Source organism: Ruegeria sp. AL7 (genome assembly GCF_056536105.1).
The window spans coordinates 112,940-169,681 of sequence record NZ_JBQFJF010000001.1 but is presented as its reverse complement, the minus strand read 5'-3'; the positions used below and the strand labels follow the sequence as shown (position 1 = coordinate 169,681).

Below are 56,742 nucleotides of genomic sequence, written 5' to 3'. Positions count from 1 at the left end.
GCGAGATGTCGACAATCTCGGCCCCCGCGGCTTTCAGCATCGCTGCGCCATCGGCCCAGAGTTTTTCGATCTCGGCGGGCATACCGTCCATACGGTACTCTTTCGGGATACCGATCTTCTTGCCCTTGATGTCACCGGTCAGCATGGCCTCGAAATTCGGGACCGCCAGTTCGGCACTGGTCGAATCCTTGGGGTCATGTCCGCACATGGTTTCCAGCATGATCGCTGCATCACGCACGTTCTTGGTCATTGGTCCTGCCTGATCCAGCGAGGACGCAAAGGCGACGATGCCCCACCGAGAGCAACGACCATAGGTGGGTTTGATGCCCGTGATGCCAACGAAGGCCGCAGGCTGGCGGATCGAGCCTCCGGTGTCGGTACCTGTCGCAGCCAGGCACAAATCAGCAGCCACGGCAGATGCAGACCCGCCAGAGGAGCCCCCCGGTGTCAGTTGCGCATCATCGTTGCCACGGCGCCACGGGCTGACCGCATTGCCATAGGTCGATGTTTCATTGGACGATCCCATAGCGAATTCGTCCATGTTCAGTTTACCCAGCATCACCGCGCCTGCGTCGGCCAGTTGCTGAGAAACGGTGGATTCGTATTCCGGCTTGAACCCTTCCAGGATTTTCGACGCCGCCTGCGACGGCACACCCTTGGTGCAAAACAGATCCTTGATGCCGATCGGCAGGCCACACATCGACGGTGCGTCGCCACGCTGGATCCGCTCATCCGCGGCCTTGGCGCGCTCCATTGCAAGTTCGGGTGTCTTGTGGACAAAGGCGTTCAGCGCATCTGCCTCGTCAATGGCTTTCAGGCAGGCGCCGGTCAGCTCGACAGAAGTAACGTCACCGGAGCGCAGCGCATCGCGCGCCTCGGCCAGACCCAGTTTGTTCAGCTCGCTCATGTCTTACTCCACCACTTTGGGAACTGCGAAGAACCCTTCGCGGGCGTCAGGGGCGTTGGCCAGAACCTTTTCCTGCTGGTTGCCGTCGGTTACCTCGTCCTTACGGCGTTTCAGCCGCATCGGCGTGACCGAGACCATCGGCTCGACACCTTCGACATCCACTTCGTTCAGCTGTTCGATGAACCCGAGGATGGTGTTGAACTCGGATGCCAGCGCCGGCAGCGCGTCATCCTCGACCTTGATCCGGGCCAGTTTGGCCACTTTGGCGGCGGTGCTTTGGTCAATCGACATCGGCTTCCCTCATCTACGTTATGGGGCGTTTACCTGTCTGTTGCGGCAGTCGCAAGACCGCTGCGCCATGGGCCGTCCCGAGTTTGAGATCCACCGGATGACACCCGCCATTCAAAACTGAATGAGTGGTATGCAAAAAAGTAAACTAATTAGTTCAATATTGACCTTGAAAACTGAACTGTACTGTTCATTTCCAGTCGTGCGACACAACGCAAACCGGAGAAAAACATGAAACCCCTGATGATTGCCGCGGTCTTGTCCGCCACCTTTTTGGCCGCACCGGCCATGGCCTTGGGTATCGACACAAGCAACCTGACACGCACTTTGACCTTCCCCTCGCCCGTGACGGAACCGGTCACTCAGGACAAGGTTAAACCTGCAAAGTGATGCGCAGGTTCCGGCCGGGTCGGATTTCCCCTCTCCGACCCGGCCAAAGCGCATATTCGAGGGTGCACAGCCCAAAGCGAGTCGTTAGCATTGCTGCAAATACCAAAAAGGAACTGCATAGGGCGCTTGCGGTTCTGACAAGCAAGTGGAGCAGTTGATGAACACGCAAAAACAAGCGGTCCTGGATGCCATCGATGCGGCGAATGCAAATGACCCCAACCGCGATGATGGCCGCCCCGAAGCGCAGCTTTACGGCGAGCGCATGAGCGCAGAGCTTGACCGCCTGTTTCCGGGCGCGTCCGACGCTTTGCAGATTGCGGCGCGTGGTCAACATGTGGAGCGGTGGAAGCTTGCCCGCAATGAATTCCCGGAAGGTCGGGCGGGTTATCTGGCCTGGCGCAAGGCGCAAGGTGTGCATCACGCGGACGTGGTGATGAGTTTGATGACCCAAGAAGGCTATGACGCTAAGCAGGCCGAAGCCGCGGGTCGCATGTTGCGCAAGCAAGGCATCAAACGCGATGCAGAGGTGCAGGCGCTGGAAGATGTGATCTGCTTTGTGTTTCTGAAATGGTATTTCCAGCCCTTTGCGGCGAAACACTCAGCCGAGAAAATCCAGAGCATTGTTGAAAAGACTGCCCGCAAGATGTCGCCCGAGGGCCGCGCACAGGTTTTAAGCGAATTCGACCTGCCGGATCATCTGGCCGCAGCCTTTCAAGACTGAGAAAAGGCCAACGCCGTTTCATCGACCGAATAATAAATCTGAAGGATGGTCACGACAGACCTCCGCGCCATTTGCTCATGATCCACGAGTTTGGGTGACGCGGCCCCTGATGAGGGCCGCTCGATACACTTCGATCATCCAGCCCAGCATAATGGCATTCAGGAGATGCCACATGAAATGTGTCCCCACCGGCCATTGGCCGCAGAAACGCATATCGAGGGCACGGAAGGTAATCGACAAGATCAGGATCAACGCCCCGATTGTCATTCCTTTGGCCAGAATCGGATCACGGCCGCGCAAAAGAACAGCATAGATCAGGATCAGCAAAGGGACTGGCGCATAAACCGCCGACCCTCCAAGCCCCGGAACCTGTTGGAACAGTGGGACAGCAGCCGTCGCATAGGGAAGAAAAAGAAGCATTCCCCCGAACGCCACCCCCAAAGGCATCCTCCAGATGTCTTTATTCACCGCAAAAATATAGACCAATATGAACAACAGTATGGGCGCGACATCCGCCAAAGCCGCCCATACCTGCGCATGCGTGTGGAACAGGTAACTGCCAAACCCGATGATCGCCAGAAGCGCCACCAAAACCTTGGCCAGCGGCATGTTCTGATTGCGCACGCGCCGCCACATGACCCATGCGCAAATCAGAAAAGCAGCGTTTGTGACCGCGTTAACGGGCTCGGCCCAGTAGGCTGGAGACAGCCGCTCGCAGTACCCGTCTATTTCACGAAACCAATCCATGGAAATTTACTTATCCGATGTTAGGCTGCCGCCAACAGAATGATTGGGAGGAAATAATTATGAACATTATCTGGTTGGGCCATGGAAGTTTCCGTATCGAAACCCAGGGACAGGTGCTGCTAATCGACCCCTGGCTGACCGGCAACCCGGTCTTGCCTGAGGAACAGCATGACGCCGCCGTTGATGGCGCCACCCACATCCTTCTGACCCATACGCATTTTGACCATGTCGTCGACGTTCTGCCTTTGGCCAAACACCTGAAGATTCCGGTTGTGGGACAATATGACCTGATGGGGTACTGGGCCGAAGCCGAAAGCATCGAGACCATTGGTTTCAACAAGGGCGGCACGGTCAACCTGAACGGGGTCAAGGTAACAATGGTCCCGGCCTCTCACAGCTCGACCTTTTCGACACCGGACGGCCTGCGCACAGGCGGCAGCGAGGTCGGCTTCATGATCAGTGCCGAGGGGCGCATGCTTTATGTTTCAGGTGATACCGACATCATGGCCGACATGGACTGGATGGGGGATTACTACAAACCCGATGTCGGCATCCTGTCAGCGGGCGGGCATTTCACCATGGATATGAAAGCTGCCGCCTACGCCGCCAAAAGATACTTCAACTTCAAGACGGTAATTCCCTGCCACTACAAGACCTTCCCGATTCTTGAGCAATCCGCTCAGGCGCTGGCAGGTGCTTTGCCGGGTGTAGACGTCATCGAACCGCAGGTTATGCAGGCGATAAAGCTGTAGGGATGATATGACCAGCGACATTGTCCCTTCACCGGAACTGATCGCAGTTGTACGGCGATGGAATCAGGCCGTTCATGACAAGGATCGGGCTGCGCTGGTCAATATGCTGTCATCCTCGGAACACCTGCGGTATCAGGGCTCGGCGGATGAAGAGGCATGGTCCGGGCAGGTGTTTCGGCGTGGCTTCGCCGATCACACCAACGAAATCCCGGACTATGACTGGCAGGAACATTCGCTGGAAGCGTTTGAATGTGGGATGTAGGCTGGGCATTTTGCGAAGCGACGCTGACCTTTCATTCGAACGGCAATTCAGCCTGGCACCGCTTTACATTTGTTCTGCATCTGGAAGACGGCGTCTGGAAAATGGTGCAGCTGCATGTGTCTAACCCGACCTCGAACATGGAAAAGATCGGCATCGAGCATTCGGTGTTGAATGCACTGATCGAAGCCGCAAAACAGGAGTTCACACAGGATCAGACCGAGGGAACCGCTTCGGTCATGTTCACTGACATTGTCGGGTCGTCAGATATCACCTGGCACTTGGGTGACAAAAAATGGGCCCAGCTTATTTCCGGCCATTTTGATCTGGCTGAACACCTTATCCAAACCCATCAGGGACGGCTGGTCAAATCCCTTGGGGATGGCACGATGTCGATCTTCCCGACGGTCCAGGATGCGATTCAGGCAGCAATCGAGCTGCAAAGAAAGAACGCATTGGCAAATTCCGAAACACCTCTGGGTCTGCGGATTGGAATTCATACCGGCGACGTCATACAGAAAGATGAGGATTTCTTCGGGTCCGTCGTCAATAAGGCCGCGCGCGTGACAGACGTAAGTGGCCCGAATGAAATTCATGTCACCGACGTGACCAGATTGCTGGGCAGCCCGGAGGGCGGTCTGAGGTTCAGCTCGCCAAAATCGGTCGCACTGAAAGGGTTCGGCGGGCAGCAGACAGTGTATCGCCTGGACTGGAACTGACAGTGGCCGTCCTGTCAGATCACGGTCATTTTTCTATTCGTTTTTCCGCGAAAAAATCCAGCAGCAGGTTTTCACATTCTTTGGCGGCTATGCCGTCATAGACCTCGGGCTTGTGATGTGCTTGCGGGTGGGAAAAAACCCGCGCGCCATGGGCCACGCCGCCGGATTTGGGATCGGACGCCCCATAGTAAACGCGCCGGATGCGCGCGGCCGCCAGTGCCGCTGCACACATGGCGCAGGGTTCCAGTGTCACATAGATATCAAATCCGGGCAGTCTTTCAGATCCGGCATAGGCACAGGCCGCGCGCAAAGCCAAGATTTCTGCATGCGCAGTAGGATCGTTCAACTCACGCGTCCGGTTTCCTGCCTGCGCCACAACAGAGCCATCCGGCCCGACAATGACCGCGCCAACGGGCACTTCGCCGCGATCCGCTGCTGCGCGCGCCTCACGCAGCGCCTGTTCCATATGCGATTTGAATACCATGCCCCTGACTGCATCAGAAACCTGCCTTTCGCAAGCGCGCGGGATAGGGTATGGCCCAGACATGAACAAGACCCCTCCTCCCGGCGACCGGATCGCCAAAGTCCTGGCCCGCGCTGGCGTCGCGTCGCGGCGCGAGGCCGAGCGCATGATCGAAGCTGGCCGCGTGGCCGTGAATGGCAAGACCATCGACAGCCCCGCCCTGAACGTGACGGCGAAAGACAAGATCGTGGTCGACGGCAAACCGGTCTCGGAACCGGAACCCTCGCGCTTGTGGCTGTATCACAAGCCCGCTGGGCTGGTTACGACAACCCGCGACGAAAAAGGGCGCGATACGATTTTCGACAAGCTTCCCGAAGACATGCCTCGGGTGATGAGCGTTGGCCGGCTTGACCTGAATTCCGAAGGTCTGCTGCTGCTGACTAATGACGGTGCTATCAAGCGCAAGCTTGAACTGCCCGCGACCGGCTGGTTGCGCAAATACCGTGTGCGGGTAAACGGCCGCCCGAAAGACGAAGATTTCGAACCTCTGCGCAAAGGTCTGGTGATTGAGGGAGAGCGGTTCCAGCCGATGACCGTCACGCTGGATCGCCAGCAAGGGGCCAATGCCTGGCTGACCATCGGTCTGCGCGAAGGAAAGAACCGAGAAATCCGTCGGGCCATGGAAGATATCGGTTTTAGTGTGAACCGTTTGTTGCGGGTTTCATACGGCCCGTTCCAATTGGGCAATCTGAAGCCAGGCGAAGTCGAAGAAATCCGCCGCCGCGTTATGCGCGATCAACTTGGGCTGGATTCGGATGCCAAACCCGAAGCGGCCCCCAAACGCCCGACGCGACCACAAAGAAAACGCCCGCCCATCGGCAAGAATCCCCGCAAGTGATGCAGGTTCGGCAACCTTCCCCCTAGCGCCAAGCCTGCGTATCCCCTAAATTTTCTGTGATTGCTGCAAATTGGGGAGCGTGATGTCCGGAAGCGGAGTGCAAAAATTCGCCTACGCCGTATTGCTGGTGCTCTTGTTTGGCGTGTGCACAGGCGTGCTTGGGGGCTTGTAACGCATGGCAAAGCGATTTGGCGGCAAATACAGCCCTCAGGATGATACGTCCGGCGACACTCTTCAGCCCCGTGGGCAATTCGATGGCGCACGGGTCGAACCTGCGGGTGCGCGTGCCAATGTCCTGTTCATACCGGCCATCCCATTGGTGTTTCTGTCGCTGAACGACGGCGCGATTGGCATGACCATAGGTCTGATCGCAGCTGGCCTGCTGACGGCAGCTGCGTTCTTGCTGCGCGAAGGTCTGCGGGCCGAAGCCGCGTTTAACGCCCGTAAGGCTGCCCGCCGGCCTGCGTTTCCCCGTAAAATCTTTGCCAGCCTTCTGACAGGTCTGGGCGCCGCTCTTGCGTCCTACCGGACCGAGTTTCTGAATGCGGAAGCGGTATCGCAAGTCAGCCTGCTAGCCCCCGTCTTGTTCGGCGTGGCAGCAACGGTGCTGCATTCGGCCTCCTTCGGGTTTGACCCGATGAAGGACAAGGGCATGGAAGGAATTGACACCTTTCAGCAAGATCGCGTTGCCCGGGTCGTTGAGGATGCGGAAAACCGTCTTTCCGAGATGACGGACGCCATCAAACGCGCGGGTGATCGCCGGATCGAAGCCCGTCTGGAACGGTTTCAGGACACCGCACGTGACCTTTTTCGAACGGTCGAGGAAGACCCCCGCGATCTGGCGGGCGCGCGAAAATACATGACGGTTTATCTACAGGGCGCGCGTGATGCGACGGTCAAGTTTGCCGATGTTTACGCCCGGACCCGTGATGCGCAGGCGATGACAGACTACGTCGCCTTGCTGGATGATCTGGAACAGAATTTCGCCGCGCGTACGCGGAAAATGCTATTGGATGACCGCAGTGATCTGACGGTCGAAATCGACGTGCTGCGCGAAAGATTGCAGCGCGAAGGCGTCCGGTTGGACTGACCGGCCATTATTTGAGCGAGGAACATCCCCATGTCCGATGAGATCAAGAACAAGGCGGCTCAGGCCGAAACACTGGTGCAGGAAGTCACCGCAGTTGCCCTGCCCGAACCAAAGGCCGAGGTCATCTCGCTTGAAGAAGCCGATGAACCCGTGAGTGCCGAGATCCGCAAGCGCATGGACGAGATCGACATGGGCAACACCAATTCGATTGTTGCTTTCGGGTCTTCCGCTCAGGCCGAATTGCAGGAAATCAGTCAGGCCATGCTTGCGGATGTGCGCAACAAGGATGTTGGCCCGGCAGGTGACAGCCTGCGCAATATCGTGACCACGATCCGCGGATTTTCGGTCAGTGAGCTGGACGTGCGCCGCGAGCGTAGCTGGTGGGAAAGGCTGCTGGGCAGAGCCGCACCATTTGCGAAATTCACCGCTCAGTTCGAAGAAGTTCAGGGGCAGATCGACCGCATTACTGACGATCTTCTGGGACATGAACATACACTGCTCAAGGACATCAAATCGCTGGACCTGCTGTACGAGAAAACTCTGGGTTTCTACGATGAACTGGCGCTGTATATCGCGGCGGGTGAAGAAAAGCTGACCGAGTTGGACAGCCATGACATCCCCGAAAGGGAAGCCGCCGTTCAGGCCGCGCCAGAAGAAGAACAGGTGATGAAAGCGCAGGAACTGCGTGACATGCGCGCCGCGCGTGACGATCTGGAGCGCCGCGTGCATGATCTGAAACTGACGCGTCAGGTCACGATGCAGTCGCTGCCGTCGATCCGGCTGGTGCAGGAGAACGACAAGTCGCTGGTCACGAAGATCAACTCGACGCTGGTGAACACCGTGCCGCTGTGGGAAACGCAACTGGCACAGGCCGTCACCATTCAGCGCAGCGCCGAAGCTGCCGCCGCGGTGCGCGACGCCAACGATTTGACCAACGAGCTTTTGACTTCGAATGCTGCCAATCTGCGCCAGTCGAACAAGATGATCCGCGAGGAAATGGAACGCGGCGTGTTCGATATCGAAGCGGTCAAAAAGGCCAACGCAGACCTGATCGGTACCATCAACGAAAGCCTTGCCATTGCGGATGAAGGAAAAGCCAAACGTGCTGCCGCCGAGGCCGAGTTGCAGAAGATGGAGGCGGAACTGCGCGACACTCTGGCATCCGCCAAGGCGCGACGAGACGGGACCGGCGACAACGCCGGAACCGCTGTCCCCGGCTGAGGCTGAACTGGGCGTGCGGGATATTACATATCTGAAACTGGGGTTGGGGATGGCGGCGTTTTTGGCTTTGGCCAATTGCGATGAAACACTGACATCCTCGATTGCACCACAAGCGCGCCCGGCGCCTGTTTCTGTTGCGGCGAATGCCTATGTACCGCCATCTGCCGCAAGTCAGGATCTGGCGCGGTTTTACCAGCGTGTCGAACGCGACCTTCTGGTCCGGGGGTTATTGCGGACAGACGGGGGCGGCCCCGATACGCCTTATGACGCCCAGGATCTGGCGCGAAATTTCGAAGCGATTGCGTTCTACAGCGAATATCCGACCCAAAACGTTTCCATCGGTTCCCGCCAGACAGACGGGCAACTCAGCCGGTGGTCGGGGCCGGTGCGCATCCAGACTGAGTTTGGGCCTTCCGTGCTGCCCGCTGTTCGGGAACAAGATGCGGAACGGGTTCAATCCTTTGCCTCGCGCCTGGCGAGGCTGACGGATCATCCGATTTCCGTGGTCTCCCGAAACGCTAACTTCCACGTCTTCTTCGCGGGCAAGGACGACAGCACCTATGTGGTGTCCCGACTGAAACAGCTGATCCCGAATATCAGTCAGGCTTCGCTTGATCTGGTCGCAAATCCGAGATCGAATTTCGATTGTTTTGTTTTTGCCTCGGCGACAACGGCGTCTCCGTACAAATATGTGCGCGCCGTTGCGTTGATCCGGGCCGAGCTGACCGATCTGGTCCGCCGCAGCTGTATCCACGAAGAAATCGCACAGGGACTGGGATTGTCGAACGACAGCCCGGCAGCGCGCCCATCGATCTTCAATGATGATGACGAGTTTGCCCTGCTGACGAGCCATGACGAAAAACTGCTGACAATGCTTTATGACAAGCGGCTGGAGCCCGGCGTGACAGTCGATCAGGCCCGCCCCATCGTGCATGTCATAGCCCGGGAAATGATGGGGCAACCGCTCTGACACCAAGGACAGGAGAACCCAAATGGGAATATTCGATTTTCTGACCGGAGAATTCATTGACGTCATCCATTGGGTTGACGACACTCGCGACACCATGGTCTGGCGGTTCGAGCGTGAAGGCCATGAAATCAAATACGGTGCCAAGCTGACTGTGCGCGAAGGTCAGGCGGCCGTATTTGTGCATGAAGGGCAGTTGGCGGATGTGTTCACGCCAGGTCTCTATATGCTAGAGACCAACAACATGCCGATCCTGACCACGTTGCAGCACTGGGATCATGGCTTTCAGTCGCCGTTCAAGTCCGAGATCTACTTCGTCAATACGACCCGGTTCAACGACCTGAAATGGGGGACCAAGAACCCGATCATGCTGCGCGACCCCGAGTTCGGGCCGACACGCATACGCGCCTATGGTACCTATACCGTTCGGGTCAAAGACCCGGCCAGGTTCCTTGTGGAAATCGTCGGAACCGACGGCGAATTCACCATGAGCGAGATCAGCTTTCAGGTCCGCAACATCATCGTGCAGGAGTTCAGCCGCGTTATTTCGGGGTCAGGTATTCCTGTATTGGACATGGCGGCGAACACGGCTGATCTGGGCAAATTGATCGCGGCTGAAGTTTCCCCGGTGTTGGAAGGCTATGGGCTGGAGATGCCGGAATTCTACATCGAGAATATTTCGCTTCCTCCGGCGGTCGAGGCCGCATTGGACAAGCGGACCTCGATGGGATTGGCCGGAGATCTGGGCAAATTCACACAGTATTCCGCAGCAGAGGCAATGACGGCTGCGGCCAGCAACCCCAGCCAAGGCGGTGGCATGGGCGCAGGTCTTGGCATGGGAATGGGCATGGCGATGGCACAGCAGATGTCAAACATGGCAGCGGCCCAGCCAAGCGGCCCGTGGGGATCGCCCGCCCCCGCTGCCCCACGACCGTCAACTCATGCGGCCCCGCCGCCGCCGCCGGTCGAGCATGTTTGGCATATCGCCGTGGATGGGCAGACCAGCGGCCCATACTCCAAAGCCAGGATGGGCCGAATGGCCAGCGAGGGTGATCTGACGCGCGACACCTATGTATGGACCGCGGGCCAGGACGGCTGGAAGAAAGCCGGAGACGTGCAGGAACTTGCACAACTGTTCACCATTCTGCCTCCGCCGCCGCCGGGGGCCTGACCAAAACGCGATACTCCTCCATCTGTCCTGACACTTCTGGGTAATGTATGACACACGCCCCTGACCTTGCAGAGCACCGCTTCCCCTGCCAGCAATGCGGCGCGGATTACCGGTTCAGTCCTAGCAATGGTACGCTAACATGTGATCATTGTGGTCATTCCGAACCTATCGGATCGGGTCCGTGGCAAGGTGCCAGCCTGCGCGAACTGGATTTTGACGCGGCCATTGCGGACCGTCTGCCTGACAGCGAGCTTGAACAGACCCGCGTTCTGTCCTGTCCGAACTGCGCAGCGCAGGTTGAATTCGACCCAAACACGCACGCTGCGGAATGCCCGTTCTGTGCCACGCCGGTGGTAACCGACACCGGCGTGAACCGGCATATCAAGCCGAAGGGCGTTCTGCCTTTTGCTTTCGACGAGCGCGAGGCGCATAAGGCGATGAGCGATTGGCTGGGGCGGTTATGGTTCGCGCCCAACGGGTTGAAGGACTATGCCCGCAAGGGCCGCAAGATGCAGGGCATTTATGTGCCGTACTGGACCTTTGATGCCGACACCAAATCCGCCTACCGTGGCGAGCGCGGCGTGATCTATTATGAAACCCACACTGTGATGCGGGACGGTAAACGGGTTCAGCAACAAGTACCAAAGGTGCGCTGGTCACCCAAATCGGGTCGTGTTGCGCGGTTTTTTGACGATGTCCTGGTGCTGGCTTCGCAGTCGTTGCCCAAGGCTTACACTGACGCGTTGCAGCCTTGGGATCTGCCGGCACTTGAACCTTACCAGCCAGAATACCTCGCCGGGTTTCGCGCCGAAGCGTATACGGTCGAATTGAAAGAGGGCTACAGCGAGGCCCGCGCGCACATGGCGCGCGTGATCGAACGGGATGTTCGTTTCGATATTGGGGGCGACAAGCAGCGTATCCACACGGTAGACACCGAGGTACGAGACGTCACGTTCAAGCATATTCTGCTACCGATCTGGCTGGCGGCTTACAAATATCGCGGGCAGACCTATCGATTTGTGGTGAACGGTCGAACCGGGCGGGTTCAGGGGGAACGTCCCTGGTCAGCCATCAAGATCACGATTGCCGTTGTTCTGGGCCTGCTTGTTGCCGGGGTTGTCGGGTATCTGGCAGCCAACGGGCAGCAATAGCAACTGCTTGTACATCTCGCGCGGCATGATCATCCTGAGGGTCGGAACATAACAACGAGGCGCTAGTGTCATTCGCAGAACTGAATAACCTTCTGGAGAAACGCCAATCCTGCCGGGCCTTCCTGCCCGACCCTGTACCAAAGGAGCAGATCGAACAAATCGTGGCCAGCGCGGCCCGGGTCCCAAGCTGGTGTAACGCGCAGCCGTGGCAATTGGTGATCACAAGCGGCGCAGAGACCGACAGGTTCCGCGCGGCGATGCAAAACGAAGCTGAAACAGGCGCACCGGCCCCCGATCTTCCGTTTCCCGCGTCATATTCAGGCGTCTATCAAGACCGCCGCCGCGCGTGCGGTTGGGCGCTCTATGAAGCAGTCGGTGTGGAACGCGGGGACCGGGCAGGATCGGCCCAACAAATGATGCGCAATTTCGCTCTGTTCGATGCACCGCATTGCGCCATCGTCTCAAGCCCGGCGGAACTTGGGCCATATGGCGCAATGGATTGCGGAGGGTTTGTTACGGCTTTCTCGCTGGCAGCGCAGGCGTTGGGCGTGGCAACCATTCCTCAGGCCGCATTAGCTGCGTATGGCCCGTTCCTGCACAGATATTTTCAGATCCCGAAAGACCGTCTGATCCTGTGCGCGATTTCCTTTGGGTATTCAGACAGAAAGCATCCCGCAAATAACTTTCGCACAGATCGTGCCGCGCTGGGTGACTTTGTCGACTGGCGCGGCTAAACCATCGCTCAGGCAAGATAATCGCCAAGGGGGGGGAACCGCGTGCGCGCATTGCTGCAAAGAGTTTCGCAAGCCAAAGTATCGGTCGATGGCAATGTCATTGGCGCATCCGGTCCGGGGCTTTTGATTCTTGTCTGCGCCATGCAGGGGGACGATGAAGCCCAGGCTGAAAAACTGGCCCGGAAAACCGCCAGACTCAGGATTTTCAAGGACGATGCGGGCAAGATGAACCGCTCGCTTCTGGATGTAAAAGGGTCAGCCTTGGTGATCAGCCAGTTTACATTGGCGGCAGATACAACAAGCGGTAACAGGCCGGGGTTTTCAACTGCAGCACCGCCCGAACTTGGCGAGCATCTGTATAATACCTTCGCAAACTACCTTGCTGCGCAAGGTGTAGCGGTGGAAACTGGACAATTCGGGGCCGACATGGCCGTTGAACTTGTCAACGACGGACCGGTCACAATCTGGGTGGAGACTTGATGGATACTGAAAAGCAAGCCGTTCAACTTTGGCGCGCCGGGGTTGAGGCCGTTGACGGATACACCGCCACCGAGGCCGCCCTGCACGACATCCCGAAACCGGACCGTATTCTGGCCGTAGGCAAGCCCGCCGCCGCCATGGCACGGGCGGCGTTGGCGCGGTTCGGCACGATTCCCACGCTTGTTGTGACCAAGGACGATCACGGCCGTGACTTGCCGGACACTGTCGAGGTGATCGAAGCCTCGCACCCGGTTCCGGACAACCGCAGCCTTGCAGGCGGGCGCGCTCTGCGTGCTGCGCTGGAGCAGATGGAACCCGGATCACATGTGCTGCTTCTGGTGTCGGGTGGCGCGTCTTCGTTGGCCGAGGACCTTTTGCCCGGAAAATCGCTGAGCGATCTTGAAGCGTTGAACCGCAAGTTACTGTCAGAGGGAATGGACATCGGCGCTATGAACGCTGAGCGGCGCAAACTGTCCCGCATCAAAGGCGGGGGGTTGCTGTCGCACTTTGCGGGCGCGCGCGCGACCGTTCTGGCCATCTCGGACGTACCGGGCGACGACCTCAATGTCATTGGATCGGGTGTCGGCGCTTTGCCTTCCAGCCACACATTTGAGGCCGTCACGCGGATCGTGGCCTCGAACGCCCATGCCCGCAGTGCGGTTGTACAAGCCGCCGAAGCGGCTGGGCTAAAGGTTTGGGCCGATGAAGAGGCGCTGCATGACGACTATCTGAAGGTTGCCGCACATCTCGGCCAACTGCTGCGCGGCATGGAAAAGGGCGTGATGGTCTTCGGCGGAGAGCCGACAGTGGTCTTGCCCGATCACCCTGGGCGCGGTGGGCGAAACCAGGCGCTGGCACTTGCACTGGCGCAGGAGATTGCCGGGCAGCCAAACCTTACAGTTGTTGTCGGCGGCACGGACGGCACAGACGGGCCGACCAATGCGGCAGGGGGAATCATTACCGGCGCAACATGGAGCGAAAGCGGGATAACCGCCCTTCGAAATGCTGACAGCGGATCGTTTCTGGAAAAAGCCCAAGCCTTGCTGACAACCGGGCCAACCGGCACCAATGTCATGGACCTGGTTGTCGCAATACGTGGATGAATTGACGCATATCGCACCGCGCCGTACCGCAAAGGCTCGGAAACTGGCCTGAAACAGAATTGTATCATAGTATTCTTGTGGAAAGGGCATCGCGCCAAACAAGGTTACTTGCGCTTCGGCCTTCGGCATCTAGGAGAAATACCCTTGCCCGGTCCGCCGAAATAAGCCAACGTTGACTCATGCGTCAACAAAAACCCGAAAAGGGTTAAAACCACTCGATAGGGAGAATAATCGATGAACGAACAAATCACGCATATGGCCGGTCAGGTCACAGCCGGAAAAATGACCCGCCGCGAATTCATGGGGAAAGCCGCGGCTCTGGGTGTTTCGGCTGCGATGGCCAGCACAATGTTCGCGGACGCCGCTCGGGCTGCTGGGCCGAAAAAGGGCGGTGATTTGAAATTTGGTCTTCAGGGTGGTGAATCCACTAACTCTCTGGACCCAGCGACCTACGCAAGCTCGGTTCCCTTCCAGAACGGCAAACAGTTTGGTGACCAGCTTGTTGAAGTTGCACCAGACGGCTCGATCGAGCCGCGTCTGGCGGAAAGCGTTGAAGGCAGCGCCGACGCTAAGGTTTGGACTTTCAAGCTGCGTCAGGGTGTCGAATTCCACAACGGCAAGACTATGACCAGCGAAGACGTGCTGAAAACCATGCAGCGCCACTCGAACGAAGACTCCAAGTCCGGTGCCCTGGGCATCATGAAGGGCATTGAGTCAATGAAAGCTGACGGCGACAACTTCCAGGTCACCCTGACCGAGCCAAACGCCGACCTGCCCTATCTGATGGCCGATTACCACCTGATCATTCAGCCTGATGGCGGTATGGATAATCCGGGGGCAGGTATCGGGACTGGACCGTACAAATTGGAAGTTGACGAACCCGGTGTGCGTCACTTGTTTACAAAGAACGAAAACCACTGGAACAGCGATTACGGCAATTTCGACAGTGTCGAAGTCATCGTCATCAACGACGCAACTGCGCGTACCGCTGCCCTGCAATCCGGACAGGTCCACGCGGTCAACCGCGTGGAACCCAAAGTTGCCGACCTGTTGGGCCGCGCACCCAACCTGACCGTACATTCTACCGCTGGTCGCGGTCACTATGTCTTCATCATGCATTGCGACACGGCACCGTTTGATAACAATGAACTGCGCACCGCGCTGAAATACGCCATCAATCGGGCTGACCTGGTAGACAAGGTTCTGCGAGGCTACGGTTCGATCGGTAATGATATGCCGATCAACGCGGCCTACCCACTGTTTGACGAAACAATCGAGCAGCGCGAGTTCAGTGTCGAAAAGGCGGCCGAGCACTACAAAAAGTCTGGCCATGATGGCTCGCCGATTATCCTGCGTGTTGCAGATGGTGCCTTCCCAGGTGCTGTCGACGCCGCAGCTCTGTTCCAGCAGACGGCCGCTCAGGCTGGTATCCCGCTGGAAATCAAACGTGAGCCCAACGATGGCTACTGGTCCGAAGTCTGGAACGTCCAGCCCTTCTGTGCGTCGTACTGGGGTGGTCGCCCTGTACAAGACCAGATGTATACTACCGCTTACCTGTCAACTGCGGATTGGAACGACACTCGTTTCAAAGTTCAGGCCTTTGACGATCTGTTGTTTTCGGCGCGTGCAGAACTGGATGCAGAAAAGCGCAAAGGCATCTATAGCCAGATGGGCCGTATGGTCCGCGACGAAGGCGGCTTGATTTGCCCGATGTTCAACAACTTTGTTGAAGGCGTCAGTAATCAGCTGGATGGTTGGGAATCAGACCCGAACCAAGAGATGATGAACGGCAACATGTCCCGCAAAATGTGGTTCGTCTAAAACGGGCCACGGATCATGCATCCTATCATCAAACTGGTTTCCCAGCGCCTTGCGCTGGGACTCCTATTGCTGTTTGGCGCTTCGGCTCTGATTTTTGGCCTGACCGAAGCCCTTCCCGGAGACGCAGCGCAAGCCGTCCTGGGGCAGTCCGCAACCCCAGAGGCCCTTGCAAACCTTCGCGAAGAAATGGGCCTGAACCGGCCTGCCCTGACCCGCTATTTCGAATGGCTGGGCGGTATCGTTCAGGGTGATCTGGGTCAGTCCCTGACCAACAAGCTCGACATTGCTGAAAGCATTGGCAAACGGTTGGGCAACACATTGTTTCTGGCATGCGCCGCGGCCGTGGTTTCGGTTCCCCTTGCCATCTTTCTGGGCCTGCTGGCAGTCCGCTACCGCAACCGCTGGCCAGACAAGCTGATCTCTGCCATCACATTGACAACGGTTTCGATCCCCGAATTTCTGATCGGTTATGTGGTGATCTACTATGTCTCGGTAAAGCTGGGCTGGTTTTCCTCGCTTGCGATGATCAATGACTCGATGTCATTTGGGCAAAAACTCAATGCGATCGCGTTGCCCGCATTCGTGCTAACACTGGTGGTTCTGGCGCAGATGATGCGCATGACCCGCGCAGCGATCCTCAACCTGATGCAGTCGGCCTATATCGAAACGGCGGAACTAAAGGGGTTGTCGAACTTTCAGGTCATTGCGCGACATGCCTTTCCGAACGCGATCTCACCCATTGTAAACGTGGTGATGCTAAACCTGGCCTATCTGGTTGTGGGTGTTGTCGTAGTCGAAGTGGTGTTCGTTTATCCCGGCATGGGACAATACCTGGTGGACTCGGTGACCAAGCGTGACGTGCCGGTCGTGCTGGCGTGTGGTGTGGTCTTTGCCGCCGTCTATATCGGGCTGAACATGGTGGCCGATATCGTATCGATCCTGGCCAACCCAAGACTGAGGCATCCGAAATGATGAAGAATATTCCAATTTCGGCGATGATCGGTCTGTTTTTCACAGGTCTCTATTTCTTTGTCGCCTTGGCCGCACCTTTGATTGCACCATACGGTATGGCCGAAGTGGTTGGCGATGTGTGGGAGCCATCAAGCGCCGAACACCTGTTGGGCACCGACAATATCGGTCGGGATCTACTGACACGCATGATCTATGGCGGGCGCACCACCATCTTCATTGCTGCTGCGGCTACGATCCTCAGCTTTGTAACCGGCACGTCGCTGGGTTTGCTGGCTGCGGTTCTGGGCGGTTGGGCCGATCAGGTGCTCAGCCGGGCAGTTGATCTGGTCATGTCGATCCCGACGCTGATCCTGGCGCTGGTCATTCTGGCCATCGTCCCGGTGACGGTTCCGATCCTGATCCTGGTGATGGGGCTTCTGGACGCGACCCGCCCGTATCGCCTGTCGCGGTCGGTTGCTGTCGACATCAACGTGATGGATTATGTCGAGGCGGCCAAATTGCGCGGCGAGGGCCGTGCCTGGATCATCTTCCGCGAAATCCTGCCAAACGCCCTGTCACCGCTAGTGGCCGAGTTTGGGCTGCGGTTCATCTTTATGGTTCTCTTCATCTCGACCCTTTCGTTTCTGGGGCTGGGCGTTCAGCCACCGCTGGCCGACTGGGGCGGCATCGTGAAGGAAAACAAGGACGGCATCGTGTATGGCATTGGCGCAGCGCTCTACCCCGCCGTGGCCATCGCGACGCTCGCGATTTCGGTCAACCTTGTGGCTGACTGGATCCTGAACCGAACCACATCGCTGAAAGGAGGTCGGGGATGAGTGATACCCTTCTCAAGGTCCGTGACCTCAAGATCGGTGCGACCGTTTACCCACCGGGTGAGAAACCCCATGACATCGAAATCGTGCACGGGGTCAGTTTTGACCTCGAACGCGGCAAGGTGCTGGGGCTGATCGGAGAATCCGGTGCCGGGAAATCCACCATCGGCCTCGCTTCCATGGCCTATGGCCGGGGCGGTGTTGAAATTACCGGCGGCGAGGTTTGGGTAAACGGGCGCGATATTCTGAAATCGTCGCATGGCGATATCCGCAATCTGCGCGGCGGTGAGGTTGCGTATGTGTCGCAATCCGCTGCCGCGTCGTTCAACCCGGCCAAGAAGATCATGGATCAGGTTGTCGAAGCTGCGGTTGAGCATAAGAAATTTTCGCGAAAAGAGGCCGAAGGCCGCGCGCGGGAACTGTTCGCCAAACTAGGCCTACCCGACCCGGATAATATCGGTGAACGCTACCCGCACCAGGTTTCAGGCGGACAGTTGCAGCGATGCATGACGGCGCTGGCGCTGTGCCCTGAACCCGATCTGGTGGTGTTCGATGAACCCACCACGGCACTGGATGTGACCACGCAAATCGACGTGCTGATGGCGATCAAAGAAGCCATTCGCGATACCGGTGTTGCTGCTCTCTACATCACGCACGACCTTGCGGTCGTGGCGCAAGTCAGCGACGAAATCATGGTTTTGCGGATGGGGAATACGGTTGAATACGGGTCAACCGATCAGATCATCAACAACCCGCAGGAAGAGTACACGCAGGCTCTGGTCTCGGTCCGTTCGATCGAGCACGAGGAAAAACAGCCCACAGCGGAACCGCTGCTGAGCGTTGACGGTATCACCGCGCGCTACAAGGGGTTGAATTTCGACGTGCTGCACAACGTCAATGTCGAGCTTCATCCGGGTCAGACGCTGGCGGTTGTGGGTGAATCCGGGTCGGGTAAATCGACACTTGCCCGAGTGATCACCGGCCTGCTGCCGCCGCGCGACGGCGAGATTACGTTTGCCGGACGCAAGCTTTCGCCTGACCTTGCCGGACGATCCCGCGAGGACCTGCGCGAGTTGCAGATGATCTATCAGATGGCTGACGTGGCAATGAACCCGCGCCAGACAGTGGGTACGATCATCGGACGCCCGCTGGAGTTCTACTTCAACATGCGCGGTGCCGAAAAGCGCAAACGGGTCGTCGAACTGCTGGACGAGATCGAGTTGGGCGAGAAGTTCATCGACCGTTATCCGGCCGAGTTGTCCGGTGGCCAAAAGCAACGCGTCTGCATCGCGCGGTCACTGGCAGCCAAGCCCAAGATGATCATCTGTGACGAAGTGACATCGGCGCTCGACCCGCTTGTAGCGGACGGTATCCTCAAACTGCTGCTGGATTTGCAGAAGATCGAGGATGTGGCCTATCTGTTCATCACCCACGATCTGGCGACGGTTCGGGCGATCAGCGACAGCATCGCGGTGATGTATCAGGGACGCGTGGCCCGTTATGGTCCAAAGAGTCAGGTGCTCAGCCCGCCATTCGACGACTATACAGACCTTCTGCTGAGCTCGGTGCCCGAGATGCATCTGGGCTGGCTGGAAGAGGTCGTTGCCCATCGCAAAATGGAAAGTGCGGGGAACTGATCTCTGCGCCTGTAACATCACTTTGAAGAAATGGATTCCCGGCGTTTTGCACCTTGGCTGACGTCGGGAATTTATTATTTGGGACGCGATTTGGCAGGCGCGTGGTTTCAACTCGCGTATCGTCCGCATGAAATACTCAGATCAAAGGGCCAAGCCATGGACCGTAAACTACTATTGATCATTCTGGACGGAGTACCATACCGGAATTTCCGCCGCCTGTTCGGCAACCTCGAAGGCTGGGTCGACAGCGGCGAAGCTCGGGTGTGGAAGCACCGCGCAGTGCTGCCTTCAACTTCGGCCAGTTGCTATGCATCGATCCATACGGGCGTAACGCCGCAAGAACACGGCTGCACCGGAAACGGCAACGTCTTTCGCCTGAGCCATAAGGATGTCTTTAGCCAGGTACGTGAGGCCGGCGGCGTGACTGGGGCTGTCACACACAGTTTTTGGTCGCAGTTCTTCAACCGTCACCCGTTCGACTATGTCCGCGACGTCGAATATGACGAGCCAGAGAGCCAGACCATCAATCACGGTCGCTTTCACAGCATGACCGGCTACGGCAAAGACAACCAGATGACCCCGTCCGACGTCGATCTATTTGCCACCTTGACCAATCTGTGTCTGCGCTTTGGGCTGGACTATGGCATCCTGCACACCTGTACACTGGACAGCATGGGGCACCGTTTCTATCACGACTGCGAAGAAATGGATCATGCCTGCTTTGTTGCAGACGAGATGCTGGCCCCGTTCATCCCTCGCTGGCGCCAATTGGGGTATGAGGTGATCGTCACCGCCGATCATGGCCAAGACGAGCGCGGACACCACGGAGGGCGCAGCCCCCTGCAACAGGAAACCGCGCTGTATTACTTCGGCGAGGCCGACGGGCCTGACGTAGAAACCGTAATCGACCAGATCCAATTGGCCCCGACCATTCTGAGCCGATTGGGTGCGCCCCTCGCAGACACGATGAGGGCTAAGCCGTTCCTGATGTAACTGACTGACTTCAGTCGTAGGGCCAGATCTCTTGCCCCAGTGCTTCGATAGCGACCGAGATCCGTTCGAAGCTGTCTGCTGCGCGCTTTACCGAGGTTCGCGCGCGCAGGTACCCATGGACAAGGCCAGGTTCGTTGATCCAATGGGCCAGACCACCAGCTGCGCTGATCCGCTCGCAATAGTCCTTCCCGTCATCACGGAGCGGATCACAATCAGCAGTAATCACAACAGTAGGCGGCAGTTTCGAGAAATCATTGTCCTGTAAGGGCGCGTAAGTCGGATCGCCCTGAGGCGGGGTACCTGCGTATCGGACGGTTTCGTAGAATTTAATATCGTCCAGTGTCAGTAAAGGAGCATGGGCGTGCTCAAGATATGAGCCGCGCGATTGGTCTCCGCCAAAACCGGGGTAGATCAGCACCTGCCCCAGTATATTGTCCAACCGCCCGCGCGCATGGTGGGCGATAGCTGCTGCCAGATTTCCTCCCGCACTATCCCCGGCCAGAACAAGCGGGTCGCCATACTCAGCCGCCGCCCATTTCACAGCCGTCCAGCAATCCTGGAACTGCGCCGGATGCACATGTTCAGGGCACAGCCTGTAGTCAACTGAAACGACGCGGTATCCCGTTTGGGCACAGAACTCGGCACAGACATCATCATGGCTGTCCAGCCCGCCAACAACAAAGCCACCACCATGAAAATAGACGACCGTTCTGGTCGGATGTCCGGCGGTATAATGGCGGACCGGCACGCCATCGGCGTACAGGTCCTGGGTTTCGACACCGGCAGGGCGCGGTTGGCGAAACTGCTCGCACATCGTGTCATAGACGCGACGCTGGTCCTCGATGGACAAATCGACCGCATCATCCGGATAGCTTTCGGCCGTGCGGCGTATGAACGCCCAGGTTTCTTCGTCGATCAGGCGTTCATAGTCCATTGTTCCTCCGGCTTATTTGGACCACTCCCAGGGCCGGGTAAATGCGCCCAGGACTTTCGCGACATCGTCTTCCGAAGATCCGTTCGCGTCAAGCTGCGCGACAAGGCCACGCTTTTTATCGTCGATCACCAGAACAACCCGCGCAGCAAGACCCGCAGCGTCAAGAGCACCATTGTAGATGCGGGTGATGGCGTGTTTGCGCAGGTCCGGCTTGAACACCTTGCCGACCGCAGTTTTCGGCAACTCGTCAAGAATGGTTATATGCTTGGGTTGTGCGGCTCGCTCATGCACGTGAACTTTGCAATATTCCAGCAGCTCATTTTCAGTGACCGAAGCCCCATCGACCAATTCAACAAAGGCACAGGGCACTTCGCCCGAATGCGCGTCCGGCTGACCGATCGCCCCCGCGAAGGCAACTGCATTATGACCCAGCAGCGCCTCTTCGATTTCAGCAGGATCGATATTGTGACCACCGCGAATGATAAGGTCCTTGGCGCGACCGGTGATCCAAAGGTAGCCGTCTTCGTCAAACCGCCCCAGATCGCCCGTACGCAGGTATTTGTCAAAGTGGTAAAGACCAATGTTCTTGTCGGCCTCAGTATACGTGTTGCCTGCATACACACCGGGGTTCGAGATGCAGATCTCACCAATCTGATCAGTGCCGCACTCTGTCGGTCCATCCGGCCCATCCAGCAGGATTTTGACATCCGTATAGGGGAACGGAATGCCGATCGAACCGATCTTTTTCTCGCCATCCACGGGGTTGCACGAGACCAGACAGGTGGCCTCGGTCAGGCCGTAGCCTTCGACGATGGTGACACCCGTCGCCTCTTCGAAGCGGCGGAACAACTCCACCGGCAGCGGCGCCGAACCCGAAAATGCGGTTTTCACGCTTGAGATATCGGCATCCACCGGGCGTTGCATCTTGGCTGAAATCGCGGTTGGAACAGTGATGATAAAGCTCACTTTCCAGCGCTCGATCAGCTTCCAGAAATTGTCGAACACACCGTCACCGCGATAACCTGCAGGTGTCGGGAATATCACATGCGCACCTGACGAAACGGCGGCCATCACGATCACATGCACTGCAAAGACGTGGAACATCGGCAGCGGGCACATGATGACGTCATTCTCGTCAAACAACAGCGTGTTGCCCAGCCAGCCGTTGTAGATCAGGCCCGAGTATTTGTGTTGCGCCACCTTGGGCATCCCGGTGGTCCCACCGGTGTGGAAGAAACAAGCAACGCGATCATCCTTGCTGTCCTCGAATGTCAGCGTCGTTGGTTGCTTGGCAAGTTCCTTGTTGAAACTCTTGTAGTCCGCATGTGCCAGTTTTTCCTTTTCGCCCATCTTGGGGCGCAGGAAGGGAACCAGCCACGATTTGGGTGGCGTCAGGTACCGGTTCAGGTCAATTTCCAGAATGGTGTTGACCTTGGGCGCGTGGCGCACCGCCTCTTCCACCTTCTGGGCAACATCCGTTTTCGGGAAAGACTTTAGCGTAACAACCACTTTGGCGCCTGTCTCACGCAGGATCGCCGCAATCTGCTCGGGCTCCAGCAGCGGATTGATCGGGTTCACAATGCCCGCAACTGCACCGCCCATCATGGTAATCAGTGTTTCGTTACAGTTTGGCAGCACATAGGCCACCACGTCTTTTTCACCCACACCCAGCGAACGAAACAGGTTTGCCGCCTGATTGACCTTGCCCAGAAGTTCAGACCAGGTCAGGGTTTCGGCTTTGTCATTGGGGCCAGAAAAAAGCTGAAAACTGATGGCATTGTGGTTCGGGAACTTCCCCGCCGTGCGCGACAGGAGCTGATGGAAGGTGACAGGCAGATCCCGATCCTCCCACGACATTTCCTGTTCCATGCGCGTCTTGTCTTCCAATCCCACAAAGGCCATGTGGTTCCTCCCGTTTTTCTCCCGTGTTTTTGCACGAGCTTGTTGTTCGCAACCAAGATGGAAGCAAAACAACCCTCGCGCAAGCGAGGCCTTAGCCTTCAAAGGGGGTAAAATGTAGAATGACGCTACGGCGAATTCACAAATGCCCGCGCGTCACTCCTATTCTGCCGCAACGCCATCTGTGAACTGCAGTCGTGCAAGGCGCGCATATAGCCCATCTTGGGACACCAGATCATCATGGCTGCCCTGCGCCACGATACGGCCTTCTTCCAGCACGACAATACGGTCGGCTTTCTTTACAGTCGCCAATCTGTGCGCGACGATCAGGGTCGTGCGACCGGCACGCATCTGATCCACGGCGCCCTGCACCGCACGTTCACTCTCCGCATCAAGAGCCGAGGTCGCCTCGTCCAGCAGCAGCACGGGTGCGTCGCGTAAAATGGCGCGGGCGATTGCGATACGCTGTTTTTGCCCACCCGACAGCATGACACCGCGTTCGCCGACAAAACTGTCATACCCATCGGGCAAGGCGGCAATGAAATCATGTGCGATGGCGGCACGGGCTGCGGCTTCTACTTCGGCATCCGTTGCGTCCAGACGACCGAAGCGAATGTTTTCGCGGGCTGAGGCGGCAAAGATCACCGGATCCTGAGGCACCAAAGACATAAACTTCCGGAAATCTGTGCGATCCAATTCCCGCAGATCATGGCCATCCAGCATCACTCGGCCCGAATTTGGGTTGTAGAACCGTTGAATCAATTGAATGATCGTCGTCTTGCCCGCCCCTGACGGCCCGACAAAGGCAACGGTCTCGCCCGGGTTTACCTGAAGCGACAAGTGATCCAGCGCGATTGTATCGGGGCGCGCGGGATAGCGAAAACTGACATCTTCGAACCGGATTTCGCCTCGGACGTCCTTTGGCAAAGGAGCGGGGTTAACGGGGTCCGAAACCGTATCTTCGGCATTCAGCAATTCGACAAGACGCTCGGTGGCTCCGGCTGCGCGCTGAAGCTCGCTCCAAATCTCGGACAGGGCCGCAACAGAACCCGCCATGATGATCGAGTAGATCACGAATTGAATCAAAACGCCTTCGGTCATCACACCGTTGCGCACGTCATTTGCACCCATCCACAGAACGCCGACGATACCTGAAAATACCAGAAAGATCACAATCACCGTCAGCACTGCACGGGTCTGAATCCGACGCAGTGAAACAGTATAGGACATCTCGGTCATCTCATCGAATTGCTGGCGGCTGGCTTGTTCGTGGGTAAAGGCCTGCACCGTCTGTACCGCCCCCAATGCCTCGCCCGCGTTTCCGGATGACGCCGCAATCCAATCCTGGTTTTCGCGGCTGATCACGCGCAGACGCCGACCCAGAATCAATATCGGCACCACCACCACGGGGATAAGCAGCAAGACAAGCCCGGTCAGCTTGGCCGAGGTCAACAGCATCAGAACCAGCCCGCCGATAAACATCAGCATATTGCGCAGCGCGATGGAAACAGATGAGCCAAGAACCGATTGGATGAGGGTCGTGTCGGTGGTAATCCTGCTCAGCACTTCACCGGTCATAATACGTTCGTAGAATTCGGGGCTCATGCCGATCACGCGATCGAACACAGCCTTGCGGATATCGGCAACCACACGTTCCCCCAACCGTGTGACCAACGCATATCTGATACCGGTTCCCGCAGCCAGAACAGCGGCAATGCCCAACGCTGCCAAAAAGTACCAGTCCAGCAATTCACCGTCCTGAATGCGGAAATTGTCAACCACGCGTCGCACGGCCAATGGCAGGGTCAACGTCATGCTGGCCGTCAGGATCAGAGCCAGTGTCGCCCCGATCATCAATAACCTGTAAGGCTTCATAAAGGGCCAGAGCGACCCCAGCACCCCGATTTTCCTTGAGCGGGCCCGCTCTTCGCTAGCGCCAGGAGCCGCTGATTGTGCTGGTTTATTGGCGGTCTGTCTTGCCATGTCCGGCCCTTGTGAATTGAACGCTACAAAGTGAACGCTTTCTTGGCCTCAGCCGTCGTTCCGGTCAAGCATTCCTGCCAAAAACAGCCAGCCATAAGGGCCATTTGACGCAGAAATCAGTGGGGATTGGAGCGGGTAGACGGAATCGAACCGACATAGCCTGCTTGGAAGGCAGGGGCTTTACCATTAAGCTATACCCGCAAATGGTTTGCGCTGGTTAAGTCATGCGCCGGGGCGCGTCAAGCGGGAAGTGTGAAAATTCGCGCGACCAAAACCGTGATATTTCCCGGTGGATGTACGGCCTTCAATCGTGACTGCGGAATATCCGCGTCGAGGAGAAAAACCGCTCAAGTTCCTCGATGCGTTCCTTGCTTTCTTCCCACCGTGCCTCTTGCACTTCAGCGATCAGGGTCTCCGATATCAGCTGTAGCGCTATTGTTGAATCCCAGCTGGATGGCGCCTCGACCAGTGCGTGAAAGGTGTAGTTGGCGGTCTTGCCTATCGGTGATCCCCATTGGTCGGTGAACAGGATAACCGTCACACCGCGGCTTGATGCGACCTGCGCCAATTTCTCGAGATAGGCCTCGTATCGGCGGATATCAAAAATCACCAGAACCGAGGTTTCATCCATATCAAGCAGGTACTGCGGCCAAACGTTTGCCGAATTGCCCAGCATCGTCACATTGGGTCGAATAATCTGCATGTGATTGAACAGATAGTCCGCATTTGAACGCGTGATACGCCCGCCCACGACGTAAAGATGGCGATCCGTATTTGCCAGAAGCTGGGCAACGGTGTCGAACATCTCTTTGTCCAGACGTTCCAGCGTGTGGCGCATATTTGTCCAAACAGCCTGCGCAAACCGCGTTGTGGGATGCTCCGCCGCGTCATCCACAACCCAGGCATCCCGTTTCGAGATCGGCTTTTTGATCTGTGCCGCCACCTCTTCTCGCAGGGCGTCCTGCAGGGCGGGAAAACCGTCGAAACCCAGCTTGCGTGCCATACGTATGACCGTCGGGGTCGAGACCTGCGCGGCAGCGGCCAGCTTGGTGATCGATTGCAAGCCGGTCATTGGATAATCCTGCAAAAGTACCGAGGCCAGCTGCCGTTCTGACCGTGTCAGATCGTCAAGCTCTTCCTGTATCCGCTGTTTGACAAGTTTCGCAACGGTGGCCATCGGCACCTTCATTTCTCAAATTTTTTACAGGATATGATTGTTTGTAATTTTGTCTACAGTAATTTTCTTGACAGGTCTGAGGTTGCTGTAACAAATGCTTCTTATGCACCACGATTCCGAGACACCAATGCTACTACCAACCGAAGCTCCAGCAGCCCGCGCGCAGAATGCCAACGGCCGGGCGCAGTGCGTTTTGGTATGCGAACATGCTAGCCGATTCATCCCAGCGTCATTGAACGGATTGGGCCTGACTGAGGACGCAGCATTGTCTCATGCAGCATGGGATATTGGCGCATTGGCGCTTTCGGTCGAACTGACGAAGGCCTTGGACGCGCCGCTGGTTCATTCCTGCATCAGCCGACTTGTTTACGACTGCAACCGCTCACCTGAACGTGCAGATGCAATGCCGCAGGTAAGCGAAGTGTTTTCCATCCCCGGCAACGAAAGCCTGACGGACGCTCAACGTGCCCAAAGGATCCGCGAGGTTTATGAGCCGTTCAAACAACTGTTGTCGTCTACTCTGGACGCACGGGAGCGGCCGCCTGTCGTAGTCACGATGCACAGCTTCACGCCCGTCTACAATGGAAAGACCCGATCAGTCGAACTGGGCATTCTTCATGACGAAGACGACAGGGCGGCCCAACTTATGCTGCGCTGTGCCAAGGGCTCGGGTCTGAAAGCCGCGTTGAACGAACCTTACTCTGCCACGGATGGCGTCACGCATACATTGCAGGAACATGCGATCAGTCGGGGGCTTCCGAATGTCATGGTCGAGGTTCGAAACGATCTCATCGACACTCCAACGGGAGTCGACCGCATTGCCGGGATCCTGACGCCGATCCTGCAAACGGTAATTGATGCGTATTCGCACACAGAGGCGAAACAATGAGAGTTGAGGTATCGAGATGAAGTTCTTGCGGGGCTACGTGGCGGTCATTGATCGAACGAACCGCTGGATCGGGCGCGTCGTCATGTACGGCATATTCGTCATGATGGGTATTCTGTTCTGGTCTTCGGTCTCGAAAACCTTTTTCGTACCGTCGCTCTGGACACTCGAGATGGCTCAGTTCGCCATGGTGGCCTACTATATGCTTGGTGGCCCTTATTCGATCCAGATGGGGTCAAACGTGCGAATGGACCTGCTTTATGGCGAATGGTCTCATCGCCGCAAGGCCTGGACGGATGCCTTCACAGTCGTATTCCTGATCGTTTATCTGGTCATCTTGCTGTGGGGCGGGTGGGACAGCCTGATGTATTCCTTCCAATATGGTGGTGAGCGCAGCGCGACCATCTGGCGACCCTACCTTTGGCCGGTCAAGCTGATCATGGTTATCGGTATCTTCCTGATGCTGCTGCAAGCCATATCAGAATTGTTCAAAGATATTCTGCGCCTGTGCGGCGACGATATCCCGCGTGAGGTAATCTGATGTCATACGAGATGATTGCCTTGCTGATGTTCGCATCAATGATGCTTATGATGCTGACCGGCCAGCGCGTCTTTGGTGCAATCGGCTGTGTCGCTGTGGTTTCGGCCTTGTTCCTATGGGGGGATCGGGGCGGCTACGATCTGGGTTTTGCCGCTGCGATCAAGGTCATGAAGTGGTACCCGCTGCTGACACTGCCCATGTTCATCTTCATGGGATACATCCTTTCCGAAAGTCGGATCGCAGATGACCTTTACAAGATGTTCCATGTCTGGATGGGCGGCTTGTCCGGTGGTCTGGCTGTCGGAACCATCGGGCTGATGGTTCTGATCTCGGCAATGAACGGGTTGTCCGTTGCAGGTATGGCAATCGGCGCTACGATCGCCTTGCCGGAACTGCTGCGTCGGAACTATGACAAGCGCATGGTGACCGGCGTCATTCAGGCCGGATCATCCCTTGGGATTCTGGTGCCACCTTCCGTTGTTCTGGTTCTTTATGCCATGATCGCGCGGCAACCCGTCGGCCAGCTATGGCTTGCCGGAGTGATACCCGGGCTGATGATGGCGGCCATGTTCATCATCTACATTGTCATCCGTTGCCGCATCAACCCGTCGCTCGGCCCGGTCCTGCCCGCGGAAGACCGCGACATTCCGTTGCGAGAAAAGCTGCTGCTGTTGCAAGCCGGATTGTTACCCTTGGGCATTTTCATGGTGATGATGGTCCCTTTTGTTAACGGCTGGACTTCGTTGGTGGAATCCTCCGCCATCGGCGCCACCACGGCCATGCTGGCTGCCTTTCTGAAAGGACGGCTGACACGCACGGTTTTCGAGAATTCAATTCGGCACACCCTGGGCATCTCGTGTATGTTCATGTGGATCATTCTGGCGGCTCTGGCTTTTGGCGCTGTCTTCGACGGGTTGGGTGCGGTCAAGGCAATCGAAAGCCTGTTCACCGAAAAACTGGGTCTTTCCCCGTGGATGATCCTGGTTCTCATGCAGCTCAGCTTTATCCTGATGGGTACGTTTCTGGACGATACTGCCATGCTGGTTATCGTCGCGCCGCTTTACGTTCCGCTGGTGGGTGCGCTTGGTTTTGATCTTATCTGGTACGGCGTGCTTTATACGATCACCACGCAGATCGCATATATGACGCCGCCATTCGGCTATAACCTGTTCCTGATGCGCGCGATGGCCCCCCCGGAGATTTCGCTGCGCGATATCTACAGTTCGATCGTTCCTTTTGTTCTGGTGATGGTCTGCGCCTTGGCCATAATCATCATCTTTCCTGAAATCGCGCTTTGGCTGCCGAATTATGTCTATGGAAATTAAGTCACAAGACCCCGGCAAGGGGCGAAGTTCAGCAAGACTAAACAGAGGAGAAAGACAATGACTACAAGACGCAGATTTCTAAGTTCCGCCGGTCTGGCGGGGGCCGCCACACTGGCATCTCCTGCGATCGTCAAAGCGCAATCCGCCATCAAGTGGCGGTTCCAGACCTATGCCGGTGGCGCATTGGGCGAACATGTAACCAAGCCAGCCATCGATTACATCAACGCCAATGCCAATGGCGAACTTGAGATCGAACTGTTCTATGCGGACCAGATCGTTCCGACAGGTGAACTGTTCCAGGCCCTGCAACGCGGCACGATTGACGGTGTGCATTCAGACGACGATTCCATGGCTTCGCCTACTCCGCTGCGTCAGTTCGGTGGTTATTTCCCCTTCGCCACCAAGCATATTCTGGACGTTCCGGTGCTGTTCAACCAGTACGGTCTGGCTGATATCTGGCGCTCGGAATATGAGAAGGTTGGCGTGACGTGGCTGTCGGCAGCGGGTCAGGACCCCTGCAACTTCAACACCAAAAAGGAAATCAAGAGCCTTGGCGACCTGGATGGGCTGAAGCTCTATACCTTCCCGACGGCCGGGCGTTTCCTGGCCAAGTTTGGTGTTGTGCCGGTCAATATCCCTTACGAAGACGCGGAAGTGGCGGTACAAACCGGTGAGTTGGACGGAATGGCCTGGTCGGGCATCACTGAAGATTACACTGTTGGCTGGGCCAATGTGACCGACTATTTCCTGACCAACAACATCTCAGGCGCGTGGATCGGATCCTGGTTTGCAAACCAGGAACGCTGGGCCGAGTTGCCTGACCACCTGAAATCGGTTGTGATGGCAGGTGTCGAAGCAGGCCACACCTATCGTAACCAGTGGTATTGGGGCGGCGAAGCGGCCTTGCGCGCGAATGGCGACAAACTGCAGTTGCGACAGGTTCCGGCGGCAGAATGGAAAGAAGTGGAAAATGCCGCTATCGAATTCTGGGACGAGGTCGCACAGGAAGGCGAAATTCACCAGAAGATCGTTGGCATCTTCCGTGAGTACAACTCGGTCATCAACCAGGCCGGCGCTCCTTACACTTTCGATTGATATCAAAACAGGGGCGCTGTCATGCGGCGCCCCTACTCAACGCATGAGGTTTGTTTCATGACCGCAACTCTGACTTTCGAAACCCTGAAATCGCTTGTCGCAGACGGCGCGATCGACACTGTATTGGTTTGCATGGTTGACATGCAGGGTCGGTTGATGGGCAAGCGTTTTCATGCAGGTCATTTTGTGGCTGGCGCGTGGGAAGAGACCCATTGCTGTAATTATCTGCTGGCCACGGACCTCGAGATGGCGACGCCGGATGGGTATGCCTCGACCAGTTGGGAGCGGGGTTATGGCGACTATGTGATGAAGCCAGACCTGAGCACATTGCGCCCGGTGCCCTGGCTGGAGGGCACCGCGATGGTGATGTGCGATATGCTGGATCACCACACCCATGAGGAAGTGTCACATGCGCCGCGCTCGATCCTGAAAAAGCAGGTGAACCGCCTGAAGGCGATGGGGTATGAGGCGATGTGCGCCACCGAGCTGGAATTCTTCCTGTTCGCGAAAAGCTTTGATGCGATCCGCAAGGAAGGGTTCCGCGATCTGGAGCCGATCTCGGGGTATAACGAAGATTATCACATTCTGCAGACCACCAAGGAAGAGCATGTGATGCGCCCGATCCGGAACCACCTGTGGGATGCGGGTATTCCGGTCGAGAACACCAAAGGTGAAGCCGAGGCCGGACAGGAAGAACTGAACATCAAATACGCGCCTGCGATGGACACGGCAGAGTATCACTCGATCGCCAAGAACGCGGTGAAAGAGATCGCCTGGCAGCAGGGTCATGCGGCGACCTTCCTGCCGAAATGGCATCATGAAAGGGTTGGCAGCTCGTCGCATGTGCATCAGTCGCTTTGGGCGGATGGCAAACCTGCCTTCTATGATGCCGGGGATGAACTGGGCATGTCGGCGCTGATGAAAAGCTATATGGCCGGTCTGCTGAAATACGCTGCCGATTACACGTATTTCATGGCGCCGTACATCAACAGCTACAAGCGGTTCATGAAGGGCACCTTTGCGCCGACGCGGATCATCTGGTCGGTAGACAACCGTACGGCTGGGTACCGCCTGTGCGGGGATGGAACCAAGGCGATACGGGTCGAGTGCCGTATTCCGGGATCGGACATGAACCCTTATCTGGCGATTGCAGGGATGCTGGCGGCAGGGATCGCGGGGATCGAAGAAGGGCTGGAGTTGCAGCCGCCGACCAAAGGCGATGTCTATCAGGGAGAGACGGGAAAGATCCCGGGTACTTTGAAGGATGCACGCAACGCTTTGCGCGGGTCACAGATGCTGCGCGCGGCCATGGGCGATGACGTTGTCGATCACTATACCCGCGCGGCTGAGGTCGAAATCGAGGAATTCGAACGCGTGGTAACCGATTGGGAAATTGCCCGCGGGTTTGAGCGGGCTTGAGATGGAGGAAGCGAGGGGCCGGCCCCTCGCGCACCCCGGAATATTTTTGGCCAGATGAAGCAGGGATCCTGCTCTCTTTAGAGATGGAGTGACTATGGGGCAGATGTTGCAATGTGTCTCGCCGATCGATGGATCGGTACTTGCCGAACGAGAAGTACTGTCTCGGGATGCAGCGTTTGAGATTGCTGACCGTGCGCGGGCGGCGCAGGCCGGATGGGCAGCGCGACCGTTGCAGGAGCGGATTGATCTGGTGATGGCGGGCGTCGCGGCCGTCGGCGCAATGAATGATGAGATTGTTCCGGAACTGGCCCATATGATGGGCCGCCCGGTGCGCTATGGCGGCGAGTTTGGGGGATTCAACGAACGCGCCAGCCATATGGTAAAGATCGCCGAGACGTCACTGGCAGATATTGCCGTGGGCGAGGATGAAACCTTCAAACGCTATATCAAACGTATTCCGCATGGGGTGGTCTTTGTAGTTGCCCCTTGGAACTATCCTTACATGACGGCGATCAACACGGTGGCGCCCGCGCTGATCGCGGGCAACACGGTTGTTCTGAAGCACGCAACCCAGACTTTGTTGGTTGGTGAGCGGATGGCGCAGGCGTTCCATTCGGCGGGGGTGCCCGAAGACGTGTTCCAGAACGTGTTCCTCAGCCACGACGTGACCAATGACCTAATCGCGGGTAACGCGTTCGATTTTGTGAACTTCACCGGTTCGGTCGGTGGCGGTCAGGCCATGGAGCGTGCGGCGGCGGGGACCTTTACGGGCGTGGGCACCGAACTGGGCGGCAAGGATCCGGGTTATGTCATGGACGACGCCGATCTGGACGCGGCGGTCGATACGTTGATCGACGGCGCGATGTTCAATTCGGGCCAGTGTTGCTGTGGGATCGAGCGGATTTACGTTCACGAAAGCCTGTATGATGACTTTGTCGCCAAGGCCGTTGAGATCGTGAAAGGCTACAAACTGGGCAATCCGCTGGACGCCGAAACAACTATTGGTCCGATGGCCAATGTGCGTTTCGCTGACGAGGTGCGCGCGCAGATTGCCGAAGCGGTTGAGGCCGGTGCGGTCGCGCATATTGAAGCCTTCCCCGAGGATGACGGCGGCGCATATCTCACGCCACAGATCCTGACCAATGTCACCCATGATATGCGGGTGATGCGGGACGAAAGCTTTGGCCCGGTGGTGGGCATCATGAAAGTGTCCTCGGATGCCGAGGCCATCGCGCTGATGAATGACAGCGAATTTGGCCTGACTGCCAGCCTTTGGACCCGCGATGTGGACCGAGCGGCGCGTGTGGGCGACCAGATCGAGACCGGCACCGTCTTTATGAACCGGGCCGACTATCTGGATCCTGGGCTGTGCTGGACCGGTTGCAAGAATACCGGACGCGGCGGTGGTCTTTCGGTCATCGGCTATCACAATCTCACCCGTCCAAAATCCTACCACCTGAAGAAGGTCACGGGCTAAGGACGACGGCCTGCTCGGGGCTGACCCCCTCACCCGAGCAGGTCTCAAATCACAAAGGAAACCTGACATGTCACTTGTTGGAAACTGGTCCTATCCGACCGCAATCAAATTTGGTGCCGGGCGCATCAAGGAACTGCCCGCAGCCTGTGCCGCAGCCGGGATGAAGAAACCTCTGCTGGTCACGGACAAAGGGTTGGCCGATCTGCCGATCACATCGGCGACGCTGGATATCATGGAGGCGGCTGGTCTGGGCCGCGGTCTATTCAGTGATGTGGACCCAAACCCAAATGAGAAAAACCTCGACGCAGGCGTTGCGGCATACAAGGCCGGTGGGCACGATGGTGTGATTGCCTTTGGCGGCGGCTCGGGGCTGGATCTGGGCAAGATGGTCGCCTTCATGTGCGGCCAGACGCGCCCGGTATGGGACTTTGAGGATATCGGCGACTGGTGGACCCGCGCCGACGCGGATGCAATCGCGCCGATCATTGCGGTTCCAACGACTGCGGGGACCGGGTCCGAGGTTGGTCGTGCCAGTGTCATCACCAATTCCGAGACCCACGCCAAGAAGATCATCTTCCACCCCAAGGTCCTGCCGACGGTGGTGATCTGCGATCCGGAACTGACGGTTGGGATGCCCAAATTCATCACCGCAGGCACCGGTCTGGACGCCTTCGCGCATTGCGTCGAAGCCTATTCGAGCCCGCTTTATCACCCGATGAGCCAGGGCATCGCACTGGAAGGTATGCGTTTGGTGAAAGACTATCTGCCGCGCGCCTACGCAGATGGCAACGACATTGAGGCCCGCGCCCAGATGATGAGCGCGGCGGCCATGGGCGCGACCGCGTTCCAGAAGGGACTGGGTGCGATCCACGCCATGAGCCACCCGGTTGGCGCGCACTTTAACACTCATCACGGCACCACAAACGCGGTCTGTATGCCTGCCGTGCTGGACTTTAACGCCCCCGCCATCGCCGACCGGTTCCAGAACGCTGCCGCCTATCTGGGCATCAAAGGCGGGTTCGATGGCTTCCGCGCCTTTGTGCAGGAATTCAACGACAGCCTTGGTATCCCGCGAAAGCTGGCAGACCTCGGCGTGACCGAAACCTCAATCCCAACCCTCGTCGAAGGCGCAATCATCGACCCTTCATGCGGCGGGAACCCGATTCAGTTGACCAAAGAAAACCTGACACAGCTGTTCAAAGCAGCACTGTAAGAACGCAAGCGCCCGGCAAGGAACCTGCCGGGCGCTTTAAGAACTGTTCTACTGGTGCCGGATCAATGCCCGGTCAGTACCAGAGTGTTGACCGGCATCAGGATCAGGCGCAAACGCAAACCTGCCGCATGGACCACGCCAATTGTGTCAACCACATGCAGGAAAGCAGCTTGCCAAAAGCCCAAATCCTCGTGTTCCAGACGGTCATGGTTGTCGGTGTAGACATTGGCCAGACAGTTGCTGCCTGGAGGAATGTCATCGGCCATACCTTTATACAGCGGCTCCATAAAGACCAGAATTGATCCGGGATTAGTATTGTTCTGTACATCCCGCAATTCATCTGATGGACGGATCTGGCCGGACGGTATGACATCCTGCACCTCGACCACCACAGTGGGGATAACGGTGAAAGGCTTGGTCATGCAGCCCAACTCACCGATCATACCTGGCTTGATCACCTGAGCAGACAGCTGGTTGAAAGCCGCCTGAAAACGGTCATGTCCGGTATGCGATGGAACGAGGATGCCAGCAGGACGCAACAAGGGGCTCACGTAATCACCGACTTGCAGGCTAAACTGCTCGACCCGTCCGGTAACACCGGCGACAATCAGTGTTTTGTCCAACTCGGTTTGCGCGGCGTCCAGCTGTGCTATGGCACTGGCCAGTTGCGCGGGGATCAGCTCCTCGATCTGCTGTTCAACTGCCGCACGTCTGGATTCGGCCGCAACAACCTGCGCCTCACGCTCGGCAACAAGGTTTTCCAACCGCTCAATCTCGGTCAGTCGGACAGCGCTTGAACCTTGGTCGCGCAGGGTCGTATTTCTTTCAAGATCTTCCAAGGACTGCGCCAAAGCCGCCTTGGCACCGGCAATACCGGCATCAGCCTCGGCCAGATCAGTTTCAGCCACGCGCAGCGAGGCCTGAACCTGTGCAATCTGTGCATTTGCCGCCTGAACCTGCGCTGCCTGGCTGAAATCTTCGATCCTGAAAATCGGCTGACCAGCGGTTACCAACTCGTTATTCTTGACGAATATTTCCGAAACGCGACCGCCAAGTTGCGGCAGGATCGTCACGGTTCGAAAATAGGACGCTGCGGTTTTACTGGCTGGGTGAAAATAGAACAGCGTGGTGATTACCGTCAGCGCCAGAATGGCACAGGTCGTAAGGCCCCAGCGCAATTCGTACCACATGGTGAAAAGGGTGATCTCGTGACCGATACGTTTGCCCTGAACAAACCGGCGGAACAGATAATCAGGCAGCACCGTGATCAGGGCGCAAAGCAGGGTCTCAATCATGTGTTTTGCTCCTGCACGTCGGTGACTTCTGAAACGCCAGGGGTTGGAGCAGGTGCCTCGGGCACCGGTTCCGGAGCACTTGCACCTCCAAGAGAACGAATGGCATCGGCGATGTTTCTAAGCGGGGAGGCGAAATCCGGAAACTGAAACCCTGCGACCAGTACGGCGGCAATCCAGAATATCCCGTTATGTGTAAACAGGGCCAGCAGTGCCAGAATGCCCACCAACTGAAATTGCGGATGGTTGTTCTCGTGCGCCATTTTTTCCGGAACCGAATGAAGCGTCAGGTACCCAACACCGATCAGCACCACGAGAATGACAAAGAAGACGACCATAGCCGAAAAAAGGTAATCGCTTCCGTCAGCTGCGACGATATATCGGGGAATGTGCCCAGTGGCCATTGGATGAAGATCTGCTGCGGTCACCTTGCCCTCCTGTTCGTTTTGATACTTCTTTGAACGGGTTGAAGCCCAAATTCAAGGCTGCATATATTTTGGAGATTCTTCGAAATGCCAAGTGCTTGACCCAGAGAGCTAAATGAAACCCAGAAAACTTGTGGCGAACCTGCTGCGGAAGGAACACAAATAATGATCGATTTCCTCGTCATCGGGGGCGGAATTGCCGGGTTGAGTGCGGGCGCGCGCTTGTCGGAACATGGAACCGTGATGGTTTTGGAGGCCGAAGACGCCTTGGGGTATCACGCGTCGGGTCGCTCGGCAGCCCTGTTTGAGCAAAGCTATGGTCCGCCATCCGTGGTGGCGCTGAACACGGCTGGGACCGCGTTCCTGCACACACAGAACGGTGGGTACCTGACACGGCGCGGACTGATGTTGATCGGTTCGTTTGACCAAAGCGTGGTTTTCGAAGCCGACCGCAAGGATCTGAACATGGAAAGAATTCCCATCGATCAGGCGGTTTCGAGCGTTCCGATCCTGAACCCGGCCAAGGTGGGTTTCGCGGCTATCAGTGAAGCTGCGTTTGACATCGATACCGATCGCCTGTTGCAAGACTTCGCGCGGGCCATTCGCCAGAACGGAGGAACCGTTGCAACGAAAAGCAAAGTAACCGGTATTCGAAAAGAGCGGCATTGGCTGGTCGAGGCCGGGCAAATCTTCGAAGCCCGCAATTTGGTGAATGCGACCGGTGCATGGGTGGACGAGATCGCCATGCTTGCCGGGATACCACCTATCGGCATCACTCCTCGCCGCCGATCCATGGCGCGGCTGCCCGCCCCCGGGGGCCATGATGTATCCGGATGGCCCATGATGCTGGGCACGGGTGAAACATGGTACGCCAAACCGGACGCGGGCAAGCTGCTTGTTTCGCCTGCCGAAGCCGACCCGGTACCACCTCAGGACGCCTATGCCGACGATATGGTGCTGGCCGAAGGTCTGGCGCGCTATGAAGAACTGATGACCGAACCAGTAACACGCGTCGAAACAAACTGGGCAGGATTGCGCAGTTTCGCACCAGATGGAACCTTGGTGCTTGGGCCTGACCCGATTGATCCATCGTTCATCTGGTCTGCGGGTCAAGGCGGGTATGGTTTCCAAACAGCACCGGCAGCTTCGCAGTTGTTGTGTGATCTGGTCGTTGGAAACACGCCGGTGCTGGATCCAGACAGCGTCAAATCGCTGACCCCAAACAGGTTGGACAGATGATAAAACGCAATCTACCGCCCTCTGCGAGTGTCGCCAACGCGGGTGAGGATGGAAAACTGGTGGCCCCGGCAGCGACGCGAAACTTGGATGCGCTTTGTGCGTTGCTACAAGACTGGGCACCGCGCCGCGGGCACGCGCTGGAGATTGCAAGCGGAACCGGTCAGCATGTCTGTGGATTTGCTGATTTGCTGCCCGATCTGACGTGGCATCCCACCGAACCTGACCCTGAGCGCCGCAATAGCATCGACGCCTATGCCAGCGCCTTACCCAACGTGGCAGGCGCCGAACATCTGGACGCAACGAATTCGGGCTGGCATACCCGCTTTCCTTCGCAGGACCTGATCGTCTTGATCAACCTGATACATTTGATCAGTTGGCAGGACACCAGAACCATTTTCGCCGAAATCGCTCAGTCCCTGACTGAAAATGGGAGGTTCGTTTTGTACGGCCCATTCAAACGCTCGGGCCAATTGACAAGCGACGGGGACAAAAGGTTTCACGAGGCTCTGATCGGACAAGACCCCGACATTGGATACAAGAACGACGAAGATGTCCTTGGCCTGTTCCAGGAAGTTGGGTTGCGCGTGTTGAAAACCATCGACATGCCCGCAAACAACCTTGCATTTGTTTCCGAGCGCCCGGCCAACTGATCGAGATCAAGGTCAACTTACCACTGCCCGCACATATTCCCGTTATCTTATATGAAAAAGGCACTCAAAATGGCTTGGCAAGAAAAGCTTTCGGCAACACGAACCAGTTTGCGCAACCTCAACGGGGCCATTCCCGACACTTCGCGCGCATTCGGCACGCTTGGGAAGGCTGTGAAGGAAGGTGGAACGCTCGACTATAAAACCAAGGAATTTATTGCGTTAGGCATGTCGGTGTCGCTCCGCTGCGAACCCTGCATTACCCTGCACACCGATGCGTTGGTCAAAGCGGGCGCAACGCGCGAAGAGGTGTCCGACGTTTTGGGTATGGCCATTCAGATGGGTGGTGGACCAGCTATGATGTATGCTGCCAAGGCGTTGGAATGTTTCGACGAACTATCCGCGTAACCAACAGAAAAGGCCCCGGAAATTCCGGGGCCTTAGATTGATCAGCCGTCCTTGCGGATGGTTTCGTTTTTCGGATCATAGGGGCTGTCGCATGTCACGACAGCATCCCACAACTTGTCCTGCATCTTGACCTTCAGCTTGGTGCCTTCGACCGCCAGATCAGGCTTCACATAGCCCATCCCGATCGACTTCTCGAACGCGACAGAATAGCCGCCCGAGGTCAGTCGACCTACACGCTCGCCTTCCGGCGTATACAGCGCCTCGCGGCCCCACGGGTCAGCATCGGCCGGACCGTCGATCAGCAAGGTGCAGCACTTGACGCGCACACCGGTCTCTTCCAGCTTGGCCTTGCCGTGGAAGTCCTTGGACAGGTCGACAAAGCGCGGCAGGTCGGCTTCCAGCGGGGTCGCATCGCGGCCCAGCTCGGTGCCAAAGGCGCGATAGGATTTCTCCTGACGCAGCCAGTTCTGGGCACGGGCACCGACCAGTTTCATGCCGTGCTTTTCACCGGCTTTTTCCAGCAGGTCGAACAGGTAGTTCTGCATCTCGATCGGATGGTGCAGTTCCCAGCCCAGCTCACCGGTATAGGCCACGCGGATCGCGTTCACGGGGCACATGCCCAGTTCGATCTGACGGGCCGACAACCATGGGAAGCGCTTGTTGGACAGTGCGGTTTCCGGATCGGCGTCCTTGATGACTTCTTTCAAAACGTCACGCGACTTGGGTCCGGCGATGGCGAAGACGCCCCATTGCGTGGTCACGTCCTGGATTTCGATGTAACCGAACTCCGCCATCTTGTCCTCGGCCGCTTTACGCAGGTAGTCGGCGTCGTACTCAGTCCATGCACCGGCAGAGACGATGTAGTAGTTGTTCTCGCCATTGCGGACGATGGTGTATTCGGTGCGGGTGGTGCCATTCGAGGTCAGCGCGTAGGTCAGGTTGATACGACCGACCTTGGGCAGCTTGTTGCAGGTGAACCAATCCAGGAACTGCGTGGCACCGGGGCCTTTGACAACATGCTTGGTGAAGGCCGATGCGTCGATCAGGCCAACGCCTTCGCGGATCGCTTTGGCCTCTTCGACGGCATATTGCCACCAGCCGCCACGGCGGAACGAGCGTGCTTCCTTGTCGAAATTCTCGGGCGCGTCCAGCGGGCCGTAATAGTTCGGGCGTTCCCAGCCATTCACCCAGCCGAATTGAGCACCGCGGGCTTTCTGGCGATCATAGGCCGGAACGGTCCGTAGCGGACGGCAGGCTTCACGCTCTTCATCCGGGTGGTGCAGGATGTAGACATGCTCGTAGCATTCTTCATTCTTGCGTGCCGCGAACTCGGTGGTCATCCAGTTGCTGCTGTAACGCTTAGGGTCCAGCGATGCCATGTCGATCTCGGCTTCGCCATCGACCATCATCTGTGCCAGATAATAGCCGGTGCCGCCCGCAGCGGTGATGCCAAAGCTGAAACCCTCAGCCAGCCACATGTTGCGCAAACCCGGAGCCGGACCAACCAGCGGGTTGCCATCCGGTGTATAGCAGATCGGGCCGTTGAAATCATCCTTCAGGCCGGATTCGGCACAGGACGGCACGCGCTCGGCCATTGCCATGTACTGCTCGGCGATCCGGTCCAGATCCAGCGGGAACAGGTCAGCGCGGAAGCTGTCCGGAACGCCGAATTCGAACTGCGCAGGGGCGCCGTGTTCGTAGATACCAAGAATCCAGCCACCGCGTTCTTCACGTGCATAGGATTCGTTGTCGGCATCGCGGACAACGGGGTGCTCTGGGTTGCCTGCTTCGCGCCATTTGACCAACTCGGGGTCTTTGTCCATGACGATAAAGGTGTGTTCGACCGGGATTGCAGGCATTTTGATGCCCAGCACCTTGGCAGTGCGCTGCGCGTGGTTGCCCGACGCGGTCACAACATGTTCGGCGGTGATTACGACCTGCTCGTCGGAAGGCACCAGGTTGCCGCCCTTTTCGACCATCTTGGTGCAGGTCACTTCCCAGTGCGTGCCGTTCCAATGGAAGGCGTCAGCCTGCATCTTGCGCACGATTTCGACGCCACGCTGACGGGCCCCCTTGGCCATCGCTTGGGTCACGTCGGCAGGGTTAATATAACCGTCCTCGGTGTGATAGATCGCGCCCTTCAGATCCGATGTCTCGATCAGCGGCCAGCGTTCCTTGATCTGGTCCGGGGTCAGCCATTCGTATTTCACATCACAGGTTTCGGCGGTCGAGGCATAGAGCATGTATTCGTCCATACGCTCTTGCGTCTGTGCCATGCGCAGGTTGCCCACAACCGCGAAGCCCGCATTCAGGCCGGTTTCTTCCTCAAGCGTCTTGTAGAAATCCACGGAATACTTGTGGATATGGGTCGTCGCATAAGACATGTTGAACAGCGGCAACAGGCCCGCGGCGTGCCAGGTGGACCCGGACGTCAGTTCGTCCCGTTCGATCAACATCACATCGTCCCAGCCTGCTTTGGCCAGGTGATAGGCAATCGAGGTCCCAACGGCGCCGCCGCCTACGACCAATGCTTTGACTTGGGTTTTCATAACCGGGCGTCTCCCCTTGAAATCAGTTGACACCATATGGCGCACTTAAGGGGGAAAGCGCGACATTCATCCGACCAGTGATATGAAAAAAACGACCCGAATATCGAAAGCGGGTCGCAATTCATTCGTTGGACCGCTGCCCTCAACCACCGGAACGGCAACGTTTGCTTGTTCCGACCGAGACGCAAACTAATTTGCCACTTTCTTCCGAGGGATTCTTCACCGCCGGTTCCTGTGATGGCGAAGGCTGCGCCTCTGCCGTGAACCAGCCGTCAGAAAGACCGACACGCGAGGAGACCGAGGCAAGATATTCTTTCACGCCCAAACCACTTTCCGATGCTTTGGCTTGCTGAACATAGTCCAGCCCTACAACGGCCAACCCGCAGATGGCTACAAACCCCGCCAGATATTTTACGCTCATGTCGACCATCCTCTGTCATCAACCCTTTGAAACCATGACATGTGGACGTTTTGAGGGCGCAAATACGGACCAGGGGGTGAATATGGCTACGTGTCGTCCGACAAGATCTTGCCGGGATTCATGATGTTGTCTGGGTCCAGTGCGGCCTTGATCGCAGCCATGTACCGCGTGGCAGCACCCAGTTCCCTGTTCAGATACGGTCGCTTTCCCTGCCCGATGCCATGTTCACCGGTACATGTGCCTTCCATGGATATTGCCATGTCGTTCAGCCAGCCGACAAACGCCTCGGCCTTGGCAACTTCTTCAACGTTTTCCATGTCGATCAGCAGCAGCGTATGGAAATTGCCGTCCCCAACATGACCCACGATTGGGGCCAGCAAGCCGAGGCCGGCAGCTTTCTTCTGGGTCTCGGTCACACATTCGGCCAGACGCGAGATCGGTACACAGACATCGGTCGAGATGCCCCGCGCACCGGGGCGCAGTTGCAGACACGCCCAATACATATCGTGCCGTGCCTGCCAAAGTTTGTTCCGTTCTTCGGTGGTCGAAGTCGCTGCAAAATCCGTGCCGCCAAACTCTTCGGCGATCTGACCAAAGGTTTCAGCCTGCTCTGTGGCACCGCTTTCCGAGCCGTGAAACTCCAGCAACAACAACGGTGTATCCGGCAGACTCAGCCCGGAATAGGCGTTGGCGGCCTGAACCGACAACTCGTCCACCAACTCGATCCGGGCAACCGGGATGCCATACTGAATCGTCATCATCACCGCACGGCACGCGGCGTCGACGGTCGGAAAGGAACACCGGGCCGAACTGATCGCTTCGGGGATACCCTGCAACCGCAATGTCAGCTCGGTGATGATTCCCAACGTGCCTTCCGCCCCGATCAGAAGACGGGCCAGATCATAGCCGGCTGAAGATTTCTTGGCCCGGTGCCCGGTACGAATGATCTGACCGTCTGGCATTACGGCTTCAAGGCTGAGAACGTTGTCTTTCATCGTCCCATAGCGCACTGCATTAGTGCCCGACGCGCGGGTAGCGGCCATCCCACCCAGCGACGCATTCGCCCCGGGATCAATCGGAAAGAACAGGCCCAGATCGCGCAAGTGTTTATTCAACGCTTCGCGCGTGACACCGGGCTGCACGACACAATCCAGATCCTCGGCATGAACTGCAAGCACACTGTCCATCTGTGTCAGATCGACCGAGATTCCCCCCGCCGGCGCATTTACATGCCCTTCCAGCGATGTTCCTGTTCCGAACGGGATCACTGGCACCCGGTGCGCCGCACAAGTTTTGACGATGTCCGAAACCTCTTGCGTCGAATGCGGGAAAACCACGGCATCGGGGCTTTGGTTTTCGATCCAGGTCGTGGTGTGCCCATGTTGTTCACGGACAGCGGCACCCGTTTGCAACCTGTCGCCAAAGCGCTGCTTGAGAATGCTTATGACGGTTTCAATACCAGCTTCATTCCTTGGCAATGCGGTTGCCTGCACCATTGTCATCCTCCCCTGCCCCAAAACATTTCGGGCCTTTCAGCCTATGACTAAAAGGCCCGTTGAAAGCAGGCAATCCCCACTAATACCGAGGGTCTATTCGCCCAGCGCAATCCCTTCGCGGCGCGGGTCGGCACCACCGCTCAGCCCGTCACCGATTTCGATGGCGTGCAGCCCCGAAGTCAGGTCGCGTGCGTTGACTTCAAAACCCAACTGAGCAAGCGCGTCTGTAAATCCTTCCGCAGAAGTCGCCGCCTCAACATCATATGTTCCGAACCGGTTGACCAGATGAGGCAGGGAAACCGCCTGCTGCACGTCCATTCCCCAATCGGCCCAGGCGATGATGGACTTGGCGACATAGCCGATAATCCGGCTGCCGCCCGGAGACCCGATAGCCAGAACCGGCTCGCCATCCTGCAACACGATAGTCGGGCTCATGGATGAGCGCGGACGCTTGCCAGGCTCCAGCCGGTTGGCAATCGGCACACCGTCGCTGTGTGTCTTGAACGAGAAATCAGTAAGCTCGTTGTTCAGCAGGAACCCGTTTGTCATCAGGCGCGACCCAAAACCATTCTCGATCGTCGTCGTCATCGACAGCACATTGCCATAGCTGTCCACGATCGAGATATGCGAGGTTGACGGCAGCTCCAGCGACACGTCGTCTGCCCAAATCAAAGCATGGTCAAATTCCGGTTGGCCCGGTGCGACCTCGGACAAGGCCATTTCGCCTTCCAGCAATGCCGCCCGCTGGGTCAAATAACCCGGATCAACCAGCCCCTTGGTGGGCATGGGTATGAAATCGCTATCGGCCATGTACCGCCCACGATCCGCAAAGGCGAGGCGCGAAGCATCGCCGATCAGACGCCATGCCTCGGCGCTCTCAGCGCCCATTGCTGCAAGATCATAGCTGTTCAACATCCCCAGAATCTGCCCGACGGTCAGCGCACCCGACGACGGCGGGCCCATGCCGCAAACCTCGTAGGCGCGGTATTCGGCACAGACCGGTTCACGTTCGATCACCTGGTAGAGCGCCAAATCCACCCCTGCAAGAACGCCGGGATTTCCTGGGGCATTGCGAACAGTTCGCACGATATCCGCAGCGATCTCACCTCCGTAAAAACCGGCAGCGCCATCGCTGGCCAGCACGCGCAATGTTTCGGCATAATCCGGGTTCATCAACCGCTGCCCCTGCTGCAACGGCTGACCGTCAGGCAGGAAATATGCGGCTGTTTCGGGAAAGCGCGACAGGCGGTCAGCATCGTTTTCTACAAGGCTGGCCAGACGCGGGGAAACCAGAAACCCTTCATCCGCCAATCGGATTCCGTCGGCAAACAGTCCGGGCCAAGACGCGCGCCCCCATCTTCGATGCGCCTCTTCCAGCAGTGCAGGCGTACCCGGTGTACCCACCGACAATCCGCCCACCACCGCATCGAAGAATTTCAGCGGCTCGCCGTTTTCATCCTGAAACAGCGTCGGGGTAGCGGCAAGGGGTGCCGTTTCGCGCCCGTCCAGTGTTGTCATCTGCCCGCTGGCCGCGTCGTACCAAACCAGAAACGCTCCCCCGCCCAGACCAGAAGATTGCGGCTCGACCAGCCCCAGCACGACCTGCACAGCAACCATCGCATCCGCGGCAGACCCGCCCGCGCGCAGCACTTTGGCCCCGGCCTCGACCGCCAGCGGATTGGCCGCAGCTATCATCCAGTTTTCGGATGTGACCGGGACTCCCTCAAGCTTGGCTTCGAGGGCCGCAATAACCTCGTCGGTCATCGCCTGAACCTGCCCTTCTGTCGCGGCTTCGGGTGCAACGGCATCGGCTGTTTCCTGCGCGAACCCCGGTGTCGAAATAGCAAGTGCGGTAGTAAGCAGCAGTGCTGAAACATGTCTCATCTGTTCTAACCCTCCAATACAATCTTTATTTTCAATCCTGTAAGGATTTTGCCCCCTCTGCAACGATCAGGCATGGCAGCGTGTTATCACAGCGAAGTTTCGCCATTTCCCCTACGGTTCGGTTTCTTCGGCGCGACGATCCTGATCATAGCGGGTTGTCTCGGCAAATTCGGGTAGCCACGCCTCGCGTCGTTTGGTCCAGCATTCATATGTCGGTATGAATTGGTCAGGCGCGTCAAGACAGCCCAGATGCACTTCGACTTCGGCACCGCTTCGGGCAAATACCGGAGATCCGCAATCAGGGCAAAAGTACCGGTCGGAATAACCTTTCACATTTCCGGTGATCTTAACCGCATCCGCCGGAAAAATAGCCGCCGCATAAAACAACGCGCCGTGGTGTTTGCGGCAGTCCAGACAATGGCAAATCCCGACGCGAAGAGGACAACCCGAAGCCGTGACGCGCAGTTTTCCACAACGGCATCCCCCTTCAAACACGTCCATCCATGATCCTTTCCGACGCGTCAGAGCATCGCAGGCACAACCTGATCCGGTGGGCGGTGGCCATCTTCGAAGGTTTTGATGTTGATGATGACTTTTTCACCCATCTCAACCCGGCCCTCCAGCGTGGCCGACCCCATATGCGGCAGTAGAACCACGTTCGGCAACTGCCGCAAGCGCGGGTTCACACCGGTTCCCTGTTCGTAGACATCCAGCCCCGCGCCCGCAATTTCCCCCGCACGGATCATCCGGGTCAAAGCGTTCTCGTCAATAACCTCACCCCGCGAAGTATTCACGATCACTGCCGAGGGTTTCATCAGCTTTAGGCGGCGCGCGTTCATCAGGTGGAAGGTAGACGGTGTCGATGGGCAGTTGATAGATATCACATCCATACGCGCCACCATCTGATCCAGGCTTTCCCAATAGGTCGCCTCTAGTTCTTGCTCAATCTCTGGGCGCAATCTGCGGCGGTTGTGATAATGGATCTGCATACCAAACGCCTTGGCGCGGCGGGCCACAGCCTGTCCGATCCGGCCCATGCCCAGAATACCCAAACGCCGCCCGCCAATGCGACCACCCAGAAACGCGGTGGGGGCCCACCCGGTCCAGTCGCCTTGCTGCATGACGCTCAACCCTTCGGGAATGCGCCGTGTGACAGCGAGAATCAGGGCCATGGTCATATCTGCCGTGTCGTCGGTCAGCACACCGGGCGTGTTGGACACCAATATGCCGCGCTGCCGCGCCGTCGCCACATCGATATTATCGACACCGGCCCCGTAATTGGCGATCAGCCGCAGCTTTTCACCTGCCTGACCCAATAGCCCGCCATCAATGGTATCGGTCACCGTAGGCACCAGCACATCGGCATCCTGCACCGCTGCTACTAATTCTTCACGCGTCATTGGGGTGTCGTCGTCGCGCAGGCGCACGTCAAACAATTCGCTTAACCGGGTTTCTACTGCCTCAGGCAACCGTCGCGTAACGACAACACTTAAACGTTCTCTTGGCACCTCGGCTCTCCCACTGCTTTGCAAACGGACGCGCGCCATGGCATCGTGGCGCAGGATAAGGCGGGGCACAAGAACCCCAATGGCATTGAGTCGACCTTTTTTCAAAACCGGATCAACAGGCATAAGAGCGGGCAGTCAGTGAGTGGTATTCGACCGGTAAAACGCCGATTTCTGGCGGTAGTTTCCGCATTTCTGGTCATGTTCGGTGCCTGCGCCGCACATGCCGAAGTCAAACGCGGATCGGTCACCAACCTGCCCCTGCCCCGATATGTGTCGATGAAGGCAGCCGAAGGGAACGTGCGGCGCGGACCATCCCTAACCCACCGAATCGATTGGGTATTCAAAAGGCGTGGCATGCCGCTGCAGGTCACTGCCGAATACGGCAACTGGCGCAAGGTCCAAGACCGCGACGGCGCGGGTGGCTGGGTTCACTATGCCTTGTTGTCTGGCGTCCGAACGGTGCTGATCGAATCCGAGATGCTGCCTGTTTATGCCCGCCCCGACCCGACCTCGCCCGTGAATGCCCATTTCGAGACCGGAGTGGTGGCGCGCCTTGGAGCCTGTTCGCTGGACTGGTGCAGGATCACCGCCGGCGGATACCGTGGCTGGACACTGAAATCGAACCTTTGGGGCGTCGATTCTTCCGAAATTCGGGAATAGGCGAAAGACAATTTCCGGTATCCGCGGTTGCGCATCGCCCCGAAAAAGCGCGACAAGCTGTTTGAGTTACCGGCCCAATCGCCGCTTAACTCGACCTAAACGGAGGACCCTATGCGCGCAGTCACCTATTCAGCCTTCGGAGACGCTGTCGATGTCTTGCGTATACAGAATATTTCCCCGAGTTCGCCTGGACCGGGTGAAGTCACGGTCGAGCTGTCCTTTTCCGGCGTAAACCCCTCGGACATCAAGGCCCGCGCGGGGGCCCGACCGGGTGTCACAGAACCTCCGTTTCCGCTGATCGTTCCGCACAGCGACGGGGCTGGAGTCATCACAGCGGTTGGCGATGGCGTACCCGCGACGCGGATTGGTCAGCGCGTGTGGATTTGGAACGGGCAATGGCAACGCGCGTTCGGTACAGCTGCCAGCCACATCACCCTGCCTGAATCTCAGGCTGTAGAACTGCCCGAGACGGTGTCACTTGAAACCGGGGCAATTCTTGGAATTCCGGGCCTAACCGCATGCCATGCGGTGTTTTCGGGCGGCACGCCGCGCGGGCAAACCATTTTGATCCATGGTGGGGCGGGTACTGTCGGGTATCTGGCTGTCCAGCTTGCCAAATGGGCCGGAGCCAATGTGATCGCAACGGCCAGCACCCGCAGCTTTGACCGGGTCAAGGCAGCCGGTGCAGATGTCGTTCTCGACTACTCCGGTGAACACCTTTCGGATCAGATCCTCGACGCAAATGATGGACGTACAATTGGTCGAATCGTCGATGTCGAATTTGGACAGAACCTTGACACCAACATTGCCGTCATCGCCGAGAACGGCCGTATCAACGCATATGGATCTGCCCGGAATATGACACCTGTCTTTCCCTTTGGGCCCATGATGTTCAAGGCCGTGACACTCGAGGCAGTCCTGATCTACCTGCTGCCCGCAGATTTGCGCGCCGCCGCAATAGAGACTCTACACAAGGCACTGGCTGATGGCGCATTGATCTGCCCCGTACATAAGGTCTTTACACTGGAAGAATGCGCTGCCGCCCATGCGATGGTACAGGAAGGCAACCGTACCGGAGCGGTGTTGATCGACACCAAATGAGGGGCCTTCAAAAAAATTTTACGGCGCTCGCTTTTTTTGCAAAACGCTCTTGAACCCTGCCATCAACAATCGTAGATAGCCGCTCACCGTTGGGGTGTAGCCAAGTGGTAAGGCAGCGGTTTTTGGTACCGTGTATCGTAGGTTCGAATCCTACCACCCCAGCCATGATTTTCCCTAATATCACACACTATGAATCTGGGTCCGGATTTTGGCGCGTTCTCAGCGGCTTTTCTGATATCAGCGCCATGTTGAGACGCGCAGGTGCATGCTCTTGCGAGAAAATAGGAAAGACCCCGGAGTTTTTTCTTGCCGCAGGGTAAGTGTTAAGGTACCCGCGTTTTACCGGTCCCGATGTGGCTAAGAGGGAATCCGAGGTGCCTTTTGGTGCCAACCGGAACTGCCCCCGCAACTGTAGGCGGCGAGCGCTGTCCATTTCCGTCACTGGGCCATTTTGGTCTGGGAAGACAGGACAGACAAAGACCCGTCAGTCAGGAGACCTGCCGGTATGAAACCGAAACACGCCGGGCGGGGTTGTCCGGGGAGGTTGCCGAAGAAACGCGCCGGGCGGTCTATTTTCTACCCTGCGCTCACGGCAGGCAGTAAAGCGCCTGTTGCTTCGGTAAATGCCCATTCACCCGTTCTCTGGTCATTGACACATGGAGATCGATTGTCATGTTTCTACGCACTGGCCTGTTTGGCCTTTCCTTGCTGGCTACCAGCGCTGCCGCCGAAGGAAACTTTCCCCTTTCTATCGAAAACTGCGGTCACTCGGTCACGTTTGACGCGCCAGTGACGTCGTCAGTCACGGTCGGCCAGGCCGCGACCGAGGTGCTTTATGCGCTGGGTCTGGGCGAGCAGGTTCTTGGAACTTCGGTCTGGTTCAACGAGGTGCTGCCTGAATATGCCGAGGTGAATGCCAAGGTAGAGCGTCTGGCGGACAATGATCCCAGCTTTGAAAGCGTTGTTGCCAAGCGGCCGGGACTGGTCGCAGCGCAATATGAATGGCATGTCGGACCCGAGGGCATCGTCGCCACGCGTGAGCAATTTCACGAACTGGGCATTCCAACGTACGTAATGCCTGCAGATTGCATCGGCAAAGACAATACGGTCGGCGGCGATGGCACCCGCCTGCAAGCGTTCTCGACCGATACGCTGTATCAGGGTATCGAAGAACTGGCGGCAGCCTTTGATGTATCCGAACGCGGCACGGACCTGGTTGCCGAGTACAAGGCCCGCGAAGCCGCAGCCGTCGCCAAGGCGCAAACCGTGAAGCTGGACGATGTGTCAGCCGTATTCTGGTTTTCCTCTCCCGAAATGGAAAGCGACCCGTTTGTGGCCGGACAGAAAGGCGCACCGGGATACATGATGAGTAAATTGGGTATCCGCAACGTCGTCGAGACGGATGAAGAATGGCCAACAGTGGGCTGGGAAACCATTGCCAAAGCCAATCCGACGGTGATTGTTATCGCCAAGATGGACCGCCGTCGCTTTGCTGCGGACGACTACCTGAAAAAGCTGGAGTTCCTGCGCACTGATCCGGTGACCAGCCAGATGGATGCGGTCAAAAATGACCGGATCGTCATTATGGATGCGCAGGCCATGGACGCCACCATCCGCGCAATCCCGGCGCTGGAGGATCTGGCCGAGAAGCTGGATACCATCGGAAACAACCTGTGAACGAGGTCGCCGCAATTTTACGGCAGGGTTTCAAGGCTGCGTGCCTTACCGTGCCATTGTTGACTGCGGCGGTTCTTGCGGGCGCGATGATCGGGGAAACCTCTCTGTCGCCCGATTTGGTTCTCTCCGTTCTGGCCAACAAGCTGGCCGGAGCGGACTTTCCTGTAGACCCAATTGATCAGGGTATTATCTGGAGCTACCGGATTCCTCGCGCTCTGGTCGCTGCGTCCTGCGGTGCCGGTCTGGCTGTCGCAGGGGTCGTGTTGCAGGCTTTGCTGCGCAACCCGTTGGCCGACCCTTACATTTTGGGCATTTCTGCCGGGGCCTCGACGGGTGCCGTGGCTGTAACCATCGCTGGTTTGGGTGGGGGGGCCTTGTCGCTGTCTTTTGGCGCGTTCAATGGCGCGCTTTTGGCTTTTGGTTTTGTCGCGTTGCTGGCCCGAGCCGCTGGCGCAGGGGGCGGACGGGCTGCGACGGCACAGATCGTCCTGGCGGGAATTGCCGGGTCTCAGTTGTTCAATGCGCTGACGGCCTTCATCATCGCCAAATCCGCCAATGCCGATCAGGCGCGCGGGATCATGTTCTGGCTGATGGGAAACCTCAGCGGCGTGCGCTGGCCGGATGTGTATCTGGCCATTCCGGTGGCCCTTGTCGGTTGGCTCATTTGCCGCTTTCACGCCAGAGCACTGGACGCCTTTATTTTCGGCTCTGATTCAGCGGCCTCGCTGGGCATATCGGTACGTCGGGTGCAGGCAACCCTGATCTTTGCGACCGCACTTACAACAGCTGTCATGGTTTCTATCGTCGGATCCATTGGCTTTGTCGGGCTGGTCATCCCTCATGCTGCCCGGTTCCTTGTGGGACCGGGGCATCGCAGGCTTATCCCAACCGCCGCCTTGATCGGAGCGGTCTTCCTGATCGGCGCAGATATCGTGTCGCGCATCATCATCCCGGGTCAGGTTCTGCCGATTGGGGTGGTCACCGCCCTGATCGGTGCGCCTGCCTTTGCCGTAATTCTGGTGCGCGGCCAGAGGAGCGCCCGATGAAGATCGAGGCGAAAAACCTGACATATTCCGTTCGCGGCAAGACTTTGCTGTCAGACGTATCCTTTGTCGTGGAGCCCGGCGAAACACTTGCTTTGGTCGGACCTAACGGTTCAGGGAAATCAACGCTGATGCGCCTGCTGGCGGGGTTGGTACGTCCGGTTTCAGGAAAAGTCGTCATAGCGGGTCATCCCGTTTCGCATTTGTCGCGCAGACAAATTGCCCAACGGATTGCCATCGTTGAACAACAGGCTGATACGGCCGAACGCGTGACTGCACGATCCGTGGTCGAACTGGGCCGCACGCCCTGGCTGTCGGCCTTACGGCCGTGGCGCGCCGAGGACACCTGGCAAGTCGACAAAGCCCTGCAAACCGTGGAAATGGCCGATATGGCACACAGAGAATGGGCGACATTGTCGGGAGGAGAGCGCCAGCGACTGCACATCGCACGCGCTTTGGCTCAGCAACCGGGACTCTTGCTTTTGGACGAACCGACCAACCATCTGGACATTCATCACCAACTGTCGATCCTGAACTGTGTTCGAATTCTAAAAGTGACGACAGTGATGGCGCTGCACGATCTGAATCAGGCGATGGCCTGTGACCGGGTGGCTGTTTTGTCAAAAGGGCGGCTGGTCTCTCTTGGCCCGCCCGAACATGCCCTGTCTTTGGAAACCGTTTCAGAAGTTTTCGGTGTCAAAGCACAGTGGGGGTATAGTACCGGCGGGACAGAACGGTTTCTGTCCTATCATCTGGACTGACGGCTTCCGATCGCTTCTGGTCGTACTGGATATCAGTGTCGTCAGCGCAGCATGCCAGATACGTACAATCTACGGCCTCAAAGCCATATTCCAACGGCGCGCAATCTTGACCTGGGTTTCCTCACAACCCGTCAAGTTGCCCGTCGAATGCTGTCTTGATTCTGACCTGGATTGGATTCGTTCGTTTTTTGCCTTCAAAGATGATCGGCAGGCGCGTTGTCCGAGCGTGGGTCGACCAAACCTCAGTGATATGTTCACTACTTGTTTTGAACCGTGAAACAGATTCCTTTTAGAAACCTCTGAGGCCTGACACAAATCACGACACGCCATCAGGTTGAACAGATTGCGGCGACCGCATGTCGATATTGCAGATTACCCACAATCAAAGCCTCAATCTGAGCCTTAAATTAACGGTAGATTAACGAAACAGGGCACAACAAACCTGTCGATGACAAGTTCTTGATATACTTATGCCAATATCGAGATTTATTGGTGGGTAATCCTGCCGGTCTGTTGACTAGTCCAGTTTTTAACGAGGGGGTATCCCGGCAGGATCAGGGGGTGCCAGGTCAGGCCAGTTCGAGGCCAACAGATCGCGGCACCCCCGCCGGTAAGCGCGAACCAGCAACCCATCTTTTTCAGTTGATCTTGTTGCGTTGCGCGTGCGGCGTGATGCCGAAACTGGATCTGTACACCCTAGAGAAATGACCCGGATTTTCGAAGCCGCAGGCCACGGCGACTTCGGTAACCGACGCCTCGGTTTGCAATAGCAGTTTCCGGGCCCGTTCCAGCCGCATCTCCATAAAGTATCTTTTGGGGGAAGTATTAAGGTATTTGCCGAACAACCGTTCCAGTTGACGGGTGGAAATACCCAAAACACCGGCAATGAAGGATGGTGAGACAGGAGTTTCGAGACTGTCCTGCATAATATCTATCGCTTTTGCCAGATGGGCATTGCGCATTCCATTGCGCGATTGCAGCGAGACGCGCTGCTTGGCGGTCGCATTACGCACAGTGTTATAGACCATCTGATCCGCAACATCAGTGGCCAGTTCTTCGCCATGGTCGCGTTCGATCAGATGCAGCATCAGGTCTGCAGTCGCGGTTCCACCTGATGCGGTAATGTGTTTTTCGTCGGCGACAAAGACGCTGCGCACCAGATTGACATCCGGAAACGCCTCCATGAATGCGTCGTGGTACTCCCAATGGATCGCCGCCTGCATACCATTGAGGAACCCGGCCTCGGCCAGCAACCACGCCCCGGAACACAATGCCCCGATCCGCGTTCCGCGCGCGCGTTCGCGCCGCAGTGCAGCCAGAAGGGAACGAGTCACGTGGTCACGCATGTGAATGCCCGACAAAACAAAGAGTTGATCGCACTTGGGTAGTTCCTCAAGTCCGGAATGCACAAGAGTGACGGATCCATTGGAAGACACGGCCTGCTCGCCCTGTTCGGATACAAAAGACCAGCGATACAGCTCATCGCCACTCACTAGGTTGGCGATCCTCAGCGGTTCGACCGCACAGGAAAAGGCGAGGTGCGAAAACTCCTCGACAAGGATGAAGGCGAAGTGCTGCGTCTGAAGCATGAGCAGGACCATTTCCAAACTGGGCCGACGCCCAAGCGTGAGTCTATTTTGCAGACACCCATGCTGCACGAGATTTTTTTGTATACAAGTTGTATTTTTTAGAAATACAAAAATACGACCACCGCGATTCGGACACGGCAGCCAGAGGACATAGTGAGGCCAAAGGATGAAAGACGAAGCCAAGTCGCGCAAAAATGCGCTCAGAGAACACCTGAAGATGTCCATCCTGACGCTGCACCTTCGTCCAGGTGACGATCTGGATGAGGCGCATCTGTCCGATGAATTCGGCCTGTCGCGCACGCCTCTGCGCGAAGTGTTTCGTCAACTGGCTGGCGAAGGCTATCTGGATCTGCGAAAAAACCGCAGTGCCCGTGTTTCGGAAATGTCCTACACCACACTGCGCGATTTCTTCCTTGCCGCGCCGATGGTTTACGGGGCCATCCTGCGTCTGGCGGCAGTGAACGCGACTAACGCGCAAATCGAAGAACTGAAAGCGGCTCAGCAAGCATTCAAAGCTGCCCTTCGTTCTGTGTCGGCGGAAGATCGCGCACTTGCCAACAACCGTTTTCATGACGTGACCGGAGAGATGTCCGGCAATGTCTACCTGCTGCCGTCATTCAACCGGCTGCTGATCGATCATGCACGGATTGGCATGACATTCTACCGGCCACAGACAGTTGAAATGTCCGAAAACCTGTCGCTGGCCAGCCAACAGCATGACGCGATCATCGCAGCCATCGAGGCACGCGATGAAGCCGCGGCGGCGAAACTGGCCGAGGATCACTGGAACCTGTCCCGGGATCAGATCGGGATGTTCGTGATGCCTGACGCGCTGGATGTGCCGATGGGTATCCCACCATTTTCGAAACCCGCATGAGGACGGAATGAACCCGATTTTCAAGTTTGAAGGGATATATACCCCTGTGGTCACCCCCTATCACGACGATGGCAGCGTGAACTGGGACGCCCTGTCCGACGTGATCGAATACCTGATCGAAAATAGTGTGCACGGCCTGATTTCCGGCGGATCCACAGGTGAGAATTATGCCCAGACCGTGCCGGAGCGGCTGGAACTGGCCAAATTCACGCATCAGCGCCTGAAAGGGCGGTTGCCCTTGGTGGTTGGCACGGGCGCGATGCTGACTTCGGACTCAATTGCGTTGGCCGCGGGCGCGCGCGACATCGGCGCGGACGCCATCCTGTTGGCAAGCCCGCCCTATTCGGTACCGACGGATCGCGAAAACGCGCTGAACGCGCTGGCCATCGACAAGGCCGCCGACCTGCCGGTGATGCTGTACAACTATCCGCACCGTACCGGCACAATGATGGGGGAAGAGTTCCTTGACCGCGTGGGTCGCAGCCGAAATTTCTGCGGCATTAAGGAAAGCTCGGGCGATATCAACCGGGTGCATCTGTTGGCGCGGGATTATCCGCATATCCAGCTGGGCTGTGGCATGGACGACCAGGCACTGGAGTTTTTCGCCTGGGGCGCACCATTCTGGGTCTGCGGCGGTTCGAACTTCCTGCCAGCAGAACATGTGGCATTGTATCAGGCCTGCGTGATCGAAGGCAACTTTGCCAAAGGGCGCCGGATCATGTCTGCGATGATGCCACTGATGCGGGTGCTGGAACAGGGTGGCAAGTTCATCCAGACCATCAAGCATGGCGTCACCATGAACGGTATCGACGCGGGTATCATGCGGCCTCCACTGAAGGGCCTGAACAAAGATGACAAGCGCGCGCTGGAGCAGGTTACGCGCGTGCTGACGAAGACAATCGCTGACATCGTGGCTGAGGGGTGACAAACATGGATCTGCTGACACAGGACGAGTACAAATCCATCGCCGCAGGTCTGAACCTGCCGACAGGTGCCTTTATCGACGGCGTATTCCGTCCGTCGTTCTCGGGCCAGACCTTTGCGACAGAGAACCCTGCAACCGGTGAAAAGCTGACCGATATCGCATCCTGCGATGGGGCGGATGTGGATTTTGCGGTCGCGAAAGCTCGTGAGGCGTTTGACGATGGCCGCTGGAGCAAGCTGCATCCGTCCGATCGCAAGGATGTATTGATCGGGTTGTGCAAACTGGTAACCCGCAACGCCCGTGAACTGGCCGTGATGGAAAGCATCGACAGCGGCAAGACGATCTTTGACTGCGAAACTGTTGATGTGCCCGAGACGATCCACTGCCTGAAGTGGCACGCCGAGGCGATTGACAAGATTTACGATCAGGTTTCGCCCGCCAGCGACGATCACATCGCCATGGTGGTGCGCGAGCCAATCGGCGTCGTCGGTCTGGTGCTGCCGTGGAACTTTCCGCTGCTGATGCTGGCATGGAAGATAGGGCCAGCACTGGCGGCAGGCTGTTCGGTTGTTGTGAAACCGGCGATGGAAACCACTTTGACGGCCCTGCGCCTTGCCGAATTGGCGATGGAGGCCGGTTTGCCACGCGGTGTACTGAACATCGTACCTGGTGGCGGGACCGAGGTGGGCGAACCCATTGGGCGGCACATGGATATCGACATGGTGTCCTTCACAGGCTCGACCGTGACCGGCAAACGCTTTCTGACCTATTCGGCGGAAAGCAACGCCAAAGAGGTGGTGCTTGAGATGGGCGGCAAGAACCCTGCCATCGTGATGGAGGATGCCGAAAACCTCGACCGGGTGGCGGCGCATATCGTCAATGGCGCATTCTGGAACATGGGGGAGAACTGCTCGGCCTCGTCACGCCTGATCGTGCATAAGAAAGTGAAGGCCGAGCTGCTGGAGCGCATCGCGCATCACGTCAAACAATGGAACACCGGCGACCCGCTCGACCCCGAAACCCGCATGGGCGCACTGGTGAGCGAAGACCACTACACCAAGGTTTGTGGCTATCTGGATCAGGCCGAGAACGTGGTGATCGGTGGCAAAGCGGACAACGGGTTTGTCGAGGCCACCGTGGTCGAAGTGCCCGGCAACGACGCTGCATTGGCGCGCGAGGAGATCTTTGGCCCTGTCTTGTCGGTAATTGAAGTCTCGGGCTTCGATGAAGCGATCCAGATCGCGAACGACACCGACTATGGCTTATGCGCCTCAATCTTCACGGCCAATGTCAAACGCGCCATACGTGGTGCGCGGATGATCCGCGCAGGCACCGTGACGGTGAACTGCTTCGGCGAAGGTGACATCACGACACCTTTCGGTGGTTACAAGCAGTCGGGTTTTGGGGGTCGCGATAACTCGATCCACGCGCATGACCAGTACACCCAGTTGAAAACCATCTGGATCGATCTGGCCGATGACGCGGATGAGGCCGTCGATTGAGTCGACATGACGCAAAAAGGCTACCCCGGCAGACAGGCCCGTCGGGTTGGAATGCGATTCTGCCGCCCCAAACACCTCTGGCGGTGCTGGAACGGAACCTGACCGCAGATATCACAATAGTTGGCGGTGGGTTTGCCGGGCTCAGCGCGGCGCGGCGGCTGCATCAATTGGATCCTTCCCTGAAAATCGTTCTGCTGGAAGCCGGCCGCTTCGCGGACAGCTCGGCAGGCCGAAATTCCGGGTTTATGATCGACCTGCCCCATGACTTGGCCTCGGACAACTACGCAGGCAAGGGATCAGAGGCAGATCGCGCCACCATTGCGCTGAACCGCAAGGCCATTGCCTTTGCGACCGAAGTGGCCTCCGATTGCGGGCTGCCACAGGAAATGTTCGACCCTTGCGGCAAATACAATGCCGCCGCCACCAAAGCGGGCGACGCGCAAAACCGCGCCTTTGCCGCGCACCTGACCAAACTGGGCGAGCCGCATAAGCT

Annotated in this window: 54 protein-coding genes, 2 tRNA genes, 1 pseudogene and 1 riboswitch (2 of these 58 only partly in view); of the genes and pseudogenes, 39 read left to right on the top strand and 18 right to left on the bottom strand. The window is 57.5% G+C overall.

Annotated elements, in window-relative coordinates; translation table 11 throughout:
* A protein-coding gene (gene gatA / locus ACR3E2_RS00870; RefSeq protein ID WP_480482012.1) for an Asp-tRNA(Asn)/Glu-tRNA(Gln) amidotransferase subunit GatA crosses the window boundary here: on the bottom strand, positions 1–907 show its 5' portion. The gene continues 581 nt to the left of window position 1, outside the view; the window shows 907 of its 1,488 coding nt (coding positions 1–907); the start codon lies at positions 905–907; its stop codon lies off the left edge, out of view.
* A 3-nt stretch (positions 908–910) separates the two neighbouring features.
* Positions 911–1,198 (bottom strand): Asp-tRNA(Asn)/Glu-tRNA(Gln) amidotransferase subunit GatC, encoded by a 288-nt coding sequence (gatC, locus tag ACR3E2_RS00865; RefSeq protein ID WP_480482014.1) that lies wholly within the window; start codon positions 1,196–1,198, stop codon positions 911–913.
* A 228-nt stretch (positions 1,199–1,426) separates the two neighbouring features.
* Here gatC and ACR3E2_RS00860 point away from each other — a divergent pair, with 228 nt between their 5' ends.
* The gene (locus ACR3E2_RS00860) at positions 1,427–1,585 is read left to right on the top strand and encodes a hypothetical protein (RefSeq protein ID WP_209504628.1); all 159 of its coding nucleotides are present in this window, start codon (positions 1,427–1,429) and stop codon (positions 1,583–1,585) included.
* A gap of 157 nt (positions 1,586–1,742) precedes the next feature.
* The gene (locus ACR3E2_RS00855) at positions 1,743–2,306 is read left to right on the top strand and encodes a DUF4202 domain-containing protein (protein WP_480482016.1); all 564 of its coding nucleotides are present in this window, start codon (positions 1,743–1,745) and stop codon (positions 2,304–2,306) included.
* 75 nt (positions 2,307–2,381) lie between these two features.
* On the opposite strand, the gene ACR3E2_RS00850 is transcribed toward ACR3E2_RS00855, so the two are convergent.
* Complete coding sequence (locus tag ACR3E2_RS00850; protein WP_480482018.1) at positions 2,382–3,053, bottom strand: ceramidase domain-containing protein; 672 nt, start codon at positions 3,051–3,053, stop codon at positions 2,382–2,384.
* Positions 3,054–3,112: 59 nt separating this feature from the next.
* On the opposite strand from ACR3E2_RS00850, the gene ACR3E2_RS00845 reads away from it, so the two are divergent.
* Genes ACR3E2_RS00845 through ACR3E2_RS00835 form a run of 3 tightly spaced genes read left to right on the top strand, consistent with a single transcriptional unit; the run spans position 3,113 to position 4,783 of the window.
* Positions 3,113–3,805: a metal-dependent hydrolase gene (locus ACR3E2_RS00845; protein ID WP_480482020.1), complete on the top strand. Its 693-nt coding sequence runs from the start codon at positions 3,113–3,115 to the stop codon at positions 3,803–3,805.
* A 7-nt stretch (positions 3,806–3,812) separates the two neighbouring features.
* Positions 3,813–4,067, top strand: coding sequence for a hypothetical protein (locus ACR3E2_RS00840; protein ID WP_480482022.1), 255 nt, complete (start codon positions 3,813–3,815; stop codon positions 4,065–4,067).
* Positions 4,055–4,783: an adenylate/guanylate cyclase domain-containing protein gene (locus tag ACR3E2_RS00835; RefSeq protein ID WP_480482024.1), complete on the top strand. Its 729-nt coding sequence runs from the start codon at positions 4,055–4,057 to the stop codon at positions 4,781–4,783. The genes ACR3E2_RS00840 and ACR3E2_RS00835 overlap by 13 nt, the downstream gene beginning before the upstream one ends.
* A gap of 25 nt (positions 4,784–4,808) precedes the next feature.
* Here ACR3E2_RS00835 and ACR3E2_RS00830 read toward each other — a convergent pair whose 3' ends face one another.
* On the bottom strand, positions 4,809–5,267 hold the full coding sequence (locus ACR3E2_RS00830; protein ID WP_480482026.1) for a nucleoside deaminase: 459 nt from the start codon (positions 5,265–5,267) through the stop codon (positions 4,809–4,811).
* Here ACR3E2_RS00830 and ACR3E2_RS00825 point away from each other — a divergent pair.
* From ACR3E2_RS00825 to ACR3E2_RS00760, 14 genes are all read left to right on the top strand, one after another.
* Complete coding sequence (locus tag ACR3E2_RS00825) at positions 5,266–6,144, top strand: pseudouridine synthase (protein WP_480492635.1); 879 nt, start codon at positions 5,266–5,268, stop codon at positions 6,142–6,144. The two genes, ACR3E2_RS00830 and ACR3E2_RS00825, sit on opposite strands and share 2 nt — an antisense overlap.
* Before the next feature lie 175 nt (positions 6,145–6,319).
* Positions 6,320–7,234 (top strand): 5-bromo-4-chloroindolyl phosphate hydrolysis family protein, encoded by a 915-nt coding sequence (locus ACR3E2_RS00820; RefSeq protein ID WP_267365963.1) that lies wholly within the window; start codon positions 6,320–6,322, stop codon positions 7,232–7,234.
* Positions 7,235–7,264: 30 nt separating this feature from the next.
* Positions 7,265–8,455: a toxic anion resistance protein gene (locus ACR3E2_RS00815; protein ID WP_267365964.1), complete on the top strand. Its 1,191-nt coding sequence runs from the start codon at positions 7,265–7,267 to the stop codon at positions 8,453–8,455.
* A gap of 49 nt (positions 8,456–8,504) precedes the next feature.
* On the top strand, positions 8,505–9,425 hold the full coding sequence (locus ACR3E2_RS00810; RefSeq protein WP_480482348.1) for a DUF2927 domain-containing protein: 921 nt from the start codon (positions 8,505–8,507) through the stop codon (positions 9,423–9,425).
* 22 nt (positions 9,426–9,447) lie between these two features.
* Positions 9,448–10,593: an SPFH domain-containing protein gene (locus tag ACR3E2_RS00805; RefSeq protein ID WP_480482029.1), complete on the top strand. Its 1,146-nt coding sequence runs from the start codon at positions 9,448–9,450 to the stop codon at positions 10,591–10,593.
* A gap of 47 nt (positions 10,594–10,640) precedes the next feature.
* Positions 10,641–11,744, top strand: a complete 1,104-nt coding sequence (locus ACR3E2_RS00800) for a TFIIB-type zinc finger domain-containing protein (protein ID WP_480482031.1) — start codon at positions 10,641–10,643, stop codon at positions 11,742–11,744.
* 65 nt (positions 11,745–11,809) lie between these two features.
* The gene (locus ACR3E2_RS00795; protein ID WP_480482033.1) at positions 11,810–12,478 is read left to right on the top strand and encodes a nitroreductase; all 669 of its coding nucleotides are present in this window, start codon (positions 11,810–11,812) and stop codon (positions 12,476–12,478) included.
* Between the two features lie 42 nt (positions 12,479–12,520).
* Positions 12,521–12,958 carry a D-aminoacyl-tRNA deacylase gene (dtd, locus tag ACR3E2_RS00790; protein WP_480475727.1) on the top strand — a complete coding sequence of 146 codons (438 nt, stop codon included), beginning with the start codon at positions 12,521–12,523 and terminating at the stop codon, positions 12,956–12,958.
* The gene (locus ACR3E2_RS00785; protein WP_480482035.1) at positions 12,958–14,061 is read left to right on the top strand and encodes a glycerate kinase type-2 family protein; all 1,104 of its coding nucleotides are present in this window, start codon (positions 12,958–12,960) and stop codon (positions 14,059–14,061) included. Before dtd ends, ACR3E2_RS00785 begins: the two co-directional genes overlap by 1 nt.
* 234 nt (positions 14,062–14,295) lie before the next feature.
* On the top strand, positions 14,296–15,882 hold the full coding sequence (locus tag ACR3E2_RS00780) for an ABC transporter substrate-binding protein (protein ID WP_480482037.1): 1,587 nt from the start codon (positions 14,296–14,298) through the stop codon (positions 15,880–15,882).
* Positions 15,883–15,897: 15 nt separating this feature from the next.
* Positions 15,898–16,854 carry an ABC transporter permease gene (locus ACR3E2_RS00775; RefSeq protein ID WP_209504642.1) on the top strand — a complete coding sequence of 319 codons (957 nt, stop codon included), beginning with the start codon at positions 15,898–15,900 and terminating at the stop codon, positions 16,852–16,854.
* Entirely contained in the window at positions 16,854–17,669 is an 816-nt protein-coding gene (locus tag ACR3E2_RS00770) for an ABC transporter permease (RefSeq protein WP_209504928.1), read from the top strand. Before ACR3E2_RS00775 ends, ACR3E2_RS00770 begins: the two co-directional genes overlap by 1 nt.
* A complete protein-coding gene (locus ACR3E2_RS00765; protein ID WP_480475718.1) occupies positions 17,666–19,303 on the top strand; it encodes an ABC transporter ATP-binding protein in 1,638 nt (545 codons plus the stop codon). Before ACR3E2_RS00770 ends, ACR3E2_RS00765 begins: the two co-directional genes overlap by 4 nt.
* A gap of 156 nt (positions 19,304–19,459) precedes the next feature.
* Complete coding sequence (locus tag ACR3E2_RS00760; RefSeq protein ID WP_480482040.1) at positions 19,460–20,296, top strand: alkaline phosphatase family protein; 837 nt, start codon at positions 19,460–19,462, stop codon at positions 20,294–20,296.
* 10 nt (positions 20,297–20,306) lie between these two features.
* Here ACR3E2_RS00760 and ACR3E2_RS00755 read toward each other — a convergent pair whose 3' ends face one another.
* From ACR3E2_RS00755 to ACR3E2_RS00735, 5 genes are all read right to left on the bottom strand, one after another.
* Positions 20,307–21,230, bottom strand: a complete 924-nt coding sequence (locus ACR3E2_RS00755; protein ID WP_480482042.1) for an alpha/beta hydrolase — start codon at positions 21,228–21,230, stop codon at positions 20,307–20,309.
* A 12-nt stretch (positions 21,231–21,242) separates the two neighbouring features.
* Positions 21,243–23,132: an acyl-CoA synthetase gene (locus ACR3E2_RS00750; RefSeq protein WP_480482044.1), complete on the bottom strand. Its 1,890-nt coding sequence runs from the start codon at positions 23,130–23,132 to the stop codon at positions 21,243–21,245.
* Between the two features lie 159 nt (positions 23,133–23,291).
* Positions 23,292–25,112 carry an ABC transporter transmembrane domain-containing protein gene (locus ACR3E2_RS00745; protein WP_480482046.1) on the bottom strand — a complete coding sequence of 607 codons (1,821 nt, stop codon included), beginning with the start codon at positions 25,110–25,112 and terminating at the stop codon, positions 23,292–23,294.
* 127 nt (positions 25,113–25,239) lie between these two features.
* A tRNA-Gly gene (locus ACR3E2_RS00740) sits at positions 25,240–25,313 on the bottom strand.
* Positions 25,314–25,416: 103 nt separating this feature from the next.
* Complete coding sequence (locus tag ACR3E2_RS00735; RefSeq protein WP_480482048.1) at positions 25,417–26,289, bottom strand: MurR/RpiR family transcriptional regulator; 873 nt, start codon at positions 26,287–26,289, stop codon at positions 25,417–25,419.
* Between the two features lie 94 nt (positions 26,290–26,383).
* Here ACR3E2_RS00735 and ACR3E2_RS00730 point away from each other — a divergent pair, with 94 nt between their 5' ends.
* From ACR3E2_RS00730 to ACR3E2_RS00700, 7 genes are all read left to right on the top strand, one after another.
* Positions 26,384–27,178, top strand: a complete 795-nt coding sequence (locus ACR3E2_RS00730; protein ID WP_480492630.1) for an N-formylglutamate amidohydrolase — start codon at positions 26,384–26,386, stop codon at positions 27,176–27,178.
* A gap of 16 nt (positions 27,179–27,194) precedes the next feature.
* A complete protein-coding gene (locus ACR3E2_RS00725; RefSeq protein WP_480482052.1) occupies positions 27,195–27,716 on the top strand; it encodes a TRAP transporter small permease subunit in 522 nt (173 codons plus the stop codon).
* Positions 27,716–29,041, top strand: a complete 1,326-nt coding sequence (locus tag ACR3E2_RS00720) for a TRAP transporter large permease (RefSeq protein ID WP_267367377.1) — start codon at positions 27,716–27,718, stop codon at positions 29,039–29,041. Before ACR3E2_RS00725 ends, ACR3E2_RS00720 begins: the two co-directional genes overlap by 1 nt.
* Positions 29,042–29,098: 57 nt before the next feature.
* The gene (locus ACR3E2_RS00715) at positions 29,099–30,136 is read left to right on the top strand and encodes a TRAP transporter substrate-binding protein (protein WP_209504652.1); all 1,038 of its coding nucleotides are present in this window, start codon (positions 29,099–29,101) and stop codon (positions 30,134–30,136) included.
* A gap of 57 nt (positions 30,137–30,193) precedes the next feature.
* Positions 30,194–31,555, top strand: coding sequence for a glutamine synthetase family protein (locus ACR3E2_RS00710; RefSeq protein WP_480482055.1), 1,362 nt, complete (start codon positions 30,194–30,196; stop codon positions 31,553–31,555).
* 94 nt (positions 31,556–31,649) lie between these two features.
* Complete coding sequence (locus ACR3E2_RS00705; RefSeq protein ID WP_480482057.1) at positions 31,650–33,032, top strand: aldehyde dehydrogenase family protein; 1,383 nt, start codon at positions 31,650–31,652, stop codon at positions 33,030–33,032.
* 67 nt (positions 33,033–33,099) lie between these two features.
* Positions 33,100–34,245 carry an iron-containing alcohol dehydrogenase gene (locus tag ACR3E2_RS00700; protein ID WP_480482059.1) on the top strand — a complete coding sequence of 382 codons (1,146 nt, stop codon included), beginning with the start codon at positions 33,100–33,102 and terminating at the stop codon, positions 34,243–34,245.
* A gap of 62 nt (positions 34,246–34,307) precedes the next feature.
* Here the strand turns inward: ACR3E2_RS00700 and ACR3E2_RS00695 are convergent, their stop codons facing one another.
* Both ACR3E2_RS00695 and ACR3E2_RS00690 read right to left on the bottom strand, forming a co-directional pair.
* Entirely contained in the window at positions 34,308–35,540 is a 1,233-nt protein-coding gene (locus ACR3E2_RS00695) for an HlyD family secretion protein (RefSeq protein WP_267364709.1), read from the bottom strand.
* The gene (locus tag ACR3E2_RS00690) at positions 35,537–35,965 is read right to left on the bottom strand and encodes a hypothetical protein (protein WP_480482061.1); all 429 of its coding nucleotides are present in this window, start codon (positions 35,963–35,965) and stop codon (positions 35,537–35,539) included. The genes ACR3E2_RS00695 and ACR3E2_RS00690 overlap by 4 nt, the downstream gene beginning before the upstream one ends.
* A gap of 162 nt (positions 35,966–36,127) precedes the next feature.
* Between ACR3E2_RS00690 and ACR3E2_RS00685 the strand changes: the two genes are divergently transcribed.
* The 3 genes from ACR3E2_RS00685 to ACR3E2_RS00675 all read left to right on the top strand — a co-directional run bounded on the left by ACR3E2_RS00685 (position 36,128) and on the right by ACR3E2_RS00675 (position 38,256).
* Positions 36,128–37,201 carry an NAD(P)/FAD-dependent oxidoreductase gene (locus ACR3E2_RS00685; protein ID WP_480482063.1) on the top strand — a complete coding sequence of 358 codons (1,074 nt, stop codon included), beginning with the start codon at positions 36,128–36,130 and terminating at the stop codon, positions 37,199–37,201.
* The gene (locus ACR3E2_RS00680) at positions 37,198–37,851 is read left to right on the top strand and encodes a DUF938 domain-containing protein (protein ID WP_480482065.1); all 654 of its coding nucleotides are present in this window, start codon (positions 37,198–37,200) and stop codon (positions 37,849–37,851) included. Before ACR3E2_RS00685 ends, ACR3E2_RS00680 begins: the two co-directional genes overlap by 4 nt.
* A 69-nt stretch (positions 37,852–37,920) precedes the next feature.
* Positions 37,921–38,256 carry a carboxymuconolactone decarboxylase family protein gene (locus ACR3E2_RS00675; protein WP_480482067.1) on the top strand — a complete coding sequence of 112 codons (336 nt, stop codon included), beginning with the start codon at positions 37,921–37,923 and terminating at the stop codon, positions 38,254–38,256.
* A 41-nt stretch (positions 38,257–38,297) separates the two neighbouring features.
* On the opposite strand, the gene ACR3E2_RS00670 is transcribed toward ACR3E2_RS00675, so the two are convergent.
* The 6 genes from ACR3E2_RS00670 to ACR3E2_RS00645 form a co-directional block, all read right to left on the bottom strand.
* Complete coding sequence (locus tag ACR3E2_RS00670) at positions 38,298–40,805, bottom strand: GcvT family protein (protein ID WP_480482069.1); 2,508 nt, start codon at positions 40,803–40,805, stop codon at positions 38,298–38,300.
* Between the two features lie 142 nt (positions 40,806–40,947).
* Positions 40,948–41,226, bottom strand: a complete 279-nt coding sequence (locus ACR3E2_RS00665; RefSeq protein ID WP_480482071.1) for a hypothetical protein — start codon at positions 41,224–41,226, stop codon at positions 40,948–40,950.
* Between the two features lie 86 nt (positions 41,227–41,312).
* Positions 41,313–42,722, bottom strand: a complete 1,410-nt coding sequence (locus tag ACR3E2_RS00660; protein WP_480482073.1) for an FAD-binding oxidoreductase — start codon at positions 42,720–42,722, stop codon at positions 41,313–41,315.
* A 93-nt stretch (positions 42,723–42,815) separates the two neighbouring features.
* The gene (ggt, locus tag ACR3E2_RS00655; RefSeq protein WP_480482075.1) at positions 42,816–44,606 is read right to left on the bottom strand and encodes a gamma-glutamyltransferase; all 1,791 of its coding nucleotides are present in this window, start codon (positions 44,604–44,606) and stop codon (positions 42,816–42,818) included.
* Between the two features lie 111 nt (positions 44,607–44,717).
* Positions 44,718–45,107, bottom strand: a complete 390-nt coding sequence (locus ACR3E2_RS00650) for a GFA family protein (protein ID WP_480482077.1) — start codon at positions 45,105–45,107, stop codon at positions 44,718–44,720.
* A 20-nt stretch (positions 45,108–45,127) separates the two neighbouring features.
* Positions 45,128–46,114 (bottom strand): 2-hydroxyacid dehydrogenase, encoded by a 987-nt coding sequence (locus ACR3E2_RS00645; RefSeq protein WP_480482079.1) that lies wholly within the window; start codon positions 46,112–46,114, stop codon positions 45,128–45,130.
* 198 nt (positions 46,115–46,312) lie between these two features.
* Between ACR3E2_RS00645 and ACR3E2_RS00640 the strand changes: the two genes are divergently transcribed.
* The 6 genes and pseudogenes from ACR3E2_RS00640 to ACR3E2_RS00615 all read left to right on the top strand — a co-directional run.
* Positions 46,313–46,774: an SH3 domain-containing protein gene (locus ACR3E2_RS00640; protein WP_480482350.1), complete on the top strand. Its 462-nt coding sequence runs from the start codon at positions 46,313–46,315 to the stop codon at positions 46,772–46,774.
* A 111-nt stretch (positions 46,775–46,885) separates the two neighbouring features.
* Positions 46,886–47,875: an NADPH:quinone reductase gene (locus tag ACR3E2_RS00635; RefSeq protein WP_480482081.1), complete on the top strand. Its 990-nt coding sequence runs from the start codon at positions 46,886–46,888 to the stop codon at positions 47,873–47,875.
* Between the two features lie 90 nt (positions 47,876–47,965).
* Positions 47,966–48,040: transfer RNA gene (locus ACR3E2_RS00630), tRNA-Gln, on the top strand.
* Positions 48,041–48,201: 161 nt separating this feature from the next.
* A riboswitch (cobalamin riboswitch) is annotated at positions 48,202–48,394 on the top strand.
* A 153-nt stretch (positions 48,395–48,547) separates the two neighbouring features.
* Positions 48,548–49,552 (top strand): ABC transporter substrate-binding protein, encoded by a 1,005-nt coding sequence (locus ACR3E2_RS00625; protein ID WP_480482083.1) that lies wholly within the window; start codon positions 48,548–48,550, stop codon positions 49,550–49,552.
* 50 nt (positions 49,553–49,602) lie between these two features.
* Positions 49,603–50,598: a FecCD family ABC transporter permease gene (locus ACR3E2_RS00620; protein ID WP_480492625.1), complete on the top strand. Its 996-nt coding sequence runs from the start codon at positions 49,603–49,605 to the stop codon at positions 50,596–50,598.
* A pseudogene (locus ACR3E2_RS00615) lies at positions 50,595–51,104 on the top strand (ABC transporter ATP-binding protein); the annotation flags it as partial. The gene ACR3E2_RS00620 and the pseudogene ACR3E2_RS00615, both read left to right, overlap by 4 nt.
* 890 nt (positions 51,105–51,994) lie before the next feature.
* On the opposite strand, the gene ACR3E2_RS00610 reads toward ACR3E2_RS00615, so the two are convergent.
* Entirely contained in the window at positions 51,995–52,945 is a 951-nt protein-coding gene (locus ACR3E2_RS00610) for a GlxA family transcriptional regulator (protein ID WP_480482085.1), read from the bottom strand.
* A 166-nt stretch (positions 52,946–53,111) separates the two neighbouring features.
* Between ACR3E2_RS00610 and ACR3E2_RS00605 the strand changes: the two genes are divergently transcribed.
* The 4 genes in view from ACR3E2_RS00605 to ACR3E2_RS00590 are tightly spaced (at most 7 nt apart) and all read left to right on the top strand, a layout consistent with a single transcriptional unit that may run on beyond the window.
* Positions 53,112–53,822: a GntR family transcriptional regulator gene (locus tag ACR3E2_RS00605; RefSeq protein ID WP_480482087.1), complete on the top strand. Its 711-nt coding sequence runs from the start codon at positions 53,112–53,114 to the stop codon at positions 53,820–53,822.
* A gap of 7 nt (positions 53,823–53,829) precedes the next feature.
* The gene (locus tag ACR3E2_RS00600) at positions 53,830–54,747 is read left to right on the top strand and encodes a dihydrodipicolinate synthase family protein (protein ID WP_480482089.1); all 918 of its coding nucleotides are present in this window, start codon (positions 53,830–53,832) and stop codon (positions 54,745–54,747) included.
* Between the two features lie 5 nt (positions 54,748–54,752).
* Positions 54,753–56,249: an aldehyde dehydrogenase gene (locus ACR3E2_RS00595; protein WP_480482090.1), complete on the top strand. Its 1,497-nt coding sequence runs from the start codon at positions 54,753–54,755 to the stop codon at positions 56,247–56,249.
* On the top strand, positions 56,246–56,742 hold the start of the coding sequence (locus tag ACR3E2_RS00590; protein ID WP_480482092.1) for an NAD(P)/FAD-dependent oxidoreductase. It continues 844 nt past the right edge of the window; 497 of the gene's 1,341 nt are visible here — the first part of the coding sequence; the start codon lies at positions 56,246–56,248; the stop codon falls past the right edge of the window. The genes ACR3E2_RS00595 and ACR3E2_RS00590 overlap by 4 nt, the downstream gene beginning before the upstream one ends.

Excerpts from the sequence above, each read along its gene's own strand:
- ACR3E2_RS00665 (WP_480482071.1), bottom strand. The coding sequence starts at position 41,226 with ATGAGCGTAAAATATCTGGCGGGGTTTGTAGCCATCTGCGGGTTGGCC.
- ACR3E2_RS00640 (WP_480482350.1), top strand. The coding sequence starts at position 46,313 with ATGTTCGGTGCCTGCGCCGCACATGCCGAAGTCAAACGCGGATCGGTC.
- ACR3E2_RS00770 (WP_209504928.1), top strand. The coding sequence starts at position 16,854 with ATGAAGAATATTCCAATTTCGGCGATGATCGGTCTGTTTTTCACAGGT.
- ACR3E2_RS00775 (WP_209504642.1), top strand. The coding sequence starts at position 15,898 with ATGCATCCTATCATCAAACTGGTTTCCCAGCGCCTTGCGCTGGGACTC.
- ACR3E2_RS00735 (WP_480482048.1), bottom strand. The coding sequence starts at position 26,289 with ATGGCCACCGTTGCGAAACTTGTCAAACAGCGGATACAGGAAGAGCTT.
- ACR3E2_RS00810 (WP_480482348.1), top strand. The coding sequence starts at position 8,505 with ATGGCGGCGTTTTTGGCTTTGGCCAATTGCGATGAAACACTGACATCC.
- ACR3E2_RS00625 (WP_480482083.1), top strand. The coding sequence starts at position 48,548 with ATGTTTCTACGCACTGGCCTGTTTGGCCTTTCCTTGCTGGCTACCAGC.
- ACR3E2_RS00725 (WP_480482052.1), top strand. The coding sequence starts at position 27,195 with ATGAAGTTCTTGCGGGGCTACGTGGCGGTCATTGATCGAACGAACCGC.
- ACR3E2_RS00600 (WP_480482089.1), top strand. The coding sequence starts at position 53,830 with ATGAACCCGATTTTCAAGTTTGAAGGGATATATACCCCTGTGGTCACC.
- ACR3E2_RS00660 (WP_480482073.1), bottom strand. The coding sequence starts at position 42,722 with ATGGTGCAGGCAACCGCATTGCCAAGGAATGAAGCTGGTATTGAAACC.
- ACR3E2_RS00840 (WP_480482022.1), top strand. The coding sequence starts at position 3,813 with ATGACCAGCGACATTGTCCCTTCACCGGAACTGATCGCAGTTGTACGG.
- ACR3E2_RS00805 (WP_480482029.1), top strand. The coding sequence starts at position 9,448 with ATGGGAATATTCGATTTTCTGACCGGAGAATTCATTGACGTCATCCAT.
- ACR3E2_RS00610 (WP_480482085.1), bottom strand. The coding sequence starts at position 52,945 with ATGCTTCAGACGCAGCACTTCGCCTTCATCCTTGTCGAGGAGTTTTCG.
- ACR3E2_RS00700 (WP_480482059.1), top strand. The coding sequence starts at position 33,100 with ATGTCACTTGTTGGAAACTGGTCCTATCCGACCGCAATCAAATTTGGT.
- ACR3E2_RS00760 (WP_480482040.1), top strand. The coding sequence starts at position 19,460 with ATGGACCGTAAACTACTATTGATCATTCTGGACGGAGTACCATACCGG.
- ACR3E2_RS00720 (WP_267367377.1), top strand. The coding sequence starts at position 27,716 with ATGTCATACGAGATGATTGCCTTGCTGATGTTCGCATCAATGATGCTT.
- ACR3E2_RS00815 (WP_267365964.1), top strand. The coding sequence starts at position 7,265 with ATGTCCGATGAGATCAAGAACAAGGCGGCTCAGGCCGAAACACTGGTG.
- ACR3E2_RS00605 (WP_480482087.1), top strand. The coding sequence starts at position 53,112 with ATGAAAGACGAAGCCAAGTCGCGCAAAAATGCGCTCAGAGAACACCTG.
- ACR3E2_RS00670 (WP_480482069.1), bottom strand. The coding sequence starts at position 40,805 with ATGAAAACCCAAGTCAAAGCATTGGTCGTAGGCGGCGGCGCCGTTGGG.
- gatC (WP_480482014.1), bottom strand. The coding sequence starts at position 1,198 with ATGTCGATTGACCAAAGCACCGCCGCCAAAGTGGCCAAACTGGCCCGG.
- ACR3E2_RS00825 (WP_480492635.1), top strand. The coding sequence starts at position 5,266 with ATGCCCCTGACTGCATCAGAAACCTGCCTTTCGCAAGCGCGCGGGATA.
- ACR3E2_RS00820 (WP_267365963.1), top strand. The coding sequence starts at position 6,320 with ATGGCAAAGCGATTTGGCGGCAAATACAGCCCTCAGGATGATACGTCC.
- ACR3E2_RS00650 (WP_480482077.1), bottom strand. The coding sequence starts at position 45,107 with ATGGACGTGTTTGAAGGGGGATGCCGTTGTGGAAAACTGCGCGTCACG.
- ACR3E2_RS00715 (WP_209504652.1), top strand. The coding sequence starts at position 29,099 with ATGACTACAAGACGCAGATTTCTAAGTTCCGCCGGTCTGGCGGGGGCC.
- ACR3E2_RS00595 (WP_480482090.1), top strand. The coding sequence starts at position 54,753 with ATGGATCTGCTGACACAGGACGAGTACAAATCCATCGCCGCAGGTCTG.
- ACR3E2_RS00830 (WP_480482026.1), bottom strand. The coding sequence starts at position 5,267 with ATGGTATTCAAATCGCATATGGAACAGGCGCTGCGTGAGGCGCGCGCA.
- ACR3E2_RS00635 (WP_480482081.1), top strand. The coding sequence starts at position 46,886 with ATGCGCGCAGTCACCTATTCAGCCTTCGGAGACGCTGTCGATGTCTTG.
- ACR3E2_RS00675 (WP_480482067.1), top strand. The coding sequence starts at position 37,921 with ATGGCTTGGCAAGAAAAGCTTTCGGCAACACGAACCAGTTTGCGCAAC.
- ACR3E2_RS00745 (WP_480482046.1), bottom strand. The coding sequence starts at position 25,112 with ATGGCAAGACAGACCGCCAATAAACCAGCACAATCAGCGGCTCCTGGC.
- ACR3E2_RS00685 (WP_480482063.1), top strand. The coding sequence starts at position 36,128 with ATGATCGATTTCCTCGTCATCGGGGGCGGAATTGCCGGGTTGAGTGCG.
- ACR3E2_RS00780 (WP_480482037.1), top strand. The coding sequence starts at position 14,296 with ATGAACGAACAAATCACGCATATGGCCGGTCAGGTCACAGCCGGAAAA.
- ggt (WP_480482075.1), bottom strand. The coding sequence starts at position 44,606 with ATGAGACATGTTTCAGCACTGCTGCTTACTACCGCACTTGCTATTTCG.
- ACR3E2_RS00695 (WP_267364709.1), bottom strand. The coding sequence starts at position 35,540 with ATGATTGAGACCCTGCTTTGCGCCCTGATCACGGTGCTGCCTGATTAT.
- ACR3E2_RS00705 (WP_480482057.1), top strand. The coding sequence starts at position 31,650 with ATGGGGCAGATGTTGCAATGTGTCTCGCCGATCGATGGATCGGTACTT.
- ACR3E2_RS00750 (WP_480482044.1), bottom strand. The coding sequence starts at position 23,132 with ATGGCCTTTGTGGGATTGGAAGACAAGACGCGCATGGAACAGGAAATG.
- ACR3E2_RS00785 (WP_480482035.1), top strand. The coding sequence starts at position 12,958 with ATGGATACTGAAAAGCAAGCCGTTCAACTTTGGCGCGCCGGGGTTGAG.
- ACR3E2_RS00680 (WP_480482065.1), top strand. The coding sequence starts at position 37,198 with ATGATAAAACGCAATCTACCGCCCTCTGCGAGTGTCGCCAACGCGGGT.
- ACR3E2_RS00755 (WP_480482042.1), bottom strand. The coding sequence starts at position 21,230 with ATGGACTATGAACGCCTGATCGACGAAGAAACCTGGGCGTTCATACGC.
- ACR3E2_RS00860 (WP_209504628.1), top strand. The coding sequence starts at position 1,427 with ATGAAACCCCTGATGATTGCCGCGGTCTTGTCCGCCACCTTTTTGGCC.
- ACR3E2_RS00845 (WP_480482020.1), top strand. The coding sequence starts at position 3,113 with ATGAACATTATCTGGTTGGGCCATGGAAGTTTCCGTATCGAAACCCAG.
- ACR3E2_RS00765 (WP_480475718.1), top strand. The coding sequence starts at position 17,666 with ATGAGTGATACCCTTCTCAAGGTCCGTGACCTCAAGATCGGTGCGACC.
- ACR3E2_RS00850 (WP_480482018.1), bottom strand. The coding sequence starts at position 3,053 with ATGGATTGGTTTCGTGAAATAGACGGGTACTGCGAGCGGCTGTCTCCA.
- ACR3E2_RS00855 (WP_480482016.1), top strand. The coding sequence starts at position 1,743 with ATGAACACGCAAAAACAAGCGGTCCTGGATGCCATCGATGCGGCGAAT.
- ACR3E2_RS00710 (WP_480482055.1), top strand. The coding sequence starts at position 30,194 with ATGACCGCAACTCTGACTTTCGAAACCCTGAAATCGCTTGTCGCAGAC.
- ACR3E2_RS00730 (WP_480492630.1), top strand. The coding sequence starts at position 26,384 with ATGCTTCTTATGCACCACGATTCCGAGACACCAATGCTACTACCAACC.
- ACR3E2_RS00800 (WP_480482031.1), top strand. The coding sequence starts at position 10,641 with ATGACACACGCCCCTGACCTTGCAGAGCACCGCTTCCCCTGCCAGCAA.
- ACR3E2_RS00835 (WP_480482024.1), top strand. The coding sequence starts at position 4,055 with ATGTGGGATGTAGGCTGGGCATTTTGCGAAGCGACGCTGACCTTTCAT.